The sequence below is a fragment of the Micromonospora sp. DT47 genome (assembly GCF_049844475.1).
In the GTDB taxonomy this organism is placed as follows: domain Bacteria; phylum Actinomycetota; class Actinomycetes; order Mycobacteriales; family Micromonosporaceae; genus Micromonospora.
This window is the reverse complement of record NZ_JBNCLC010000004.1, coordinates 112,263-164,192: the sequence shown is the minus strand read 5'-3', so window position 1 is coordinate 164,192 and position 51,930 is coordinate 112,263. Positions and strand designations below refer to the sequence as shown.

Genomic DNA, 51,930 nt, shown 5'->3' with positions numbered 1-51,930 from the left:
GCGGCGGGCGTCGTCGTTTCGAGCGCCCGGCCGTCCCGCAGCATGCGCTTCCGCGGCGGCGGGCGTCGTCGTTTCGAGCACCCGGCCGTCCCGCAGCATGCGCTTCCGCGGCCGCGGGCGTCGTCGATTCGAGCGCGCCCGGCCGTCCACCAGCATGCGCGTCCCGCGACGGCGGGCGTCGTCGTTTCCCCACCCCCGCCGGGCCGTCCGGGGGACAGTGACACCAGGGGTACGCCGGCGAGGAGGTGGCGGGTGCGCAGCGCCAACCCGGTACTGGACCGGCTGGAGGACACCAGCCGGGGGCACCGGCTGCCCGGGGCGGGCGGCGCGGAGGCGGTCACCGTCGACGACGTGGTGACCCGCACGGTCGGGCTGCTCCTGCTCACCGGCGTGACCGCGGCGGTGGCCTGGGTGGTCGTACCGCAGGCGGTGTGGGTGCCGGCGGCGCTGGCCGGTACCGCGCTGGCCGGCATCGCGCTGGTCCTGGTGGTCTCGCTGCGCGGCATCACCCACCCCGCCCCGATCGTCGGGTACGCCCTGGTCCAGGGGCTGCTGCTCGGGGTGGCCAGCCGGGCGTTCGAGCTGGTCTACCCGGGGATCGTGGCGCAGGCGGTGGTGGGCACCTTCGGGGTGTTCCTCGGCATGGCGCTGCTCTACCGGGCCCGGCTGGTCCGGGCCACCCCGCGGCTGGCCCGGCTGGTGGTCGGCACCCTGCTCGGCCTGCTCGCGGTCACCGTGGTCAACCTGGTGGTCCGGCTGGTCTCCGGCCGGCAGGGGCTGGAGATCTACAGCCTCACCGGCGAGGTCGGCTGGCTGTCGTACGCCTTCTCGGTGGTCGCGATCATCGCCGGCGCGCTCAGCTTCATCCTCGACTTCGACCAGGTCGAGCGGTCGGTCCGGGCCGGCCTGCCGCGCCGCTACGCCTGGTTGTGCGCGTTCGGGCTGCTGGTCGGGCTGGTCTTCCTCTACTGGCAGATCCTGCGGCTGCTGAGCTACCTGCGCCGGTGAGCGACGGCCGCCCGGCCCGGCCGTAGACTCGGCGGCGATGAGCGCAGCGGAACTGGACCGGGCGGTGGAGCTGCTGGTCCGTCGGGTGGGTCACTGGCAGCAGCCGCGCTGGGCGGCGGCGGCCGAGGCCGGCAACGTGGCCCGCGCCGACCTGGTGCACAAGCTGGTGCAGGAGATCGCCAACCTGGCCGCGGACGCCGAGGGCGGCCCGCGTCGGGCCGTACCCCGGTTGGACAACGACCTGGCGCTGCCCGACCAGCTCCGGGTGGTCGCGGCCGACCTGGTGGCGGCCGGGCCGCCGGACGCGGTGCTGGCCGGGGCCGCCGCCGCGGTGACGGCCACCCGCTCCGCGCTGTAGACCGGTCAGCCCTTCAGCCAGCGCCGCACCGTGCCCCGGCGGGCCCGGTCGCGGGCGGCGGCGACGTCCCGGACGTCCCGGTCGGCCGCGGTGGCCTGCCGCGCGTGCAGCAGGCCGTAGGTGAAGGTGTTCTCGCCGTCGGCGTACGCGCGCAGCGCCTGCCGCCGCAGCACGTCCCGGGTGATCACCGAGTCCTGGTGGGCGCCGAGCAGTTCCTGCAGGTCCTTGAGCCGGTCGACCAGGGCGTCGGCGGGCTTCCCGACGGCCGGCTGGCGCACCTCGACGGCGTAGCGCGCGGTCTTGTACGCCTTGCGCGCCTCGTGCAGCGCGACGTCCTCCTCCTCGCCTGGGCGGGTGGGGCACCGGCCGGCGAGGGCGAGGTCGAGCCGGTCGTCCGCGCGGGTCACCGCGCGACGGACCCGGCGGGTCACCCAGCGGGCGTCGGCGGTGCTGGTGGTCGGCCCCTCGATCAGCCGGTCCAGCCGGGCCAGCAGGTCGGTGTACCGGTCGGAGTCGAGGGCCCGACCCAACTCGTCGAGGGCGGTGGCGATGTCGGCGGCGAACCGCTCGGTGATCCGCGCGACGATCGGGCCGAGGACCAGCTCGGCCGGTTCGGCGTGCACGGCGTCGGTGAGCCGGGCGGCCATCACCTGGGCGTCCCGGACCGGTCCGAGCTGGGTGCCGAGCCACCGCAGCTCGGTGCGGACCCCCTCGCTGTCCCGCCGGTCCCACAGGCCGCGGAAGGTCCGCAGGGTGGCCCGCAGCCGGCGGACCGCGACCCGCATGTCGTGCACGGCGTCCTCGTCGCCCCGCCGTGCCTCCGGGTGGTTGCCGATCAGCACGTCGCGCTGGGTGTGGGCGTAATCCACCACGGGTGCCACCGCCCGGTCCGTGGTCGCCGCCTCGGCCGCCGCGGCGAGCCGGGTGCCGAGGGCCCGGTGCGACTTGGAGACCGGCACCGGTCGGGCACCCGCCTCGCGCAGCCGCGCCTCCACCGCGTCGAGCAACTGCTCGTCGCCGTCGACGAGCTCGACCTCGATCTCGTGCCACGCCTGCCGTTCGTCGCTGACCAGGTCCCGGCCCTCGACGGTGTCCTCGGCGACCTCGGCGAGCACCCGGCCCCGGTCGTCCAGCAGCCGGCGCTCCACCCGGTGGGTGGTGACCCGGGCGGCCGGGCCGACCGGCGTACCCCGGGAGGCGGCCCGGAAGAGCCCGACCAGTTCCGCCGGCGGGTCGGCGTCCGCCGCGCCGGCCGGAAACTGGTACTCCGTCCGGGGGCCGCCGGCCGCGCCGACCTTGAGGTGCCAGCCCGCGTCGTGGCCCCCGGTACGCCGGCGCAGCGCGTACCCGCTGCGGGCCAGCCGGAGGTCGGGGGTGTCCAGGTAGACCGCGTCCAGGTCGAGGGCGGTGGCGTCGGACACCGTCGCGACACCACCGCACCCCGTCAGGTCCGGGAGCCGGAAACCCTCGTCGCCGGAGTACTTGCGCTCCCGCTCGACGATCCTCGCCATGACGAACCCCTACCCGGCCGGCTCACCGGCGAATCGAACTCAGCTCAGCCGCTCGAGCACCATCGCCATGCCCTGACCGCCACCGACGCACATGGTCTCCAGGCCGATGGTCTTGTCGTGCCACTCGAGGGCGTTGAGCAGGGTCCCGGTGATCCGGGCGCCGGTCATGCCGAACGGGTGGCCGATCGCGATCGCGCCGCCCATCACGTTGAGCTTCTCCTCCGGGATGCCGAGCTGCCGGTAGGAGGGGATCACCTGGGCGGCGAACGCCTCGTTGATCTCCACCAGGTCGACGTCGTCGATGGTCATCCCGGCCCGCTTCAGGGCCTGCCTGGAGGCCTCGACCGGGCCGAGCCCCATGATCTCCGGGGAGAGTGCGGTGACGCCGGTGGAGACGATCCGGGCCAGCGGGGTGAGGCCCAGGTCCTGCGCCCGCTGGGCGCTCATGATCACCACGGCGGCGGCGCCGTCGTTGAGCGGGCAGCAGTTGCCGGCGGTGATCCGGCCGTCCGGGCGGAAGACCGGCTTCAGGCCGGCGACCGCCTCCAGGGTGACCCCGGCGCGCGGGCCGTCGTCGGCGCTGACCACCGTGCCGTCCGGCGTGGTGACCGGGGTGATCTCGCGGGCCCAGAAGCCGTCGGCGATCGCCTTCTCGGCCAGGTTCTGGCTGCGGACGCCGAAGGCGTCCATGTCCTCGCGGGTCACGTCGTGCACCTGGGCGAGATTCTCGGCGGTCTGTCCCATGGTGAGGTAGATGTCGGGGAGCTGGCCGGCCTCGCGCGGGTCGGTCCACACCTCGGCGCCACCCTCCGCGCGGGCCTTCGAGCGCTCGCGGGCCTCGGCGAAGCGGGGGTTCTCCCAGCCGCCGCCGACCAGCGCCTGCGCCTCCGGCGGCAGACCGTCGGAGTTGCCCCGGGCGTACCGGGAGACCATCTCCACGCCGGCGGAGATGAAGACGTCGCCCTCGCCGGCCCGGATCGCGTGCATCGCCATCCGGGTGGTCTGCAGCGACGAGGCGCAGTAGCGGGTCAGCGTGGCGCCCGGCAGGCCGTCCAGGCCCATCAGCGTGGCGACCACCCGGGCCATGTTGAAGCCCTGCTCTCCACCGGGCAGACCGCAGCCCAGGTAGAGGTCGTCGATCGTGCTGGGGTCGAGCTGGGGCACCTTGCCCAGGGCGGCCTGGACGATGGTCGCGGCGAGGTCGTCCGGGCGGACCTCGCGCAGTGAACCCTTGTGCGCGCGGCCGATGGGGGACCGGGCGGTGGCGACGATGACGGCGTCGCGGGACGACTCAATCGGCATGAACCAACGTTAACTCGTCGGTAACTTGGCGCGGAAGCTGCCGGCCCGCCGGGAAATGTCACCCCGCGGGGCGGGCGTCAGTGCCGGGAGGCCACGGCGGCGGCCGCCGCGACGGCCGGCAGCAGGGCGTGGGCCCAGACCCGGTAGCCATCGGCGGAGGGGTGGAAACCGTCGTAGCAGAAGGTGCCGGCGTCGGCCCGGAACACCGGACCGGTCTCCGTGCCCAGATCGACCACGGTGCCGCCGGCGTCCAGCACCGCGGCGGTCTGCGCCCGGGCGACCCGCCGCCCGGACCAGCCGATGACCTGGCGCAACGGCGGTGAGACCGCGCGGACGGCGCCGAGGTCGGGACAGGTGCCGACCACCACCTCCACCCGCGCCTCCCGCATCCGGCGCACCGCCGAGCCGAGGTACGCGGCGGCCTCGACCGGCCGGCGCAGCGCGGTGGCGTCGTTGGCCCCGATCAGGATCACCGCCACGTCCGGGTGCTCGCCGAGCAGGGCCCGGGCCACCTGGGTGGCCAGGTCGGTCGAGCGCGAGCCGGAGACCCCGACGCTGGACAGGTGCACCCGGCGGCCGGTCGGGCCCTCGGCCAGCAGGTGGGCCAGCTGCCCGCCGACGGTCTCCTCGAAGCGTTCCACCCCGACGCCGAGCGCCGAGGAGTCGCCGAGCAGCACCAGTCGCAGCGGCGGTGCGTCGGCCCGACCCACCGTGGCCCGCAGGGCCAGGCCGAGCTCCGGCTGGGCGTAGCTGCGGTTGCGGGCCGCCACCGCCTGCCCGGCCAGTACCGCCGCGCCGCCGATCGTGCCGGCGACCAGGGAGACGGCGGCCGCCTTCCCGAGCCGGAGCGCGAACTCCGCGCCGATGCCGCGCTCGCTCATGCCAGTCCCTCCAGTGTGGGTGAGTCGGCCGCGGCGCCGGGTTGCGGCACCGCTCCGACGCCGAAGAAGGCCCGCCGGCGCAGCTGCGCCCAGCGGCCGGCCGGACCGCGGTCGCGGCCCCGGACCTGGGTGCCACTGACCTCCGTGCCGGCGTGCCGGGCCGCTTCCTGGGCGGCCTGCGGCAACGACCGTACGCCCTCGCCCCGACCCAGGACCGGCCTGCGCTCCAGCCCGGCGCCGAGGGCGGAGATCATGGTCGGCAGCAGCGCGGCGGCGGCCACCGCGTAGCCCTCCGCCGACGGGTGGAACCGGTCCCACGCGAACATCCGGGTCGGCTCGGCCGCGAACCGGGGACCGAGCATGTCGCCGAGGGAGACCGTCCAGCCCCCCGCCTCGACCACCGCGACCGTCTGGGCGGCGGCGAGCTGCCGGCTCCACCGCCGGGCCAGCCAGCGCAGCGGCGGCTGGATCGGCTGGATCGCCCCGAGGTCGGGGCAGGTGCCGACGACCGCCTCGCAGCCGGCGGCGCGCAGCGCCCGGACCGCGTCGACCAGGTAGCGGACCGCCAGCCCGGGTGGGGTGCGGTTGGTGACGTCGTTGCCGCCGATCAGGATCACCGCGACGTCCGGGTCGCACTCCAGCGCCGACTCGACCTGCGGCTTCAACCCGGCGGAGAGCGAACCGACCACCGCGAAGCGGTGCAGCCGGACCGGCCGGTGCAGCCGCCGGGACAGCCCGGTGGCGAGCAGCGCGCCCAGCGTCTCCCGGCGCCGGTGCACCCCGTAGCTGGCGGCGGAGGAGTCACCGAGGACGACCATGGTCAGCGGGGCGCCGGGCAGCTTGGCGCCGTAGACGCCGTCGCAGCGCGGCGGCGGGGCCTCCGCCACCGGGATGGTGCGCCGGGCCTGCCGGGCCTGCCCGATCAGCACGCCGCCGGTCGCCACCACGGCCGCCGCCGTGGCGCCCGTGCCGATCGCCGCCATCCAGGCGATCTGCCGGGCGCGCTGCCAGCGCGGACCAACCGGTACGACGGAACCAGCGACCCCCATACAGCGACATTATCGCGCCGGCACGACACGCCGCTGTCGTCACGACGGCCGGTTGACGGCTGGAGAACGACCGTTCTGGGTATCTGTTCCGATCACGGCGGCGGGCGATCGGTACCGCGCCGCAGGTGGGGGCCGACTTGCGCGGTCCCGTCACGCTGGTCGGCGGAGAGGGGCTGGACTGATGGGTAAGACATTGAAGCGGAGCGCGGCGTTCACCGCGCTCGCCCGGGCGCTGGCGGCCGGGGCGCGGGGCGGTCCCTCGCTGGGCGCCCGGTTGGCGGCGCTGCCGAGGATGATCCGGGCCACCGCCCGCGGAGAGTACGACGGCGGCCTCCGGCTGGCCATGATGACGGCGGCGGCGGTGTACGTCGTCTCGCCCGTCGACGTGGTGCCGGAGCTGCTCCTGACGGTCCTCGGCCTGGTGGACGACGTGGTCATGGTCACCTGGCTGGCCGGCAGCGTGCTGTCGGAGACCGAGCGCTTCCTGGAGTGGGAGGCACGTCGCAGCTCCGTCATCCCCGGTCATGTGACGCTCTGACGGCACGTACCCTGAGCGACGAAGGATCGTCTGCCAGGCCGCCGTCGCCGGCGCCGCAACGAAGGGCACAACGAGGTGCAGTACTACGACAACGTCGTCGAGCTGATCGGCAACACCCCGCTGGTACGGCTGCGGAACGTCACCGAGGGCATCCAGGCGACCGTGCTGGCGAAGGTGGAGTACGTCAACCCGGGCGGTTCGGTGAAGGACCGGATCGCGCTGCGGATGGTGGAGGATGCCGAGCAGGCGGGCCTTCTCAAGCCGGGCGGCACCATCGTCGAGCCGACCAGCGGCAACACGGGCGTCGGCCTGGCCCTGGTGGCGCAGCTCAAGGGCTACAAGTGCGTGTTCGTCTGCCCGGACAAGGTCAGCCAGGACAAGCAGGACGTGCTGCGGGCGTACGGCGCCGAGGTGGTGGTCTGCCCGACCGCCGTCGCGCCGGAGGACCCCCGCTCCTACTACAACGTGTCCGACCGGCTGGCCCGGGAGATCCCCGGCGCGTGGAAGCCCAACCAGTACAGCAACCCGGCCAACCCCCGATCGCACTACGAGACCACCGGCCCGGAGATCTGGAAGCAGACCGAGGGTCGGATCACCCACTTCGTCGCGGGCGTCGGCACCGGCGGCACCATCTCCGGCATCGGTCGCTACCTGAAGGATGCCTCGGAGGGGCGGGTCAAGGTCATCGGCGCGGACCCGGAGGGCTCGGTCTACTCCGGCGGCACCGGCCGGCCGTACCTGGTCGAGGGCGTCGGCGAGGACTTCTGGCCGGAGACGTACGACCGGGGCGTCGCGGACGAGATCGTGGAGGTCTCCGACAAGGAGTCCTTCGAGATGACCAGGCGGCTGGCCCGTGAGGAGGGGCTGCTGGTCGGCGGCTCCTGCGGGATGGCCGTGGTGGCCGCCCTGGAGGTGGCCCGCAAGGCCGGCCCGGACGACGTGGTCGTGGTGCTGCTGCCGGACAGCGGAAAGGGCTACCTCTCCAAGATCTTCAACGACAAGTGGATGGCCCGGTACGGCTTCATGGAGCACGCCGGCACCGAGCCGACCGTGGCGGACGCGCTGGCGAGCAAGCCCGGCGGCATGCCCGAGCTGGTGCACGTGCACCCGACCGAGACGGTCCGCGACGCGATCGACTACATGCGCGAGTACGGCGTCTCCCAGCTGCCGGTGCTCAAGGCCGAGCCGCCGGTGGTGACCGGTGAGGTGGCCGGCTCGATCGCCGAGAGGGACCTGCTCGACGCGCTCTTCACCGGCCAGGCGCACCTGCACGACACCATCGAGCGGCACATGGCCGAGCCGCTGCCGATGATCGGTGGTGGTCAGCCGGTGAGCGAGGCGGTCGGCCTGCTGGAGAAGTCGGACGCCGCCCTGGTGCTGGTCGACGGCAAGCCCAAGGGTGTGCTCACCCGGCAGGACCTGCTCGCCCACCTCGGCGCGCGCTGATCCGACGACGTACCGCAGGGCCTCTTCCCGACCGGGAGGGGGCCCTGCGTCGTCGCGGCGGGGCCTTGCGCCGTCGCGGCCGCCGGGACGCACAGCTGGCGCACAACGACGGCACAGCCGCGCCGGATGTCCCGTTCCTACCGTCGGCGGTGGATCGAGCGATCCGCCACCGAATCCGGGAGGACCTGATGGACCACGACGACCACCACGAGGGGCAGCGGGTCAGCCGGCGCCGGATCATCGCCGGCATCGGCTCGATCGGGCTCGCCGGTCTGCTGGCCGCCTGCGGCCGGGACGACGCCACGGTCACCACGTCGACCGGGGAGACGGTCGCCCCGCAGGCCACCACGGCCAACGACCTGACCTCGCTCTTCTCCGGCGCGAACACCTGCGCGTTGACCGCGTCCACCACCCAGGGGCCGTACTACTTCGACGCCGACAGGATCCGTGGTGACATCCGGGAGGACCGGGAGGGCACCCGGCTCCGGCTGGCGATCCGGGTGCAGGACAGCGAGCAGTGCGGCCCGCTGGCGAACGCGGTGGTGGAGATCTGGCACTGCGACGCGGCCGGCCTCTACTCGGGCGCGGAGGCGCAGTCCAGCGGCGCGGGCGGTGCCGCGGGCGGCGGCGCCCCGCCCGCCGGGGGTGCGCCGGGCGGTGGGGCGCCGGGCGGCGGCGGTGGGCAGGCGGCCGACCTGACGCCGGTCGACGACAAGCGCTACCTGCGCGGGGCGCAGGTGACCAACGCGGACGGCATCGTCGAGTTCACCACCATCTGGCCCGGCTGGTACCGCGGCCGGACGGTGCACATCCACGCCATGGTGCACGTGGGCGACAACAACAACCGGGTGCTCACCACCCAGCTGATGTTCGACGAGTCGCTCAACAGCAGGGTCTTCGCCGCCCAGCCGTACGCCGCGCACACCGGCCGGGACACCTTCAACGACGACGACTCGATCTATCAGGACAGCATGCTGCTCAAGGTCACCGAGGAGCAGGGCGGCTACCTCGGCGTGATCGTCTTCTCGGCCGACTCCGACCGGGACGGGACGTGACGGCTCAGCGGCCCAGGTCGGTCGGCACCGCGACCACGTCGACGAAGGCGCCCATGCACAGCACGGTGACCGGCGGCCGGGTGCCGATCGCCGGGCCGAGCATCAGCCGTTGCAGGCCCTGACCGTCGCGCACCGGCCGGCCGCCGGCGGAGAGGATCACGTCGCCGAGGTAGATCCCGGCCTGACCGGCCGGGCTGCCCGGCACCACCTCCACCACCCGTAGCCCGCGCCGCTGCCCGGTCCGGGCGGCGATCTCCGGCGGCAGGGGCACCGGCACGCCGGCGACGCCCAGCCAGGCCCGGCGTACCCGGCCGTGGGCGGTCAGGTCCGCGATGATCTGCCGGGTGGTCGCGTTGATCGGTACGGCCAGCCCGAGGCCGTAGCCGGCGACCGCGGTGTTCACCCCGATCACCCGGCCGGCCGAGTCGGCCAGCGCGCCGCCGGAGTTGCCCGCGAACCGGGCCTCGGTGCCGTCGCCGAAGGCGGCTCTCAGAGCGGGCGGGCGTACCGCACCTGCGTGGTGACCATGGGACCCAAGTACTCGTCGCGCCGCGACCCCTCCGGCGTCCAGCCGCCGCGCTCGTAGAAGTGCCGGGCGGTCGCGTTCTGCGCCAGCACCCAGAGCACCGCCCGGGACCAGCCGCGCGCCCGCATGGCGGCCAGCGCGTCGACCATCAGCTCCCGGCCGGTGCCCCGGCCCCGCTCGGCCGGGTCGAGGTGGATGGCGTTGAGCAGGCCTGTCACCGGATCACCCTCGTCGTCCGGGCCGAGGTAGCTGAAGCCGACCAGCCGCCCGTCGCGTTCCGCGACGGTCATCCGGTGGTCGTCGCGCTCCCAGCCCCACCGTTCCATCCAGTACCGGCCCATCGCCTCCGGGCTCGGGTCGGCCAGCGCCTCCGCCGGCAGGAACGACGAGTACGCCGCCACCCGGGAACGCTGGTGCAGCGCCCCGACCGGCATCAGGTCGTCGACGGTGGCGGGACGCAGGGTGACGGTCACCCGGGCGACGGTACCCGCCGGGGCGGGACCGGCACGGTCGTCAGGTCCTCGGCGATCACCAGATCCCCGTCGAAGTGCGCGCGGGCCTCGTCGTGGAAGCGGCGCGGGTCGGCGTACCGCTGGGAGAAGTGGGTGAGCAGCAGCTTGCGTACCCCCGACTCGGCCGCCACCCGCGCGGCCTGCGCTGCGGTCAGGTGGCCGGCCTCGGCGGCGAGCGCGGCCTCGGAGTCGAGGAAGGTCGACTCGATGACGAGCAGGTCGGCGTGCTCGGCGAGGGCGTACACCCCGTCGCAGAGGCCGGTGTCCATCACGAAGGCGAACCGCTGACCCGGCCGGGTGACGCTCACCTCGTCCCGGGTGACGCGGCGCCCGTCGAGGTCGAGGTGCCCGGCGCGGAGCAGCTCGCCGACCGCCGGCCCGGCGATGCCGTACGCGGACAGCTTCTCCGGCAGCATCCGGCAGCCGTCCGGCTCGACCAGCCGGTAGCCGTACGTCTCGATGGGGTGCCGCAGCCGGCGGGCCTCCAGCGTGCCGACGCCCAGGGTGATCCGCTGCCCGTCCGCCTCGATCGGCTCGACCGCCAGCTCGGCGGTCTCGTAGAAGGAGCTGGCGTGGCGCAGCCGGGCGAAGTATTCGGACCCGCCGGAGGGGAAGTGCGCCGCCACCGCGCGTGGGACGCGGTCCAGGGAGAGCCGCTGGATGATGCCGGGCAGGCCCAGGCAGTGGTCGCCGTGGAAGTGGGTGACGCAGATCCGGGTCAGGTCGGTGGCGGTGACACCGGTGTGCAGCAGCTGCCGCTGGCTGCCCTCGCCCGGGTCGAAGAGGATCACCTCGTCGTCCCAGCGCAGCACATACCCGTTGTGGTTGCGCTGCCGGGTCGGGGCCTGGCTGCCCGTCCCGAGCACCACCAGCTCGCGCATCGACACGGTCGTGACCTCCGGCGGCTCAGTGAACGGTCCGGCTCCGCCGGACATGAAGCGACCCCCGGGGCTTCCGCGCTCGTGCGCGGGCCGACTGGACTGGGTCGGCACCCCGGGGGTCGGGTGGCTGTCGTGGTTTCGCCGCACCGCTGCCACACGGTCTCGACGATGGTGCCTGTGCCCGCCTCGCGGCGGACGGAATTCACTGTCGAGGACAGCGGCTAGCGGACAGCCACCTCACGAGTCCGATTGCTATACAAGTCTGGACCACCTCCTTTCCCGTGTACCGCCACGCTATCCATTTCCCCGCGGGCCCGGCAACGGATTTCGATCACAAGCCGTCAGGAGGCGTCGGCGATGCCGATCGGGCCCTCGCGCGGCCCCTCCTCGCTGGCCGGCTGCACCGCCAGCGACGGGAAGTCGGCCAGGTCGCCCTCCGGCTCCGCGTCCCACTCCGGGAAGACCAGGTCGCTCTGCAGGTAGAGGCAGAGCAGTTGGGTGAGGTGGCGCAGCCCGTCCAGGTGGGTGCGCTCGTGCCCGTGGGTGGCGTCCACGCCGAAGCCGAGCAGCGCCACCCGGGCGTGCGCGCCGGCCTCGACGGCCGCCGCCACGTCGGAGCGGTAGTAGTCGAAGACGTCCCGGACCAGCTCCACCCCGTGCTCCCGCGCCATCGACGCGAGGTTGCGGGTCAGGTGGTAGTCGAACGGGCCGACCCCGTCGCCCATCGCCAGGGTGACGGCGTCCTCCCGGGACTGCTGGCCGGGGGCGACCACCGCGGCGTCCACCGAGACGATCTCGGCGACGTCCGGGTCGAGGCCGTGGCTGGCCCCGTGGCCGATCTCCTCGGTGACGGTGACCAGCAGGTGCGCGGTGACCGCCGGGGTGACGCCGGCGTCGACCATCGCCTTGAACGCGGTCAGCACCGCGGCCACCCCGGCCTTGTCGTCCAGGTGCCGCGACTTGACGTACCCGCTGGGGGTGACCGCCGGGTTGGGCAGGAAGGCGACGAAGTCGCCGGCGTCGATGCCGAGCGCGCGCAGGCCGGCGATGTCCTCCACCGGCTCGTCGATCCGGACCTCGACGTGCTCCCAGCCGACGCCCTGGAGGTCCACGTCGTCGTTGTAGCGGTGCCCGCTGGCCTTCAGCGGCAGCACCTGGCCGGTGATCACCCGATCCAGGTCGTCGGTGAAGATCCGCACGTGCGCGCCCTCGGCGAACCGGGCGCTGTGCGTGCCGATGGAGGTCAGCTCCAGCCGGCCGTTCTCCTTCAGCCGCTTCACCATGCCGCCGATGGTGTCGGTGTGCACCACGATCGCCCGGTCGGCGCCGGTTTCCCGGGGCCCCGGCAGGCAGGCGCCCAGCGCCCCGCGCCGGGTCAGCGTGGAGGGGATGCCCAGCGCGGAGAGGCGTTCGCCCACGTACTGCTGCACATGGTCGGTACGCCCCGACGGGCTCGGGATCTCCAGCAGCTCCACCATCACCTGGCGCAGGTAGTCCAGGTCGATCTCCAGTGGCTTCGGGCTCACGCGGCGCCTCCCGGGCCGGCCGGGGTCCAGAGCCGCTGTGGGGCCCGGGTGCCGGGGAAGAGCAGGTCCACGAAGCGCTCCGCGGTGGGCTGCGGCTCGTGGTTGGCCAGCCCGGGCCGCTCGTTGGCCTCGATGAAGACGTGCTGCGGCTGGTCGGGGGAGGGGACCAGCAGGTCCAGCCCGGTCACCGGGATGCCCAGCGCCCGGCTCGCCGCCACGCAGGCCTCGGCGATCACCGGGTGCAGCTCGGCGGTGACGTCGTGGATGGTGCCGCCAGTGTGCAGGTTGGCGGTCCGGCGTACGGCCAGCCCCTCGCCCTCGGCCAGCACGTCGTGCATCCGGTGCCCGGCCTCGGCCACCACCTCGCGGGTCATGTCGTCGATCGGGATCCGGGACTCGCCCCCGGTGGCGGCCGCCCGGCGGCGACTCTGCCGCTCGATCAGCTCGGTGACGTCGTGCACCCCGTCGCCGCTGACCTGGGCCGGCCGGCGGACGGCGGCGGCGACCACCTCGTGGTCGATGACGATGACCCGTAGGTCCTCGCCGTCGCGCATCTCCTCGATCAGCACGTCGGGGCAGAACCGCCGGGCCAGCGCGACCGCCGCGGTCAGCGCCTCGGCGGTACGGACCCCGACGGTGATGCCGTTGCCCTGCTCGCCGCGGGCCGGCTTGACCACCACCGGGCCCACGTCCTCCAGGAAGGCGAGGTCGTCCGGCTCCCCGTTCGCGGTCCGGCCGCGCGGCACCGACAGGCCGGCCTCGGTGAGGATCCGCCGGGTCACCCGCTTGTCGTCGCAGCGGCTCATCGCCACCGCCGACGTCAGCTCGGACAGCGACTCGCGGGTGTGGATGGTCCGGCCGCCGTTGCTCAGCTTCAGCTCACCCCAGTGCGGGTCGGTGACCTCCACCCGGACGCCGCGGCGCATCGCCTCGTCGGCGACGATCTTCGCGTACGGGTTGAGCTCGTCGTACCCCTCCGGGGTGGCGGGCAGGAAGAGCCGCTCGTTGATCGGGTTCTTCCGCTTCACGCAGAGCGTGGCGGTGCGGTAGAAGCCCAGCCGCTCGTAGAGCCGGATCGCGCCGGAGTTCTCGGCGAGCACCGACAGGTCGACGAAGGCGCGTCCCCGCCCGTCCAGCCGGTCGGCCAGCTCGGTGAGCAGGGCCTGGCCGGTGCCGGGTGGGGCGTGGTTGAAGTCGACGGTCAGGCACCAGAGGCTGGCCCCGTTCTCCGGGTCGTCGAAGACCGCCACGTGGTCGACGCCGGTGATGGTGCCGACGATCTCCCCGGTGGACGCCTCGGCGACCAGGTGCAGGAACCGGTCCGTGCCGGCGTTGTCGACCAGCACCTCGACCGGGGCGGTGACCATGCCGTTGCGGGCGTAGATCCGGTTCACCGCGTCCGCGTCGTCGGCGTCGCGCAGCGGCCGGATCACCAGCCCGGGGATCTCGTCGCCGCCGTCGGTGGCGGCCGGACGCCGCTCGCCGAGCGGCAGCCGGTAGGTCAGCGACGGGTCGATGAACAGCTCATCCGGCAGCCGGGAGACCAGCACGTGCGGGTCACGCAGGTAGATGCAGATGTCCCGGGCGCCCGCGGCCTCGGACCGCAGCACCGCGGCGACGGCGGCCTGCTCGGTGAAGGTCTGGCCGAAGACCAGCCGACCCCACCCGCAGTCCAGCACCACGCCGTCGGCGTCGTCGGACGTCGCCCGCGGCTCGGGCGCGCCCGGGGCCACCGGGTCGCCGCCGGGGCCGATGCGTTCCCGACGGCGGCCGAGCATCCGCTTCCGGTCGATCCGTGCCGTGCCGGTCGCCAGCGTGTCCGTCACAGTCAGTCGATTCCGTGGCTCTGGAGCCACATTTCCAGGAGTCCCAGTTGCCACAGCTTGTTTCCGTTCAACGGGGTCAGTTCGGCGTTCGGGTCGGCGAGCAGCGCGTCGACGTAGTCGGCGCGGAACAGGTTGCGCCGCCGGGCCGCGGGCGCGGAGAGCGCGTCGCGTACCCGGTCGAGGAGCTTTCCCTCCAGGTGGGTGAGGCCCGGCACCGGGAAGTAGCCCTTGGGCCGGTCGATCACCTCGTGCGGCAGGACCCGGCGGCCGATCTCCTTGAGCACGCCCTTGCCGCCCTGGGCCAGCTTCAGCTCGGGCGGGCAGCTCGCGGCCAGCTCCACGAACTCGTGGTCCAGGAACGGCACCCGGGCCTCCAGCCCGTGCGCCATGGTCATGTTGTCCACCCGCTTCACCGGGTCGTCGGTGAGCATGACCTGGGTGTCGATCCGCAGGCCGGCGTCGACCGCGGTCTGCGCGCCGGGCCGGCCCAGGTGCGCGGCCACGAACTCCCGCGCCGGATCGCCGTCGGCCAGCCAGGCCGGGTCGAGGACCCGGGCCAGGCCCGCCGCGTCCCGGTCGAAGAACGCCTTGGCGTACGTCTCGAGCGCCTGCTCCCGGTCGGCCCCGGCCAGCGGCGGGTACCAGTGGTAGCCGCCGAGGATCTCGTCCGCGCCCTGGCCGGACTGGACCACCTTGACGTGCCTCGACACCTCCTGGCTGAGCAGGTAGAAGGCGACGCAGTCGTGGCTGACCATCGGCTCGCTCATCGCGGCGACGGCCGCCTCCAGCGGCGGCACCAGGTCACCGGTGGGCACCTTGATCTGGTGGTGGTCGGTGCCGAACCGCTTCGCCACCAGGTCGGAGTAGACGAACTCGTCGCCCTCCCGGCCGCCGACCGCGTCGAATCCGATGGAGAAGGTGGAGAGCCCGGACTGGCCCTCGCCGGCGAGCAGCGCGACCACCAGGCTGGAGTCCAGCCCGCCGGAGAGCAGCACGCCGACCGGCACGTCGGCGACCATCCGGCGGCGCACCGCCGTGGTCAGCGACTCCAGCAACGCGTCCTGCCAGTCCTTCCCGGACCAGTCGGCCCGCTCGGCGGCCCGGGTGAAGGAGGGGTCCCAGTAGACCCGCTCGTGGGTACGGCCGTCCGGCTCGTAGACGCGGACGGTGGCCGGGGGGAGCTTGGTGACGCCGCGCAGGATGGTCCGCGGCGGCGGCACGATGCTGTGGAAGCTGAGGTAGTGGGTGAGCGCCACCGGGTCGATCGAGGTGTCGACGCCGCCGCCGGCGAGCAGGGCCGGCAGGGTGCTGGCGAAGCGCACCACGCCGGGCGTCTCGGCCAGGTAGAGCGGCTTGATGCCGAGCCGGTCCCGGGCCAGTACCAGCCGGCCGCTGTCCCGCTCGCTGATCGCCACGGCGAACATGCCGATCAGGTGGTCGACGAAGTCGAGCCCCCACTCGGCGTACGCCTTGAGCACGACCTCGCTGTCGCCTGAGGAGAAGAAGCGGTGCCCCTTGGCCTGCAACTCCTCGCGCAGCTCGCGGTAGTTGTAGATGCAGCCGTTGAACACGCCGCTGAGCCCGGCGCCGGCGTCGACGAGCGGCTGTCCGCTCGCCGGGGAGAGGTCGATGATCTTCAGCCGTCGGTGCCCGAGGGCCGTCGCGCCCTGGGACCAGACCCCACTGTCGTCGGGCCCCCGGTCGCTCATCGTGGCCGCCATGCGTTCCACCGCCGCCACATCGGCGCGTGAACCGTCACGGCGGAACTCTCCCGCAAGTCCGCACATGCCAGGCAATGCTGCCAGAGCTGGTTGCAGTTCGCCTGTTGAACCGATGTCGGTGGAGTTACGTCCTTGCTAGGATGTGCGCCACTCATCGACCGGCCGCCGTCGGCCCCGACTTTCCTGCCGGGGCGCCGCCCGGTGCCCGAATCGAACCGGGCCCGCGGTGTGACAAACACCGCAGGCCCGGAAACGGACATCAGGTCGGTCAGCCGGCGGTACGGGCCACCCCGACCGGGCAGCTCAGCCCGTTGGGGCCGGCGTTGCAGTACCCGTTCGGGTTCTTCGTCGGGGCCAGGTACTGCTGGTGGTAGTCCTCGGCGAAGTAGTAGTCACCCAGGGGCGCGACCTCCGTGGTGATCTCGCCCTTGCCGGCCCGCGCCACGATCGGGGCGAACGCGTCCCGGGACGCCAGAGCGGTGGCCAGCTGCTGGTCGGTGGTGGTGTAGACCGCCGAGCGGTACTGGGTGCCCGCGTCGTTGCCCTGGCGCATGCCCTGAGTCGGGTCGTGGTTCTCCCAGAACACCTTGAGCAGGTCCTCGTAGCTGATCCTGGTGGGGTCGTAGACCACCTGGACCACCTCGGCGTGCCCGGTCATCCCCGAGCAGACCTCCTCGTACGTCGGGTTCGGCGTGACGCCGCCCGCGTAGCCGGCGGACGTGGTGAGCACGCCCGGCAGGGTCCAGAACAGCCGCTCGGCACCCCAGAAACACCCCATGCCGAAGACCGCGACCTGGGAACCCTCCGGGAACGGGCCTTTCAGCGTCGACGGCAGCACCTCGTGCCGGTCACCGATCGGCATCGCGATCGGCCGGCCCGGCAGGGCCTGGTCGGGGGTGGGCAGCTCGGCCTTCATACGGCGAAGGAACACGGTGGGACTCCTCTCGTACCTCTCCCAGCGTGCAACGCCGGCGGTCCCGGCTTCCTTACCCGCCCCCCGCGAACTCAGGCTCTGGTGGGCGCCAGCGCGGCGGCCAACCGTCGGGCGTGCTCCTCGGCCTCGGCGTCGTCCGCGTAGCGGGTGCGGGGCCAGAAGAAGCCGCGCAGGCCGTCGCCCCTGGTCCGCGGCACCACGTGGGTGTGCAGGTGCGCGACGGACTGGGACACCTTGTTGTTCATCGCCACGAACGTCCCGCCGGCCCCCAGGCCGGACTCCACCGCCACGGCGAGCCGCTGGACCAGGCCGAAGTAGCCGGCCAGCGCCTCCGTCGGCAGGTCGGTCAGGGTGACCAGGTGGGTGCGGGGCACCACCAGCACGTGCCCCTTGAAGACCGGCCGGGTGTCCAGGAACGCCACCCCGTCCGGCTCGTCGGCCACCCGGAACGCCGGCACCTCGCCGGCCACGATCCCGCAGAACACGCACCCGCTCACCCGGTCAGGTTAGGCGCCCGGTCGCCAGGTCACCGTGCGGCGTCAGTCCCAGCTCTCGCCGCCGTGGGGGAGCGCGGCGCACGCAGGTGCGCGGCGTCGCCCATCAGGGCCACCGGGCTGTGGTGGTCGAGGTCGAGCAGGACGCCCTGGTGGCCCGGGTGCGTTGTGACCCGCGCCGGGGTTCCGCCCGCCTGGCCGTACCGGCGGACTAACGTCTCGGGAATGAGTCATGGCTTCGAGACGCTCGCCATCCACGCCGGCCAGGCCCCGGAGGCCCGCACCGGCGCGGTGATCCCACCGATCTACCAGACCAGCACCTACGCCCAGGACGCGGTCGGCGCGCCCCGGCAGGGCTACGAATACAGCCGTTCCGGCAACCCCACCCGCGACGCGCTCCAGGAGTGCCTCGCCGCGCTGGAGGGCGGACCGGTCGGGCTCGCCTTCGCCAGCGGCCTCGCCGCCGAGGACACCCTGCTCCGCACCGTGTGCAAGCCGGGCGACCACGTGGTGATCCCGGACGACGCGTACGGCGGCACGTACCGGCTCTTCGCCCGGGTCGCCGAGCGCTGGGGGCTGGACTACACCCCGGCGAAGGTCTCCGACACCGACGCGGTCCGGGCCGCGATCCGCCCCGGCACCACGAAGATCGTCTGGGTGGAGACGCCGACCAACCCGCTGCTCGGCATCGCCGACATCGCCACCCTCGCCGCCGTCGCGCACGACGCCGGCGCGCTGCTGGTGGTCGACAACACCTTCGCCTCGCCGTACCTGCAGCAGCCGCTCGCGCACGGCGCGGACGTGGTGGTGCACTCCACCACCAAGTACGTCGGCGGTCACTCCGACGTGGTCGGTGGCGCGCTGGTCGCCGCCGACGCCGGCCTCGGCGACGAGCTGCGCTACCACCAGAACGCGATGGGCGCGATCAATGGCCCGTTCGACGCCTGGCTCACCCTGCGCGGCATCAAGACCCTCGGGGTACGGATGGACCGGCACTGCGACAACGCCGAGCGGATCGCCGCGTACCTGGACGGGCACGCCAAGGTCGGCCAGGTCATCTACCCGGGACTGCCCTCGCACCCGGGTCACGAGGTGGCCGCGAAGCAGATGCGCCGGTTCGGCGGCATGATCTCCTTCCTCGCCGCCGGCGGCGAGGAGCACGCCGTGGAGATCTGCAACCGGTCCAAGCTCTTCGTGCTCGCCGAGTCGCTCGGCGGCGTGGAGTCCCTGATCGAGCACCCGGGACGGATGACACACGCAAGTGCTGCCGGCTCGCCGCTTGAAGTTCCTGGCGATCTCGTGCGACTGTCTGTCGGCATCGAGACGGTCGACGACCTGCTCGCCGATCTGGAGCAGGCGCTGGGCTGACCGCTGGCTGGGGAGGGTGGCCGTGCAGGACATCATGCCGACCTGGGTGGGGGCGACCGCCAAACAGATCGCCCGGGGCGTACGCCGGGGCGACGTCTCCGCCACCCAGGTCGTCGCCGACCACCTCGACCACATCTCCCGGGTCGACGCCGACCTCGCCGCGTTCCGCACGGTGCGCGGCGGGGAGGCGATCACCGAGGCGGAGAAGGTCGACGAGCAGGAGGACCTGGCCAACCTCCCGCTGGCCGGGGTGCCGGTCGCGGTCAAGGAGAACACCGCCGTCGCCGGGCTGCCCACCTGGAACGGCTCGGCGGCGGTGCGTACTCCGGTCGCCGAGGCCGACCACGAGGTGGTCCGGCGGCTGCGCGGCGCCGGCGCGGTGATCCTCGGGGTGACCCGGATGCCGGAGCTCGGCCTCTGGGGCATCACCGACGACGAGACCGCGGTCACCCGCAACCCGTGGGACCTCCGGCGTACCCCCGGCGGGTCGTCCGGCGGCGCGGCCGCCGCCGTCGCCGCCGGGCTGGTGCCGATCGCGCACGGCAACGACGGCCTCGGTTCGATCCGTATCCCCGCGGCCTGCTGCGGGCTGGTCGGGTTGAAGCCCGGCCGGGGCGTGGTCCCCTGCCAGCTCGGCGCGGAGGACTGGTTCGGCCTCACCGAGCACGGCATGCTGACCACCACCGTCGCCGACGCCGCGGTCGGCTTCCAGGTGCTCGCCGGCCGCCGCCAGGAGAAGCTCGTCCCGCCGCCGCGGCTGCGGGTGGGCGTCTCACTCCGCTCCCCGGTGCGCGGCGTGTCGCCGGACGCGCCGAACCGGGACGCGGTCGCCGCCGCCGGTCGGCTGCTCGCCGCCGCCGGGCACGACACCGTCCCCGCCGACCCGGTCTACCCGACCGCGCTCGGCCTGCAGGGCATCGCCACCTGGTTCGCCGCGGCCGCCGCCGACGTGCGCGCGGCCGGCGTCGCGCCGCGCCAGCTCCAGCGGCGCAGCCGCCGGCACGTCGCGCTGGGCGAGTGGGCGCAACGGCGCGGGTACGTCCGGGAGGCCGACCGGGCCGCCTGGCGGGAGCGCTCGATCGGCTTCTTCGCCGACCACTCGGTGGACCTGCTGCTCACCCCGGCGCTGGCCGGCCCGCCGCCGGAGGCGGCCAGCTGGTCCAGCCGCTCCTGGCTGGCGAACATGAAGGCCAACATCCGGTACGCCCCGTACGCCGCGCCGTGGAACATCGCCGGCCTGCCGTCCATCGTGGTGCCGGTCGGCCGGCGCCCCGACGGCCTGCCGGTGGCGGCGCAGCTGATCGGCCCGCCCGGCTCGGAGCTGCTGCTGCTGGGCGTGGCCGGGCAGTTCGAGATGCAGGCCCCGTGGTCCCGGCACGCTCCCGGCTATCCCCGGGTCGGAACGGGGTCGCCGGCCGCCGCATGACTCCGCCGATCTTGCATTCTCCATCGATTGGAAGCCCGGTATTGCGCTTATGTCCTGGGCCGGAGCTGCAAGATCGCGCATGCTGGGCCGGTTGTGGACGATGGCCGACTCTGGTGTCAGTTACCAGGCGAGCAATGAGCGAATCTGTCACTAGGCCCGTGCAGGCGGTGACGCCTGATCAGCGATGACCTGGACCGGCAGGTCGCCTTCTTGGTCTCGTGGCTATCCGTCAGAATCTCGAGGTGAGCGGGTGGTCAGCTCGACAATGCAGGTGGTTCGCGTTTTGCCGCATCCAGGAGTATCGAGGATCGTGGTGAAGTGTCGGGGACCGGTTTGCGTGCTTCGGAATGAGGCATGCCGTGCTGCTCCGGTGGAGACAGGGACGTCCCGTGCTGGTGATCGATTCGGCCGGGGTTGGCGACGATCTCGTCGGCGGGCGTGGCCCTGGAGCCCAATGGAACTGCTCACACGGATCTTCGGGCAGGGTTCGGGTCCGCCCGGTCCAGTTCGTCACGGCACAAAGGGGGTGTATCGGAGTGAGGACAATCCAGGCGTATCGGTTCGCGCTTGATTTGACCCCGGCGCAAGAGCGAGCCGTTCTCGCGCATGCGGGGGCGGCGCGGGTGGCCCACAACTGGGCACTGGCCCATGTAAAGGCGGTCATGGATCAACGGGCCGCTGAGCGCTCCTATGGCATTGACGCTGCCAACCTCACTCCAGCGGTCGGCTGGTCGCTTCCCGCATTGCGCAAGGCGTGGAATGAAGCTAAGGCGACCGTGGCCCCGTGGTGGAAAGAATGTTCCAAGGAGGCCTACAACACCGGCCTGGACACCCTGGCTAGAGCATTGCAGAACTGGTCTGATTCGCGTTGCGGTGGACGCGCCGGGCGGCCGGTTGCGTTCCCTAGGTTCAAGTCGCGTCGCCGATCGACGCCATCAGTGCAGTTCACCACTGGGGTGATCCGCGTTGAACCAGACCGGAAGCATGTCGTGCTTCCCCGGCTCGGCCGGCTCAAGCTACACGAGTCTGCCCGCAAGTTGGCCCGCCGGGTGGACGCGAAAACGGCCCGAATCCTGTCTGCGACGGTACGCCGTGACGGCGGCCGCTGGCATGTTGCCTTCTGCGTCGAGGTCGACCGCGCGGACCGCATCCCGACGGGGCCGAACGCGACAGTGGGGGTGGACGTGGGCCTGCGGCACCTCGCGGTGCTGTCGACGGGCGAACTAGTGCCAAACCCGCGCCACCTCGATACCGCCGGGCTGCGGACGCGGCGCCTTCTCCGACGGATGTCCCGCAGAGTTGGCCCGGACCGGCGGACAGGACGACATCCGTCGAACCGGTGGGAGGCGACCCGCGCCCAGGTGGCCCGGGCACACTCCCGGGTGGCGAACCTGCGCCGCGACGGACTCCACAAGCTCACCACCCGGCTGGCCAGCGAGTACGGAACGATCGTCATTGAGGACCTGAACGTAGCGGGAATGCTGCGCAATCGGCGGCTGGCTCGGCACATCGCCGACGCCGGATTCGCCGAACTGCGCCGGCAACTGGCCTATAAGACCAGGTGGTACGGGGGCCGACTCATTCTGGCTGACCGCTGGTACCCGTCCTCGAAGACCTGCTCGGGCTGCGGCACGGTGAAAGCCAAGCTGGCCCTGTCCGAGCGCACCTACACCTGCACCACATGCGGCCTGGCCTTGGACCGGGACTTGAATGCCGCACGCAACCTTGCCGCGCTCGCGCGTGAGGTCACAACCGCCGGGAGTGGCTCGGTGGCTGGACGTGGAGCCAACCGTAAGACCCGATCCAGTGGGCAGAGGGCAATGAAGCGTCAACCCGGCGCCGCCAAGGCGGGTCAGACCGGGACCGTCCCACCGCAAGGCGGGACATCCCACCACGGACTTGTCAAAGTCCACCGAGAGGAAACGGCATGACGGAACTGGTCGGTCTCGCCGACGTACGGGCCGCGCGGGAACTGCTCGCCGGTGTCACCCGGACCACCCCGCTGGAGCCCTCCCGGCCGTTGAGCGCCGCGCTGGGCGGGCCCGTGTGGCTGAAATGCGAGAACGTGCAGCGCGCCGGGTCGTACAAGGTGCGTGGCGCGTACGTCCGGATCTCCCGGCTGTCCGGGGAGGAGCGGGCCCGCGGTGTGGTCGCCGCCAGCGCCGGCAACCACGCCCAGGGGGTGGCGCTCGCCGCCGGCCTGGTGGGCACCCGCGCCACGGTCTTCATGCCGGTGAACGCGCCGCTGCCCAAGGTGGCGGCCACCAAGGGGTACGGCGCCCAGATCGAACTGGTCGGCAACACGGTGGACGAGTCCCTGGTCGCCGCGCAGACCTACGCCGAGCGGACGGGCGCCGTGCTGATCCACCCGTTCGACCACCGGGACGTGATCGCCGGCCAGGGCACCGTGGCGCTGGAGATCCTCGAGCAGTGCCCGGACGTCAAGACCATCATCACCGGGGTCGGCGGCGGTGGCCTGATCTCCGGCCTGGCGGTGGCCGCGAAGGCACTGCGCCCGGACGTACGGGTGATCGGGGTGCAGGCGGCCAGCGCGGCGGCCTTCCCGCCCTCGCTGGCCGCCGGCGAGCCGGTCCGCCTGCCCGCCTTCTCCACGATCGCCGACGGCATCGCGGTCGGCTGCCCCGGCGAGCTCACCTTCACCCATGTGCGCAAGCTCGTCGACGAGATCGTCACCGTCTCTGAGGAGGACATCTCCCGGGCGTTGCTGATGCTGCTGGAACGCGGCAAGCAGGTGGTGGAGCCTGCCGGCGCGGTGGGCGTGGCGGCGCTGCTGGCGGGGGCGGTGGAGGTGGAGGCCCCGGTCGTGGCGGTGCTCTCCGGCGGCAACATCGATCCGCTGCTGATGCTGCGGGTGATCGAGCACGGTCTGGCGGCGGCCGGACGCTACCTGCGGGTCACCGTGCGCTGCACGGACCGGCCCGGTCAGCTCGCCTCGCTGCTGACCGAGATCGCCGAGCACCGGGCGAACGTGGTGGACGTCGAGCACCAGCGGGCCAACCCGCACCTGCGGCTCGGTGAGGTGGAGGTGGCGCTCTCGGTGGAGACCCGGGGCGTCGAGCACTCCGACACGCTGATCAGCGCCCTGCGGGCGAGCGGCTACCAGGTGGTCTTCGCGGCCGAGGCGTGACACCGCTGGGGTGTCACGCCTCGGACGTACGCGATGTCCGCCGGGTCGCCGGCGGCGCCGGCCTCAGCCGGAGAAGGGCTCGAAGCTGACCACGGTCACCTTGATGTCCGCGCCGCTCGGCGCGGTGTAGGTGCAGGTCTGGCCGGGCCGGCCGCCCAGGATCGCCTTGCCGAGCGCCGACTCCGGGCTGTAGACGGTCAGGTCGGTGGTGGAGGAGATCTCCCGCGAGCCGAGCAGGAACGTCTCGGTGTCGTCCTTGTCGTCGTCGAAGTAGATCGTCACCACCATGCCGGGCGACACCACGTCCGCCGTCGGCGCCTCGCCGACCTTGGCGGTGCGGAGCAGCTCCTTGAGGTAGAGGATCCGCCCTTCGGCCTTGCCCTGCTCCTCCCGGGCGGCGTGGTAGCCACCGTTCTCCCGCAGGTCGCCTTCCTCGCGCCGGGCGTTGATCTCGGCGGCGATCGCCGGCCGGTTGGCGATGTGCTCGTCGAGCTCGGCCTGGAGGCGGTCGTGCGCGTCCTGGGACAGCCAGGTGGCGGGCGCCTCGTTGTCATTGGTGGACACAGGCGTACTCCTCGGTAGTGCGGAACTGGCTGACAGGTGAACCACCGATCTTACCAGTGAGGCGCACTCCGGGGGGTCGTCGATCACCGGGGGTACCGGGCCTGGTGACCGTTTCGCGCTGGTCAGGCCGGAATCAGCCGGCGGCGCGACAGCGCAGCACCTCGCCGACGAAGGGGCGCCCGGTGGTGGCGATCCGGTGCCGGGCGGTGAGGTGCCGCTCACCGGGGCGCGCGGTCACCGTGACCTCCTCCTTGCCCACCTCGGCGCCGTCGCGGGAGCGCGCCCGCAGCAGGCAGACCGCCGAGCCGCCCGACGGCACGGTCACCCGGAAGTCGACCCGCATCCCGGTGTCGGTGACGTCGGTGTACGTGATCACCTCGGGGTCGTACGTCGGGTCGCCGTAGCGGGTGTAGAGCTGCGCCGCGACCAGGGTCATCCCGGCGACCAGGGCGGCCGTCAGCAGCCAGGCCAGCAGCGGACGGCGCCGCCCCGGCTCCCGGCGGCGGCCGTACCGACCGGGCGGGAACACCGGCGCGCCCGGAGGAATTGTGGCGTGCGTCTCGGTCACCGGCGGGTATCTCCTGGCGTTGTTGTCGGCGGCATCGGCAAGAATGGCAGAGTCCATCTTCCCAGCCCGGAGCTGATCAGATAATGGCAGGTCAGTTCCGATGTCGGCGGGCACAAACGAGGAGCGCCGAAGTTGGCAGAGCAGCTGCGTTTCATGGCCGTGCACGCGCACCCGGACGACGAGTCCAGCAAGGGCGCCGCGACCATGGCGAAGTATGTCGCCGAGGGGGTGGACGTCCTGGTCGTGACGTGCACCGGCGGTGAGCGCGGCAGCGTGCTCAACCCCAAGATGGACCGGCCCGACGTCTGGGCCGACATCGCGGAGATCCGCCGCGCCGAGATGGACGCCGCCCGGGCGATCCTCGGCGTCGAGCAGGCGTGGCTGGGGTTCGTCGACTCGGGGCTGCCCGAGGGCGACCCGCTGCCGCCGCTGCCGGAGGGCTGCTTCGCCCTGCAGGACGTCGAGGTCGCGGCAGGGCCGTTGGTGCGGCTGATGCGGGAGTTCCGTCCGCACGTCGTCACCACGTACGACGAGGAGGGCGGCTACCCGCACCCCGACCACATCATGACCCACAAGGTGACCGTCGCCGCCTTCGAGGCGGCCGGCGACCCGGAGCGCTTCCCCGAGCTGGGCGCGCCCTGGCAGCCGCTGAAGCTCTACTACGACATCGGCTTCTCCAAGGCCAAGATCATGGCGCTGCACGAGGGCATGCTCGCCGCCGACCTGGAGTCGCCGTACGAGGAGTGGCTCAAGCGCTGGGAGGACCGTCCCGACAAGGGCCCGCGGATCACCACCCGGGTGGAGTGCGCGGAATACTTCCCGGTCCGCGACGACGCGCTGCGCGCCCACGCCACCCAGATCGACCCGGACGGCTTCTGGTTCCACGTGCCGATGGATCTCCAGAAGCGGGCCTGGCCGACGGAGGACTACCAGCTGGCCCGCTCGCTGGTCGACAGCCCGCTGCCCGAGTCCGACCTTTTCGCCGGGGTGCGCGAGACCGCCCATGCCCGTTGACCGGGCCGCAGGGCTACGCTGAAACCCCACCGCACATCGGAGAACCACCATGCTGACCACTGCCCAGGTGCTCGCGGAGAACAACTTCGGGGACACCCGCTCGGGTGGTCTGGCCGGGCCGATGGGCCTGTTCCTCATCGTGCTCCTGGCCACCGCCACCGTCCTGCTGATCCGCAACATGAACTCCCGGCTGCGCCGGCTGCCCGACCAGTTCCCCCAGCAGGGGCCGGCGGCCGACCCGGACCGGGCCGACGCGTCCACCGTCGATCCGGCGGACGACGCGTCGACGCAGGAATCCCGTACGAACTCCCCCAACGGCCACCAGCAGCACCGGAACGGGTAGTCGGGGCATGATTCACGCCGATCCGGGTCGTCGCCCCCTGTTGCGGCAACCCGGATTGGCTTAGCCTTCCGCCGGGGGGACGAAAGTCCCTGAGCCGTGCGCGGAAGGGGGGCGCCATGACCGCCGCAGCTGCGTCCGCGCACCGCGCCACCCGGGCACCGGCGGACGGAGCGAGCCGGTGACCTCCGGCAGGGCCGGCGATCCGACCGACCGGTCCGACACCCGCGGCACGCCGCCGCGGGTGCTCCTGCTCACCGCCGCCGTCACGTTCACCGCCCTGGCGGCGGTCCTGGTCGGCCTGACCGTGCCGGCGGCTCTGCCGCCCGACGACCCTCTTCCCGGTCCGGCCCGGTTCGGGATCGCGGTCGCCGCGTTCGCGGTCGCCCAACTGGCCCGGCTGCGGTTCCGCACCGCCACCGGCATGGTCAGCATCACCTGGGGCGAGGCCGCGCTGATCATCTGCCTCTACCTGGTCCCGGCCGGCTGGCTGCCGGCCGCCGCGCTGCTCGGCGCCGGCTCGGCCTGGACGGTCATGTCGCTGGCCGCCGACCGGCGACCGCCACTGGAGGTGCTCCGGATCGCGGCGTCGCTGACCGCCGCCACCGCGCTCGCCGTGGCCGTCGCCACCGGGCTCGGTGAGCCGCTGCTCTCCGCGCCCACCCCCGGACTGGCCCTGGCCCTGATCGCCGGCTCGGTGACGTACCTGTCCGCCACCGCCTCGCTGGGCGGCGCCACCCTGGCGCTGCGGCACGGCGTGGCGATCGGTCCGCCGGTGCTCGCCGCGCTCCGCGGCAAGCTGCTGATGTTCGTCGGCAACGTGGCGGTCGGCCTGGTCGTCGTCGCGCTGGTGGAGATCGACGCCCGCTGGCTGCTGCTCCTCCCGCCGCTGCTCTGGCTGCTCCAGCAGACCTACCGGCACCGGCTCCGGGCCGACCAGGAGCGGCGGACCTGGCGCGCGTTCGCCGAGGCGACCGCCGCGCTCAACCAGCTCGACGAGCGCGGGGTGGCCACCGCTGCGGTGACCGGCGCGCTGACCCTCTTCGGTGCCGAGCTGGTCGACGTGGACGTGGCCCGGGGCGACGGCCGGTGGCGCCGCTACCGGGGGGACGCCTCCGGCCAGGTGCGCGACCGGGAGGTCGAGGCGCCCGGCCGGCCGGTGGAGGTGGAGCATGAGCTGACCCGTCCGCTGGCCGTCGGCGACGTCCAGGTCGGTGAGCTGCGGGTCCGGTTCCCCGCCTCCGCGCCGCCCAGCGTCCGGGAGCGGGACGCCGTGGCGGCCTTCTCCGACGCGTTGGCCGCCGCGCTGCACGACGCGGCCACCCATCGGGAGCTGCGGCTGATGAGCGCGCGGTCGTCGTACGACGCGGTGCACGACGCGCTGACCGGGCTGGTCAACCGGGCGGCCATGCTCAGCAAGGGCGACCAGGCGCTGCGGCAGCTCGCCCACGACCACCCGGTGGCCCTGCTGCTGCTGGACATCAACCAGTTCAAAGAGGTCAACGACACCCTCGGGCACGCGGCCGGCGACCAGCTGCTCCGGCTCACCGCGAACCGGTTGGGCGCCATGGCCCGTCCGGGCGACCTGCTCGGGCGCCTCGGCGGGGACGAGTTCGCCCTGCTGCTGACGTCGGTCCCGGTGATCGGGGACCAGACGGCCCCGATGGCGTACGCGCTGCGCCAGGCCCGGGAGATCGCCGAGCGGCTCGCCGCGCCGACCGAGGTGGCCGGGGTACGCATGTCCGTCGAGGTCTCGGTGGGCGTGGTGGTGGCCGGCGCCGGCAGCGCCGACCTGACCGAGCTGCTGCGTCGGGCCGACATCGCCATGTACCAGGCGAAGGAGGGCGGCGGCAGCGTCGCCGCGTACGACACCTCCCGGGACGCCGCCAGCACCGACCAGCTGGCCCTGCTCGCCGAGCTGCGGGAGGCGCTGGCCGCCGACGACCAGCTGGTGCTGGCGCTGCAGCCCGCGGTCGACCTGGCCACCGGCGCGCCGACCGGGGTGGAGGCGCTGATCCGCTGGCGGCACCCGCGGCGCGGCTGGCTGGGCCCGGCGGACTTCATCCGCCCGGTGGAGAACAGCGAGCAGCTCGGCACCTTCACCCGGTACGTGCTGGACAAGGCGCTCACCGTGGCCGCCGAGTGGGCCCGGGACGGCCTGGACGTGCCGATCTCGGTGAACCTGTCGGCGCGCAGCCTGCTCGACCCCCGCCTGCCGGCCGACATCGCCGAGGCGCTGCGCCGGCACCAGGTGCCGGCGCGCCGGCTGGTCCTGGAGATCACCGAGACAGTGGTGATGAGCGAGCTGGAGGTGATCGACGAGGTGCTGGGCACGCTGCGGTCGATGGGCGTGCAACTCGCCGTCGACGACTTCGGCACCGGCTTCTCGTCGCTGACCTTCCTGACCCGGATCGCGGTGGACGAGCTGAAGGTGGACCGCTCGTTCGTGATCCGGATGGCCGACTCCCCGGAGGCTGCGGCGATCGTCCGGACCACCGTGGGGCTCGCCCACGAGCTGGGGCTGCGGGTGGTCGCCGAGGGGGTGGAGACCGCCGAGCAGCGGCTCGCCCTGGCCGAGCTGGGCTGCACCGCCGCGCAGGGCTACCACTTCTTCAAGCCGATGCCGGCGGACAAGATCGGCGCGGTGCTCGGCACGCTGCGCGACGCGGCCGAGTCGAACGTCTTCCCGCTCCGCGCCGACGGCGCCTCCTGAGTCCAGTGTGGCGTATCCGCCCTTGAGGTCGGCCGGGCGGAACACCCGGCCGCCCAGGCGGGCGGCGAGCAGCGCGTCGAGCTGGGCCGGCCCCTGCCCGGTACGGCTGCTGAAGCCGGTCTTGAGCTCCAGCTTGAGGTGCAGCGGCCCGGCACCCGGGTGGGCGCCCAGCCAGAGCCGGATGTCGTCCAGGCAGTACGACGGAAGGCTCCGTAGCGGCGGGGCGGTTGCCCCGGCGGGGTCGACCGGGGCTGGATATGGTCGTCGGGTGAATCGACTCGCTGGCGCCACCTCGCCCTACCTGCTCCAGCACGCCGACAACCCGGTGGACTGGTGGCCCTGGTGCGACGAGGCGTTCGCCGAGGCGAAGCGGCGGGACGTGCCGGTGCTCATCTCGGTCGGTTACGCGGCCTGCCACTGGTGCCACGTGATGGCCCACGAGTCGTTCGAGAACGAGCAGGTCGGCGCGCTGGTCAACGAGGGCTTCGTGGCGATCAAGGTGGACCGCGAGGAGCGGCCGGACGTCGACGCGGTCTACATGACCGCCACCCAGGCGATGACCGGGCAGGGCGGCTGGCCGATGACGGTCTTCGCCACGCCAGACGGCACCCCGTTCTTCTGCGGCACCTACTTCCCGCGACCGAACTTCGTCCGGCTGCTGGAGTCGGTCGGCACCGCCTGGCGGGAGCAGCGCGAGGCCGTGCTGCGCCAGGGCGCCGCGGTGGTCGAGGCGATCGGCGGCGCCCAGGCCGTCGGCGGCCCGACCGCCCCGCTCACCGCCGAACTGCTCGACGCCGCCGCCGACCAGCTCTCCCGGGAGTACGACGAGACGAACGGCGGCTTCGGCGGGGCGCCGAAGTTCCCGCCGCACATGAACCTGCTCTTCCTGCTCCGACACCACCAGCGCACCGGCTCGGCGCGGAGTCTGGAGATGGTCCGGCACACCTGCGAGGCGATGGCCCGCGGTGGCATCCACGACCAGCTCGCCGGGGGCTTCGCCCGATACTCGGTGGACGCGCACTGGACCGTGCCGCACTTCGAGAAGATGCTCTACGACAACGCCCTGCTGCTGCGGGCCTACACTCAGCTCTGGCGGCTCACCGGCGACCGGCTGGCCCGGCGGGTGGCCCGGGACACCGCCCGGTTCCTCGCCGACGAGCTGCACCGCCCCGGGGAGGGCTTCGCCTCCGCGCTGGACGCCGACACCGAGGGCGTCGAGGGGCTCACCTACGCCTGGACGCCGGCTCAGCTGGTCGAGGTGCTGGGGGAGTCCGACGGCCGCTGGGCCGCCGACCTCTTCGCGGTCACCGAGTCAGGCACGTTCGAGCACGGCACGAGCGTGCTGAAGCTGGCCCGGGACGTTGACGACGCCGATCCCGCCGTGCGCGCCCGCTGGCAGGAGGTGGTGGGGCGGCTGCTGGCCGCCCGGGACACCCGGCCGCAGCCGGCCCGCGACGACAAGGTGGTGGCCGCCTGGAACGGCCTGGCGATCACGGCGATCGCCGATTTCCTCCAGGTCGCCGCGGTGTACGCGTCCCCCGACGACGAGGACGCGAACCTGATGGACGGGATCGCCATCGTCGCCGACGGGGCGATGCGGGACGCGGCCGAGCACCTCGCCGCCGTGCACATCGTGGACGGGCGACTGCGCCGTGCCTCCCGGGACAAGGTGGTCGGCGAGCCGGCCGGTGTCCTGGAGGACTACGGCTGCGTGGCCGAGGCGTTCTGCGCGATGCACCAGCTCGCCGGCGAGGGACGCTGGCTGGAGCTGGCCGGCGGGCTGCTCGACGTCGCGCTGGCCCGGTTCGCCGCCCCGGACGGCGGCTTCTACGACACCGCCGACGACGCCGAGCGGCTGGTCGCCCGGCCGGCCGACCCGACCGACAACGCCACCCCGTCCGGGCGCTCGGCGATCGTGGCGGCGCTGGTGGCGTACTCCGCGTTGACCGGGGAGGGCCGGTACCGGGAGGCGGCCGAGACGGCCCTGTCGACCGTCGCGCCGATCGTCGGCCGACACGCCCGGTTCACCGGGTACGCGGCGACCGCCGGGGAGGCGCTGCTCTCCGGGCCGTACGAGATCGCGGTGGCCACCGGCGACCCGGCGGCGGACGCGCTGGTCGCCGCCGCCCACCGGTACGCCCCGCCCGGCGCGGTGGTGGTGGCCGGCCGGCCGGACCAGCCCGGGGTGCCGCTGCTCGCCGACCGGCCGATGGTCGACGGCCGGCCCACCGCGTACGTCTGCCGGGGGTTCGTCTGCCAGCGGCCGGTGACCTCGGTCGACGACCTGGTCGCCCAGCTGGGCTGACCGGGTGGCTCACGGCCAGAGCAGCTCGCGCTCCCATCCGTCCGGGGTACGCCGGTAGCGCAGCCGCACGTGCCGGCGCTCCCGGTCGGCCTGCCAGAACTCGACGGTGGTCGGGGCGACGGCATAGACCGTGTGCGCCTCGGCGACCAGGTCCGGGTCGGCGGTCAGCCGGGCGCGGACGGCCGACAGCTCCCGGTCCAGCTCGGCCCGGTCGGTGAGGACCGCACTCTGCCGCCCGGCCAGGGTGGCGACCCGGGAACCCTCCGGCCGGGCCCGGAAGTCCGCCCGGGACACGGTCGGGTCGGCGGCGCGGGCGGTGCCACGGACCCGGACCTGGCGGCCCTGCTCCCGCCAGTGGAAGCTCAGCGCGACCCGGGGCTCGGTGGCGAGCTGCCATCCCTTGGCGCTGACCGAGCTGGTGGCGAAATGCCAGCCGGTCGCGTCGAGGTCCTTGAGGATCAGCACCCGGGCGTCGGGGGCGCCGTCGGCGTCGACCGTGGACAGCGTCATGGCGTGCGGCTCGTCCACCCCGGCGTCGACCGCCTCGGCGAGCCATCCGGCGAAGAGCGCGATCGGCTCGGCCGGCGTGGCGGTCGGGTCGAAGGACGGCATCGGGTGCGCCAGCACCGGCAGGGCGCGGAGGGTCTCACGGGTCGTCATCCCAGGATGATCTCAGCCGTCGGTGGCCGCGGCGGCGCCGCTCCCGCCGGCCGCCGGGCGCAACGCCGCCGGCAGCGCGTCGAACCACTCCAGCACCGCCCGCTCGTACGCCAGCCCGAAGCGCAGGGTCGCCACCGAGTACGGGTCGACGTCGTCCGCCTCCGGCGGCAGCGCCGCCGCGACCTGCTCGTAGCCGGCCAGCCGGGCAGCGTGGGTGGCCCGGTGCGCGGCCAGGTACTCGGCGAGCCGGTCCGGCGGCAGGTGCCGCCCGAAGAGCACGGTGATCAGCAGGGGGAATCGGATGGTCTCCTCCGCCGGCGGCTTCGCGGCCCATTCGGCGAACGCGGCGCGGCCGGCGTCGGTGATCTCGTACGGCTGGCGGTCGCGGCGCCCCCGTTCGCCGGCCCGGACCAGTCCGGCGGCGGCCATCGCGGTCAACTCCCGGTAGACCTGGCTCTGGGTCAGCGACCAGAACGCGCCGATCCGCTGCTGGGCGTACTCGACCAGGTCCCAACCGGTCATCGGCCCGTCATGCAGGAAGCCCAGCAGCGAGGCGGCGGTGGCGTTCAGCGGCCGGTCCGGCATCCGTGTGTTCTCCTTCAAGTAGCTTGACATCCCATTGTGTCAGGTCGCACGATGAGAGCGTCGACCTCCCACAATGGGAGGTTCGGGGGAGGGGCGTCATGCACACACTTCTCGTCGTGGTCCACGCCGCCAGCGGCACCGCCGGGCTGCTGCTCGCCCTGCCCGTGCTGCTCGCGCCGAAGCGGCGCGGCCGGCACACCCTGCTCGGCCGGATCTACGCCGGCGCCGCCGTCGGGCTCAGCCTCAGCGCGTTCGGGCTCTTCGCCTTTGATCCGGCCCGGCTCTGGGGGCTCGCCGTGCTCGGCGCGCTGACCCTCGGCTGGCTGGTGGGTGGCCTCTGGTTCGCCCGCCGCCGCCCGCGTGGCCTCGGCGGCCGCGGCTGGCGGGTGTGGCACCTCAACCTGATGGGGAGCACGGTGATCGCCTTCGTCACCGGCTTCGCCGTGCAGATGACCGACGGCAACCTGGTCGCCTGGCTGGCCCCCACGGTGATCGGCTCCGCGCTGATCGCCCGGACCACCGCCCGCGAGATCTCCCGTGCCCCCCGCCGCATCGTGGTCAGCTCCGCCGCCTGAGCCCGGTCGTTCCCATTCCGCCGACGTGGCGGTGTCCGCGACCGTCCGACACCGCCACATCGGCCGATCTCCGGTCGCCCGGCCCGGGTGGCCGGATCGGCCCTCCGGGGTGGGGCCGGTGGCGGCCCGGATAGGCTGACGGCGCTATGGATTCCCGTACCGGTCTGCCCATCGTCGGCATGGTGGGCGGGGGCCAGCTGGCCCGGATGACCCACCAGGCCGCCATCGCCCTCGGCCAGTCGCTGCGCGTGCTGGCGCTCGCCCCGGACGACGGCGCGGCCCTGGTCGCCGCCGACGTCCAGTACGGCGACCACACCGACATCTCCGCGCTGCGAACCTTCGCCAAGGGCTGCGACGTGGTCACCTTCGACCACGAGCACGTGCCGACCGAGCACATCCGCGCCCTCGCCGACGAGGGGGTGAAGCTCTTCCCGCCCGCCGACGCGCTGCTGCACGCCCAGGACAAGCGGATCATGCGGGAACGGCTCGGTGAGCTGGGCGCGCCGAACCCGGCCTGGCGCCCGGTCGCCGTCCCCGCCGACCTGGTCGCCTTCGGCGAGCAGCAGGGCTGGCCGGTGGTGCTCAAGGCGGCCCGCGGCGGCTACGACGGCCGGGGTGTCTGGCGGGTCGACGACGCCGCGCAGGCCACCGAGCTGGCGAAGACCCTGCTCGCCGGCGGCACGTCGCTGATCGTCGAGGAGCGGGTGGCGCTGCGCCGGGAGCTGGCCGTGCAGGTGGCCCGCTCGCCGTTCGGGCAGGTCGCCGCGTACCCGGTGGTGGAGACGGTGCAGCGGGACGGGATCTGCGTCGAGGTGCTCGCCCCCGCTCCGGGCCTGCCCGAGGAGCTGGCGCTCGCCGCCCAGCAGCTCGCCATCGACCTGGCCACCGCGCTCGACGTGGTCGGCCTGCTGGCGGTGGAGCTGTTCGAGGTCGTCGACGCCGCCGGCCGGCCCGGGATCGTGGTCAACGAGCTGGCGATGCGCCCGCACAACTCCGGACACTGGACCATCGAGGGCGCCCGCACGTCGCAGTTCGAGCAGCACCTGCGGGCCGTGCTCGACTACCCGATGGGGGACACCTCGCTGACCGCGCCGGTCGTGGTGATGGCGAACGTGCTCGGCGGCGAGCCCGGCGGGATCTCGATCGACGAGCGGCTGCACCACCTCTTCGCCGCCGAACCGGGCGCCAAGGTGCACCTGTACGGCAAGCAGGTGCGCCCCGGCCGCAAGATCGGGCACGTGACCGTGCTCGGCGACGACCTGGACGACGTACGGGCGCGGGCCGCGCGGGCCGCCCGCTGGCTGCGGGAGGGGCACGAGTGAGCACCGTCGGGCTGATCATGGGCAGCGACTCGGACTGGCCGGTGATGAGGGCCGCCGCCGAGGCGCTGGACGAGTTCGAGGTGCCGTACGAGGTCAACGTCGTCTCCGCCCACCGCACCCCGGTCAAGATGATCGAGTACGGCCGGACCGCCGCCGGACGGGGCGTGAAGGTGATCATCGCGGGGGCGGGCGGGGCCGCCCACCTGCCCGGCATGGTCGCCTCGGTGACCCCGCTGCCGGTGATCGGCGTGCCGGTGCCACTGAAGTACCTGGACGGGATGGACTCGCTGCTCTCCATCGTGCAGATGCCGGCCGGCGTCCCGGTGGCCACCGTGTCGATCGGCAACGCCCGCAACGCCGGGCTGCTCGCCGTCCGCATCCTGGCCGCGGGCGACCCGACGCTGCTCAAGCGGATGGCCGACTACCAGTCGAGCCTGGAGGACCTGGTCGCCGAGAAGGACGCCGCCCTCCGCGCCTCCCTCACCTGACCCCCGGTCGACCACCGGCCCGCTCTGCGCCACCAGGCAGTCACGCCGCAGGGCCCCTCGAATTCATCTCATGCCGCGCAGCGCGGTCTGCAGCCGCTCCTGGGCCCGGCGACGCCGCTCGTTGCTCGCCCCCAGCACCAGCAGCACCAGCCCGACCGGGATCAGCACCAGCCACGGCCCGAGGCTGAACAGCGCGTGCACCGCCGCGATCGCGGTCACCGCCGCGCCGACGATCACCGGCGCCTGCTGCCGGCTGGTCGAGCCGAAGATCAGCACCGCCACCGCGCCGAGCAGCAGCAGCACCTGCCGCAGCATGCTGGAGTCGGTGGCCAGCACGATCGCCAGGGTGGGCACGAACGCGGTGACCAGCGCCGGCCCGTACGCCAGCCAGCTGGACATGTCCGGCCGGTGCCGCATCTCGAGCATCCCGACCAGCAGCGCGAGCGCCGCGAACGGCAGGGTGTACGCCTCGGGCAGCGCCACGTCGGCGACCCGCATCAGGATCCACCAGGCGGTGATCTCGCAGGCCACCACCGCCCAGAAGAGGATCTGCCGTTCCACCGGCCGGCGTCCGGGCCGGCTCGCGGCCACCCCGAGGACGGCGCCCCAGGCGGCCAGCAGGGCGGCGATGTGCCGGGGCGAGTCGTACGCCAGCGCCAGGGCGATCAGCGCGGCGGCGTACCCGCTCCACTCCACGGTGGCCGCCTCCCGTTGCGCCTCCGGGCGGCGCAGTCGCGGCAGGGAGGCCGCGAAGACCTGCAACGCCGCCCCGACGGCCAGCACCCCGAACGCCGACCAGACCGCGGCGAACCCGGCGACCAGGCCGGCGGTGAACACGAAGAGCTGCGCCATCAGCGAGGCGAAGAGCCAGCCGAGGATGCGGGCCCGCTGGGTGATGCCGAAGAGCGCGGCGACCGTGCCGACGCCCACCGCGCCGCCCAGCGTGAACAGGGTCAGCCCCCGGCTGGCGAGGCTGCCGGCCAGCCCGGCGCCGCCGGCGGCCAACCCGATGGCGAAGACCAGCACCCGGGCCACCCGCAACGACCGGGCCCGCTCGACCAGTGGCGGCGGCGGGGTCAGCGCGAGGCCGAGCATCGAGATGGTGAAGACCGAGAGCGCGGCCAGCGCGTTCTCCGGCCAGGCCCGGCCGAGGGCGATCGGGGTGATCAGCACCGTCACCGCGAGGCCGGGCAGCACCACCGGCACGGCCCGGGACCGCCGGCCGCCGCTGAACCCGGTGGCGGCCAGCGCCGCGGTCGCGGTGAGCAGCAGCGCGGTCAGCACGTGCGTCGGGTCCACCGCCTCGGGCGGCGGGGTGCGCAGCTCCGGCGGCGGCCCCTGCCAGACGTGGGCGAGCATCCGGTGCGGCTCGACCAGGGCGATGTAGAGCAGCGGCGCGAGCGAGGCCAGTGCCATCAGGGTCGGCAGCGCCGCCGCGGCGAGCGCCCCGGCGGCCGGGCTGATCCGCCAGCGGCGGTCCGTGCCGTCGTCGGGCAGCCGGCGCAGCGCCCCGTCCAGCAGCACCGTCCAGCGGCGTACCGGCTGGGCGGAGCCGACCGGTGGGACGGTTGCCGCCCGGACCAGCTCGGCGAGCACCCCGAGCAGCGCCGCCGCAGCGGCGAACACCCCGGAGGGGAGCCGGGACACGATGGCGCCCAGCGCGCTGACCGTCGCGCCGCCGACGATCGCCGCGCTCGCGTACGGCAGGTACTGCGGCACCTGCCGGCGGACGGCGGCCACCCCGGCGAGCCCGACGCTGGAGGCCGCCAGCGCCGCGGTGAGCACCACCTGGGCCGGGTTGCCGAACTCGGCGGCCAGGGCGGCCACCGCGCCGGGGAGCGCCAGCAGCGCGGCGCCCGCCGCGACGCCACCGATCTGCACCAGGTGCGGCGGCATCCCCTCGGTGTCGACGTCCTCCACCAGGGACGGCGCGAGCGTCCGGGCCAGGGCCGCGACCGTCAGTCCGATCAGCGCGATGCCGCCCAGCGCCAGCGCGGTCGTCCACGGGCGGACCAGCCCGGCCCCGGCCGCGTGCAGGGCGACCGCGCCGGCCACCGTGGCCCGGGACAGCCCGGCACGCGGGTCGGCCGAGGCCACCGCGGCCATCCCGAAGATGGTGGCGACCATCAGCCCTACCAGCACCGGCGACCACCAGGGCAGGTCGAAGGCGGCCGGCGCGCCGATCGTGGCGAGCACCGCGGCCGCCCCGGCGACGTCGTACTTCCAGGGCGGCGGCAGGAGGATCCCGGCGGCCACCGCGAGCAGCGCCAGGGCGACCGGGGCCTGCCAGGTCGAGCCGCCGGTCGGGGCGGCCGGCCAGCCGGTCAGGTCGCCGGCCCAGATCGGGCCGGGGGTGGCCAGCACGCCGACCCCGCCGCGCAGCGACGACCACGCGGCCAGCAGGCCGATCAGGGTGCCGCCGACGGCGATCCCCAGCACCGGCCCGCGCCGCCACTCCTCCGGCATCGCCCGGGCGGCGACCGCGACCACCAGCACCAGTCCGGCGGCCACCGCGAGCTGCCCGCCGGGGGAGATCACCGCGGCGATCCGGGCCAGCGTGGCAATCAGCGCGGCGGTGACCGCGGCGGCCGCCAGGTCGGCGCCGTCCAGGGCGAGGTCGGACCGGCGTCCCGCGTCGACCTGCCCGGCGAAGACCACCAGCAGGGTGGCGACCAGCAGCAGCCCGCCCACCCAGGCGTCGGCGGCGGTCCGGCCGGGGGCGAAGAAGGCGGCGCCGACCACCGCCAGCGCGCCCAGCGCGGTGCCGGCGGCGTGCGGCAGGCTGATGTGCCGCTGCGAGACCCGCACCATCGCGGCGTAGCCGAGGGTGACGCAGACCGCGAGGAAGCTGGCCGCCAGGATCGGCACGGTCAGCTCGCGCAGCACCGCCGGGGTCGGCGCCGGACCGGCCGGTTCGGTGGCGGCGACGAAGGCGGCCACCGCGCCGGGGAGCGCGAACGCGGCGCCGCCGGCGGCCCAGCCGGAGAGCGTCTCCGCGGCCGCCGGGGCGAGCCGCACCCGCGGGGCGAGCGCCACCAGCACCCCGGCCAGCATCAGGGTGACCAGCGCGGCGGCGGTCAGCGCGGGTCGGCTCAGCGCGGCGCCGGCGCCGATGACACCCACCACGGTCGCGGTAGCGGCGTGCACCAGGGCGGCGCGGGCGGTGGTGGCGGAGAGCCCCAGCACGCCGACGCCGACCGCGGCCAGCACCATCGGCCAGGGCGCCGCCGCCCAGCCGAGGCCGAACGAGGCCGGCACGGCGAGCGCGGTCAGTCCCGCGCCGACCACCGCGAACTCCCGGCGGATCTCCGGGGGCAGGGCCAGCACCGCGGCGATGGTCAACAGCAGGGCGCTGGCCGCGAGCTGCCAGTCGGCCGGGCCGACCGCCGCCGCGAGTTCGGCGGGGAACCGGTCCAGGCCGGCCGACCAGGCCGGCAGCGCGGCCTGGGCCGGGGCCAGGCCGGCGCGTAGGGCGCCGCCGGCCACCACCAGGCCGCTGACCGTGAGCGCCGCCGCCGAGGCGAACTGCGGCCCGCGCCGGGCCGCCTCCGGTACGGCCCGCACGGCCAGTCCGGTGAGCGTGATGACCGCGGCGATCAGCAGCAGGGCCCGGCCGGGGAAGGCGACCGAGGCGATCCGCCCCAGCGCGCCGATCACCGCCAGGGTGAGGATGCCCGCGCCCACGTCGGGCAGCGGCGGACGGCGCAGCATCAGCGTCCCGGTCAGGGCCACCGCCGCGGCCAGCAGCAGCACCGCGGCGGCCCCGGTGGCCCCGGGCGGGGTGGTCGCGCGCAGCAGCGCGGTGACCGCGTACGCCAGGGCGAGCGCGACAGCCGCGCCGTGCAGCACCCAGGTCAGCTGGGGCAGCCACGGCACCGGGCGTACGGTCTCGGCCGGGGCGGCGGTGGTGCCGAGCACCTCGTCGGACTCCTCGGGCGCCCCCTCGGGCCGGCCGTCCACGGCGCTGCGCTGCCGGGGTGCGGCCGGCGTGTCCGTCGCGGGCGGCGGGACGACCGGCCGTTCCAGGACCACCCCGGAGCGGGCCAGCCAGAGGTCGAGCACGGCGACCACGGTCAGCGCCAGGGCCCAGCCGCCCGGGCCGCTGACCCGGTCGTACGCGAACAGCGGCACCACCGGCTGGGCGGCGAGCACCGCCGCGAAGCGGGGCGCGCGCAGGCCGGTCCCGGCGGCGTACCCGAGGGCGACGGCGGCGGTGGCCGCGAAGATCACGCCGGAGAAGACCGCGCCGGTGGCGCCGCCGTTGCCGATCCGGTCCACCGCCCAGAGGGCGTACCCGGCGAGTGGCACCAGCAGCAGGCCGACGGTGGCGATCGTCTCGGCCGTGGAGGTGAGCCCGCGCCGGGCCAGCGCCGGCGGGGCGAGCAGCAGCAGCACGGTGGCGACGAGCAGGATGCCGAGCCGGGCCAGGGCGTCCATCGAGCTGGTGGCGACGGCGGCGAAGACGACCGCGGCCACGGCCAGCAGCAGCGCGCCCAGCCCGAGCGGGATGTTCTGCACCTCCCGGGAGGAGGCCTCCGGCGGGTGCTCGGGGTCGTCGACGTCCAGCCAGCTGGCGGTGGCGCGCGGGCGGGGCGGAAGGTCCTCGGGCCCGGGTGGGGCGGCGCCCTGCCGGGGCACCCGGGGTGGCGCGCCGGTGGCGGCGGTCGGCGGCCGGCGGCCGGGCTTGCGGCGCAGCCCCCGGCGGGGGCGGGTGGGCTGCCAGATCCGTTCCTCACCGGCGTGGGCGAGGATGTCCCGCTGGAAGAGGGCGGCCTGCATCTTGGCGGCGATCTGCCGCTGCTCGCGGGCGATCTCGGCGTCGCGCGCCTTCATCTCCGCGATGGAGCGCTCGATCTCCGCCAGGTGTTCGTGCCACTGCGGCTGGTCGACGTCGCAGTGCGGGCAGCGGGCGGCCGGCTTGATCTCCCGGCCGCACGAGGAGCACTGAAAGCTCTGCACGACACCCCTCCACCCGGCCGGCCCGCACTGTGGACCCTCACTGTCGCAGCATGCCTTGAGCCGGCGTGGATTTCGACACCTGGCGCTCCGTTCCGGGCAACAAAAACGCGCCGGCCGGGAAGCGGTGCTCCCCGGCCGGCGCGTCAGGTCGTGGTGGTCAGGGCCGGCCCATGCCCCGGTACTCCCAGCCGGCCTGCGTCCACAGTGCCGAGTCGAGGCAGTTGCGTCCGTCGACGACCTTGCGTCCGGCGGCCAGCTCGCCGAGGGCGACCGGGTCGGCGTTGCGGAAGTCGGCCCACTCGGTGAGCACGCAGACCAGGTCGGCGCCGGTCACCGCGTCGTTCATGCTGGCCTCGTAGGTCAGCTCGGGCACCACCCGGCGGGCGTTCTCGGTGCCTTGCGGGTCGTACACCCGCACGTCGGCGCCGGCCTTGGCCAGCAGCGCGGCGACGGCGAGCGCCGGGGCGTCGCGGACGTCGTCGGTGTTGGGCTTGAAGGTCGCGCCCAGCACGGCGATCCGGGTGCCGGAGAAGTCGGGGCCGGCCGGGCCGGAGCGGCGGCCGAGCAGGTCGGCGGCGAGCTGGAGGACCCGGGTACGACGACGCAGGTTGATCAGGTCCACCTCGTGCAGGAAGCGCAGCGCCTCACCGGCGCCCAGCTCCTGGGCCCGGGCCTGGAAGGCGCGGATGTCCTTGGGCAGGCAGGCGCCGCCAAAGCCGAGGCCGGCCTGGAGGAACCGGTTGCCGATCCGGGGGTCGTACCCGATGGCCCGGGCCAGCTGGGTGACGTCACCGCCGGAGGCCTCGCAGACCTCGGCCATCGCGTTGATGAAGGAGATCTTGGTGGCGAGGAAGGCGTTCGCCGCGACCTTGACCAGCTCGGCGGTGGCGAAGTCGGTGACCACCAGGGGCACCTCGCGGTCCTCGGTGGCGGCCAGGTCGAAGACGCCCTTGTGGGCGGCGTAGAGCATGGCGTTGGCCCACTCGCTCTTGACGCCGACCACGATCCGGTTGGGGCGCAGCACGTCGTCGACGGCGAAGCCCTCCTGCAGGAACTCGGGGCTCCACGCCACCTCGACGCCGAGGTCGGCGGGGGTGTGCTTGCCGACCAACTGCTCCACCCACTCGGCGGTGCCGACCGGGACGGTGGACTTGCCGACGATCAGCGCCTTGCGGGTCAGCTGCTGGGCCAGGGCGGTCACCGACGCCTCGACGTACGACAGGTCCGCGCCCATCCCGTCGGCGCGCTGCGGGGTGCCCACGCAGATGAAGTGCACGTCGCCGAACTCGGCGGTCTCGGCGATGTCGGTGCTGAACCGCAGCCGTCCCGCGGCCAGGTTGCGCCGGAGCAGCTCGTCCAGGCCCGGCTCGTGGATCGGCACCTCACCGGCGTTCAGCTTGGCGATCTTGTCGGCGTCGACGTCGAATCCGAGGACCTCGTAGCCCAGCTCGGCGTAGCAGATGGCGTAGGTCGCGCCGAGGTAACCGGTGCCCAGGAAGGTCACCCGCGGCCGGGCCGCACCCGAGGGGGGCGCCACCGGGGCGATGGCCGGCACCGGCTGGATGTTCGGGTACGGGATCGTCACGCCTGTCTTCTCCGCTCGCACTGGCGGCGCTTCGTTGCGTCGCAATCGGGTGCGGCGCCTGGCCGGGCACCGAAGGAACTTTGTCGTCATGTGAGGGTCGTTGTGCCGTGTCGACGCCTGTCGTGCACGAGCCTACGCGGCGGTAATGAGCCTCTGAACCGTGGTCGCTATCCTTCAGTCTGCGCGGTCGGCGGTCTCCTGACGCCACAGACTGGGCATGATAGCGGTGAAAGGGGAGGGCCGACATGGCCGCAGCGCAGTCGTTCGACGTCTACCGGTTGCCCGAGGAACACCAGGCGATCCGTGACGCGGTCCGGGAGGTCTGTGACGCGAAGGTGGCCCCAAACGCCGCCGAGGCGGATGAGACCGGCGAGTTCCCCAAGGCGTCGTACGACGCCCTGCGGGCCGCGGATTTCCACGCCCCGCACATCCCCGTCGAGTACGGCGGTGCGGGTGCGGACGCCCTGGCGACGGCGATCGTGATCGAGGAGGTGGCGCGGGCCTGCGCCTCGTCCTCGCTGATCCCGGCGGTCAACAAGCTCGGCACGATGCCGCTGATCCTGGCCGGCTCCGAGGAGCTCAAGCAGAAGTACCTGAGCAGGGTCGCCACCGGCGACGCGATGTTCTCGTACTGCCTCTCAGAGCCGGAGGCCGGCAGCGACGCGGCCTCGATGACCACCCGCGCGGTCCGCGACGGCGACCACTGGGTGCTCAACGGCGTGAAGCGGTGGATCACCAACGCGGGCGTCTCGGAGTACTACACCGTCTTCGCTGTGACTGATCCCACAGCTCGGTCCCGCGGCATCTCCGCGTTCGTGGTGGAGAAGTCCGACGCCGGGGTCAGCTTCGGCGCCCCGGAGAAGAAGCTCGGCATCAAGGGCTCCCCGACCCGCGAGGTCTACCTGGACAACGTCCGGATCCCGGCGGACCGGATGATCGGCGCCGAGGGCACCGGCTTCGCCACCGCGATGAAGACCCTGGACCACACCCGGGTCACCATCGCCGCGCAGGCCGTCGGCATCGCCCAGGGCGCGCTGGACTACGCCAAGGGGTACGTGGCCGAGCGCAAGCAGTTCGGCAAGCCGCTCGCCGACTTCCAGGGCATCCAGTTCATGCTCGCCGACATGGGGATGAAGCTGGAGGCGGCCCGGCAGCTGACGTACGCCGCGGCCGGCAAGTCCGAGCGTGGCGACGCTGACCTGACCTACTTCGGCGCGGCCGCCAAGTGCTTCGCCTCGGACGCCGCCATGGAGATCACCACCGACGCGGTGCAGCTGCTCGGCGGCTACGGCTACACCCGGGACTACCCGGTCGAGCGGATGATGCGGGACGCCAAGATCACCCAGATCTACGAGGGCACCAACCAGGTGCAGCGCATCGTGATGGCCCGCCAGTTGCTCAAGGGCTGAGCGGGGCGGACGACTCGGGCGGGCGGGCCGGTGTTTCCGGCCCGCCCGCGGTCGTCAACGGTTGTCGGTGGTCCCGGTGGTGCTGTCGGACTGGGCGCCGTGCCGCGGCGGGGCGGACCACGGCGACTCGGTGCCGCTGCGCCGGGGCAGCGGCTCGGTGGTGTTCTCGGGGTAGCCGAGGCTGGACGGAGTGGTGTCCTGCTCGGTCCGGCCGGTGGACGCTGGCCAGTCGCTGAGGGTGAAGGGGTTCTCGGCCGGGGTCAGCTCCGCCCCGGTCGTCGGCTCCGGCCGGCCGCGCCAGCGCTGGGTGCTGAACACCGCCATCAGCAGCAGCAGGCCGATGAGGAAGAGTGTGCCGTTCTGCACCGGCTGGCGCAGTGGCAGCGGGTCCCCGAGCACCTTCCAGCCCTCCGGGATCCGGTCGAGCACGGTGAACGGGGCGATGAACATCCCGACGTAGGGGATGATCAGCAGCAGCCCCGCGACGAGGGGACCGAACGGCGAGACGCGCAGCGTGCCGAGCAGGCCGAGCAGGATGCCGGCGACGCCGAGGTAGACGGCCGGCTCGATCAGGTTGGGCGTGCTGTAGGTACCGATCTCCACCCAGCGGTTCACGGTCCGGCCCGACCCGTCCTGCCCGAGGGTGACCAGCATCCAGGTGATGGGCGCCACCACCAGCCCGGCGAGAAAGCTCCAGAGATGTCGCATCCGCGCACCGTACCGTTTCCGTCATGACCGAGCACCTCTCCACCGCCCTGCCGGGCAAGCCGACCTCGTACTCGCGGGTCACGCTGAGCCGCATCATGACGGCTGTCGATGTCAACCTCTACGGCACCGTGCACGGCGGCGTGCTGATGAAGTTCGTCGACGACGTGGCGGGGGCGGCCGCGGCCCGGCACAGCGGCGGCACGGCGGTCACCGCGTCGATCGACGAGATCGTCTTCTCCGAGCCGGTCCGGGTCGGCGACCTGGTGCACGCGCACGCCCAGGTGAACTGGACCGGCAACACCTCGATGGAGGTCGGGGTGAAGGTGGTGGCCGAGCGCTGGGACTCGGCCGAGGACCAGCCGGTCGGGGTGGCCACCGCGTACCTGGTCTTCGTCGGGGTCGACGTGGGCGGCGCGCCGCGGGCGGTCCGGCCGGTGCTGCCGGAGACCCCGGAGGACGAGCGCCGGTTCAAGGAGGCGGAGATCCGCCGGGCGCACCGGCTGGCCAAGCGCCGGGCGATCCAGGCGCATCGGGCGGGCTGACCCACACAGGCGGCCGGTCGGGCGTGTGGGCGGGCCACGCCCCGTCACCGGCACCCGGTGCGCAGAATGGCGCTGCGAGGTAGGGCAAGATGGCGCCACGGCCCATTCACAAAGTCGTGCCGGGGGCCAGGGGAGGGTTGAGCAGTGGGTGACGTGCTGTGGACGCCGCCGGCGGACGTACGCGAGCGGTCCCGGATCGGGAGCTACCTGCGCTGGCTGCGGGAACACCGCGGGCTGGACTTCGCCGACTACGACGAGCTGTGGCAGTGGTCGGTCACCGACCTGGACGCCTTCTGGCGCTCGATCTGGGACCACTTCGAGGTGGTCGCCCACACCCCGCCGACGGCGACCCTGACCGACCCGGCGATGCCCGGCACCCGGTGGTTCCCCGGCGCCACGCTCAACTACGCCGAGAACGTGCTGCGGATGCCGGGCCGGGCCGACGACGACCCGGTGGTGATCGCGCACGGTCAGACCCGGGCGCCGGTCACCCTGACCGCCGCCCAGCTGCGCGAGCAGGTCCGCCGGGCGGCGGCCGGGCTGCGCCGGCTCGGCGTGGTCGCCGGGGACCGGGTGGCCGCGTACGCCCCGAACATCCCCGAGACGTACGTGCTGCTGCTGGCCACCAGCAGCCTCGGCGCGACCTTCTCCTCCTGCGCGCCGGAGTTCGGTACCCGCAGCGTCACCGACCGCTGGCAGCAGATCGAGCCGAAGGTCCTGGTCGCGGTGGACGGCTACCGGTACGGCGACAAGCCGGTGGACCGGCGCGCCGAGGTGGCCGCCATCCGGGCCGCGCTGCCGTCGCTGGCGCACACCGTCGGGATCGCGTACCTGGACCCGGCCGGCACCCCGCCGGAGGGCGCGATCTCCTGGGACGAGCTGGCCGCGGCGACCGACGAGCCGCTGGCCTTCACCCCGGTACCGTTCGACCACCCGCTCTACGTGCTCTACTCCTCCGGCACCACCGGGCTGCCCAAGCCGATCGTGCACGGCCACGGCGGCATCCTGCTGGAGCACCTCAAGATGCTGGCCCTGCACCACGACCTGGGCCCGGCGGACCGGTTCTTCTGGTTCACCACCACCGGCTGGATGATGTGGAACTTCCTGGTCTCCGGCCCGGCGGTGGGCGCGGCGATCGTGCTCTTCGACGGCAACCCGGGCCACCCGGACCTGGGCGCGCTCTGGCGGCTGGCCGAGGAGACCGGCACCACGTACCTCGGCACCTCGGCGCCGTTCCTGCTGGCCTGCCGCAAGGCCGGCCTGGTGCCGAAGGAGATCGCCGACCTCTCCGCGCTGCGCGGGGTCGGCTCGACCGGCGCGCCGCTGCCCGCCGAGGGCTTCACCTGGGTGTACGAGACGGTCGGCGACCGCCTCCAGCTCCAGTCGCTCTCCGGCGGCACCGACGTCTGCACCGGCTTCGTCGGTGGCGTGCCGCTGCTGCCGGTACACGCCGGGGAGATCACCTGCCGGGCGCTCGGCGCCAGGGTGGAGGCCCGCTCGGCCGACGGCACCCCGGTGATCGGCGAGCTGGGTGAGCTGGTGATCACCGCGCCGATGCCGAGCATGCCGGTGGGCTTCTGGAACGACCCGGACGGCCGCCGCTACCGGGAGGCGTACTTCGAGGTCTATCCCGGGGTGTGGCGGCACGGCGACTGGATCACCATCAACGACCGCGGTGGCTGCGTCATCACCGGTCGCTCGGACGCCACCCTCAACCGGGGCGGCGTCCGCCTCGGCACCGCCGAGTTCTACTCGGTGGTCGAAGGGCTGGACGAGGTCGTCGACTCGGTCGTGGTGCACCTGGAGGACGACGAGGGCGGCGCCGGCGAGCTGCTGCTCTTCGTGGTGCTCGCCGACGGCCTGGAACTCGACGACCCCATGCGGAAGAAGATCTGCCGCGAGCTGCGTACCGCCCTCTCGCCCCGGCACGTGCCGGACGAGATCCACCAGGTCCGCGCCGTCCCGCGCACCCTCTCGGCCAAGAAGCTCGAGGTCCCGGTCAAGAAGATCCTCACCGGCACCCCGGTGGACTCGGCGGCCGCCAAGGGCGCCCTGGCCAACCCCGAGTCCCTCACGGCCTTCGCCACCTTCGCGCAACGCCGCGCCGCCGAGGAGTCCGCCCCGACCCCCTGACCGTGTGGGGCGGTCAAGCGAGGGAGCGGGTGACCTTCTCCGCCGCGAGGCGGGCGTCGAGGCGGGACGGATCGAGGTTGCCGCAGAGGACGATGCTGGCGCCGGCCGTGAGGGGGGCGAGGAGCCAGTCGACCGGGTCGGGGTGCGCCGCCGCGTCGAACAACACCCGGTCGCCGGAAGCGAGGCAGAGCTCCGTCGCCCGGTCGGCCGCGCGGGCGAGCAGGTCCGCGTCGCCCGGGCCGCCCGTCGGGGGCGGCGTGAAGTGGTCGCCGTGCCCGCGTACCTCGAGCACGTAGTCGGCGAAGCCGGCCGGCACCTCCCGCATCGGCAGGGCGAACGGGTCCAGCGCGAGGGCGTACCGGTCGCCGGCCGACCACTCCTGCGCCTCGGTCACCCGGTCGGCGGCGGCGAAGAGCACGTCCACGTCGCCCGGCCTGTCGACCACCGTGAGCCCGGCCGACCAGCAGCCGAGCAGCACCGCAGCGGTCTGCCAGTGCGGCGGCAGCAGCGCGCCGGCGGTGTCACCGGGGGAGAGGGCCAGCTCGTCCACGAGCAGGTTGGCGGTCTTGGCCACCCAGTTCGCCAGCGTCGCGCCGGAGAGTTCGGTGCGTTCGCCGGTGGCGTCGTCGTACCAGGTCAGCAGCGGTCGGGTCGGATCGGACGCGATCGCGTCGGCGAACACCCGGGCAATGTTGTCGGCCATCGGCGCGAACGATACGCCGTCGGGGCCCGTACCCGATGACGACAAGTCGGCGTACCGTCGGGTCGCAGTCAGCGTCCGGCCCGGGCTCCGGCGTAGGCTTGCCCGGAGTGTCGTCGCCCACCACACCCGCCAGTTCAAGGAGTCGCCCCGTGACCGCCGGTCGCCCGCCCCGCGTGCTCATCGACGCCACGAGTGTCCCCGCCGACCGTGGCGGTGTCGGTCGATACGTCGACGGTCTGCTCGGCGCCCTCGGCGCCGTCTGCGGTCAGGGGGTCGACCTGGTCGTGGTCAGCCTCCGCACCGACCTGGAGCGCTACACGCGGATGCTGCCCGGAGCGGAGGTCATCCCCGCGCCGGCCGCGGTCGCGCACCGTCCGGCCCGGCTCGCCTGGGAGCAGACCGGCCTGCCGTTGCTCGCCCAGCAGGTCGGCGCGGGAGTGCTGCACTCGCCCTTCTACACCTGCCCGCTGCGGGCCGGCTGCCCGGTCACGGTGACGGTGCACGACGCGACCTTCTTCACCGAGCCGGAGCACTACGACAAGTCCCGCCGGACGTTCTTCCGCAGCGCGATCAAGACGTCGCTGCGCCGCGCCGACCGGGTGATCGTGCCGAGCAAGGCCACCCGGGACGAGCTGATCCGGCTGCTCGACGCCGACCCGACCCGGATCGACGTGGCCTACCACGGGGTGGACCAGTCGGCCTTCCACGCGCCCAGCGAGGAGGAGAAGGCCCGGGTCCGGGCCCGCCTGGGGCTGGGCAGCAGCAGCTACATCGCCTTCCTCGGCGCCAAGGAGCCGCGCAAGAACGTGCCCAACCTGATCCGCGGCTGGGCCCGCGCGGTGGCCGACCGGGACGACCCGCCGGCCCTGGTGGTCGCCGGCGGTCAGGGGCACGACGACGACATCGACCGCGCGGTGGCCGAGGTCCCCTCGCACCTGCGCCTGCTGCGCCCCGGCTACCTCCGCTACGCCGACCTCCCCGGCTTCCTGGGCGGCGCGCTGGTCGCGGCGTACCCGTCCTACGGCGAGGGCTTCGGCCTACCGATCCTGGAGGCGATGGCCTGCGCCGCCCCGGTGCTGACCACCCCGCGCCTCTCGCTGCCCGAGGTGGGCGGGGACGCGGTCGCCTACACCAGCGAGGACCCGGAGCAGATCGCCACCGACCTGGCCGCCCTGCTCGACGACGAGCAGCGCCGGCTGGTGCTGGCCAAGGCCGGCTTCGCCCGGGCCAAGGAGTTCACCTGGGAGTCCAGTGCCGAGGTGCACATCGCGGCGTGGAGCCGGGCCCGTTCCTGAGCGTCCGCTGCCGGTAGCGGTGACCGTGCGGCCGGCCGGGAGTGGTTCGGGGCATGATGTGCGGGTGATTTACGCCGTCATCCCGGCGGGTGGCAGCGGCACGAGGTTGTGGCCGCTGTCCCGCGCGGGGCACCCCAAGTTCCTCCACCCGCTCACCGGTAGCACCGCGTCGCTGCTCCAGGCGACCGTGGACCGGCTGGCGCCGCTGACCACACCGGAGCGCACGCTGGTCGTCACCGGGGCCGCGCACGCGGCGGCGGTGGCCCGGCAGCTGGCCGGGCTGCCGGAGGAGAACATCCTGGTGGAGCCCTCGCCCCGGGACTCCTGCGCGGCGATCGCACTGGCCGCCGCGGTGATCGGGGCACGCGATCCGGAGGCGGTGATGGGCTCCTTCGCGGCCGACCACCTGATCCGGGACACCGGGGCCTGGGTGGAGACGGTGCGCGCGGCGGTCCGCGGCGCCGAGCAGGGGCTGTTGATGACGGTCGGGATCACCCCGACCCGCGCGGAGACCGGGTACGGCTACCTGGAGACCGGTGAGCCGGCCGGTGACGGGCCGCTGCGCCCGGTCCTAGAGTTCAAGGAGAAGCCGGCCGCGCCGGTGGCGGAGGCGTACCTGCGCTCGGGGCGGCACCTCTGGAACGCCAGCATGTTCGTCTGGCGGGTCGACGTCTTCCTCGCCGAGCTGGCCCGGCAGCAGCCGGCCCTGCACGCCGGGATCAGCGCGATCGCCGCCGCCTGGGGTACGCCCGAGCAGGACGAGATCCTCGGCACCGTCTGGCCCACCCTGCCGAAGATCTCCGTCGACTACGCGGTGATGGAGGGCGCGGCGACCGCCGGCCGGGTGGCCACCGTGCCGGGCGACTTCGGCTGGAACGACGTGGGTGACTTCCACACCCTCGGCGACGTGCTCCCCGCCGACCCGGCGGGCAACGTGGTGCTGGGCACCGACGCCAAGCCGGGCGTGCTGCTGCACGACTGCGCCAACCTGGTGGTGGTGTCGCAGTCCGGGCGCCTGGTGGCCGCCCTCGGGCTGCGTGACCTGATCGTGGTCGACACCCCGGACGCGGTGCTGGTCTGCCCCCGCGAGCGGGCGCAGGACGTCAAGGCGCTGGTCGACGACTTGAAGGCCCGTGGCGAGGAGGGCCTGATCTGATCCGCGGCGGGTCGCTGCCACCCGCCGTGCCGCCCGGGTCGGTCCGCTCGGCCGACCCGTCGACGGCGCCGCCGGTCAGCGGCGCAGCGCGGCCAGCGCCGGGGCGACCAGTTTGGCCGTAGCGTCGGCCAGCGGCTCCGGCAGCCGGTCCGGCGGGAACCAGCCCAGCGCCTCGGACTCGTCGCTGACCCGCTCGACAGCGCCGGCCGGGGCGAAGACCGCGAACCGCACGTCGTGATGCAGCGAGCCGCCCCGGCAGGCCACCGGGTGGATGTCCACGTCGATCGGCAGCGGGTCGACGACCAGCCCGGCGATGCCGGACTCCTCGGTCGCCTCCCGCAGCGCGGCGCCGGCCAGGGTCCGGTCGGTCGGTTCGCAGTGCCCGCCGAGCTGCACCCACTTGCGGAACTTCCCGTGCAGGCAGAGCAGCACCTGGGAGCCGGTGGCGTCGAGCACCAGGGCGCTGGCGGTGACGTGCCCGGGCAGGTGGGCGCGGCTCATCGCCCCCGGCCCGGCCGCCAGCAGTTCCAGGGTGCGGTCCCGCGCCTCGGCGGCCTCCGGGCCGGCCGCCGCCCATCCCGTGAGCACCGCGACCGCGTCGGCGTGCAGCGCCCGCCGTCCGTCAGACCCGCCGGCGCGGGCGCGCCCCGGTCGCGGCCGGTCGGCTCCGGTCGGCCCGGGATCCACGGTCGGTCGCACCGCCGGCCCGGCGTCGGGGTCCACGGTCGGCCGCAGCCCGGCATCGGGCGCCGGGCCGGGGCGCACGGGGGAAGCGGGCGGAGGGGCGGCCGGGCTGGTGGCGTCGGGCATCCCGCCACTCTACGAGCGCCGGCTCCGTACCCTGGCCCGGTGACCCTGCGACTCGTCGAGTTCGTCGTGGCCGGCAACGAGGCCAGCGACCTGCTGCCGGTCCGCTCCCCGGCACTGCTCTCCGCGCACCGGGCCCGGCGGGGCTTCTGGACGGTGCTGGACGAGGGCCCGGTGGAGCGCTGCCTGGCCCTGCTGCTGGAGCGCGAGGACGGCGAGTGGGTCGCCCACCACGTGCCGGCCGACGCCGGCGTGGAGAACGGCCGGACGGAGGACGGCGAGGCGCTTGCCCACCACGACGGCTGGGTGTACGTCTTCGGCTCCCACTTCGGTTCCAAGGCCGGTCCGCTGCGCCCCCGCCGGGCGTTCGTCGCCCGGTTCCGGGAGGACGACGCCGCCACCGGCACGCTGCCGCTGCAGGTGGTGCGGAACCGGTTCCGGGTGCACCGCGCGGTGAACGACGCGCTGGTGAAGGCGCCGTTCACGCCGTTGCCGCCCGGGGACCGGGTGCGGCACCGGTTCATCGTCGAGACGCTGGCCCGGGGGACGGCCCGGGCGAAGAGCTGGGTGAGTCGGCTCTCCGAGGACGACCTGCCGCTGAACGTGGAGGCGGCGGCGTTCGCCCCGGACGGTACGGTGCTGCTCGGGCTCCGTTTCCCGGTGACCGCCGACGGTGAGCCGATCCTGGTCGAGCTGGCCGGGGTGCCGGAGATGTTCACCACGGGCGAAAGCTGGCCGCGGGCCGGCCGGGCGTACGCGCTGGCCGGAGTGACCCCGCCGGGCACGCTGGTCGGCTTCCGGGCGGTGACGCCGACCGGCGACGGCGGATGGGCGGCGGTGATCGGCTCGATCGACGCGCTGGGCAAGGGGTCGGTGCTGCTCGACGACCACCCGGCGGGCGGCGGGGTGACCTCCCGGCACGTCCGGTTCCGCTGGTCGCCGGGGGACGACGGGCCGACGGTCGCCGGCGAGTTCGTGGCCGACCTGGCACCCTTCCACCACGTGGAGGGCCTGGCCGAGCTGGAGGGGCGGTGCTTCTACGTCACCGACGAGGACCATCGGGTCGCGCTCTGGATCGGCTGATCGGCCAGGTCCTACGGGGCGGACGAGGGGCGGACGGGCGCCCGGACGGCACCTCTGCGGAGGTGAAGCCGCAGACCCTCGTGGTGCCGCCCGGACGTCCGATCCTTCCCTGACCCCAGGTCGCCCGGGACGCGGCTGATGAGACCCCTTCGCGCGCCGTACCGGGCAGTCAGAGCATCCCAACCGGGGTGCCGGGGCGTCGAGGTTTTTCAGTCCACGCTTAAAAGTGGAGATAAGTACCGGCGGGTACAGTGCGAATGGTCGGTGGGCATCCCCGCGGCCCACCCCAGGAGAGCGCTCCATGCTGACCATCCACTTCTCCGGGGAGGACGTGCTCCGGACCCGGGTCGCGCCCGCCGCGGACCCGGTCTGGGAACTCGTCCTCAGCCTGCACCTGCTGCAGGGGCGCAGCCGTGAGCCGCTGATGGCGCACTGGCACCGGGGTGTGGCCCGGGAGCTGCGTCGCGACCGCGCCTCCGGCCAGCTCCGGTTGCTCTTCGCGCTGAACCCGCCGCGCGGCTACTTCCCCGACTTCCTCACCCCGTACGCCAGCACGGGGGGCTTCGAGGCGGGGCTGGACGCGGTCCGTTCCACCCCGACCATGCTGCTGCACCGGGACCTCACCGTGCTGGCCGGGGACCATCCGCTGCCCTCCTCGGCCGCCGCGCTGGCCCGGGGCGAGCCGGAGGTGCTGCGGCACCTCACCGACTCGATGGAGCAGTACCGGTCGGTGGCGATCGAGCCGTACTGGGGGCGGATCCAGGCCGCGGTGGAGGCCGACCGGGCCCGCCGGGCCCGGGCCATGCTCGACGGCGGCGCGGAGGGGCTGCTGGCCAGCCTCCGGCCCAACATGCGGTGGAAGTCCGGTGTGTTGGAGGTGCGGGACTACCCGGACAACCGGGAGCT

General features: G+C 73.8%; 43 protein-coding genes and 1 pseudogene (1 of these 44 cut by a window edge). 23 read left to right on the top strand and 21 right to left on the bottom strand.

Features of this window, described 5'->3' with window-relative positions; translation table 11 throughout:
- Positions 1 to 252 precede the first annotated feature (252 nt).
- Together ACLQ2U_RS07885 and ACLQ2U_RS07880 are read left to right on the top strand one after the other, a co-directional pair.
- On the top strand, positions 253 to 1,008 hold the full coding sequence (locus ACLQ2U_RS07885) for a Bax inhibitor-1/YccA family protein (RefSeq protein WP_425749887.1): 756 nt from the start codon (positions 253 to 255) through the stop codon (positions 1,006 to 1,008).
- Between the two features lie 37 nt (positions 1,009 to 1,045).
- Entirely contained in the window at positions 1,046 to 1,366 is a 321-nt protein-coding gene (locus ACLQ2U_RS07880; protein ID WP_425749886.1) for a hypothetical protein, read from the top strand.
- Positions 1,367 to 1,371: 5 nt separating this feature from the next.
- Here the strand turns inward: ACLQ2U_RS07880 and ACLQ2U_RS07875 are convergent, their stop codons facing one another.
- The 4 genes and pseudogenes from ACLQ2U_RS07875 to ACLQ2U_RS07860 form a co-directional block, all read right to left on the bottom strand.
- Positions 1,372 to 2,877 carry a CHAD domain-containing protein gene (locus tag ACLQ2U_RS07875; protein WP_425749885.1) on the bottom strand — a complete coding sequence of 502 codons (1,506 nt, stop codon included), beginning with the start codon at positions 2,875 to 2,877 and terminating at the stop codon, positions 1,372 to 1,374.
- Between the two features lie 39 nt (positions 2,878 to 2,916).
- Positions 2,917 to 4,179 (bottom strand): acetyl-CoA C-acetyltransferase, encoded by a 1,263-nt coding sequence (locus ACLQ2U_RS07870; RefSeq protein WP_425749884.1) that lies wholly within the window; start codon positions 4,177 to 4,179, stop codon positions 2,917 to 2,919.
- Between the two features lie 77 nt (positions 4,180 to 4,256).
- Positions 4,257 to 5,060, bottom strand: coding sequence for an SGNH/GDSL hydrolase family protein (locus ACLQ2U_RS07865; RefSeq protein WP_425750131.1), 804 nt, complete (start codon positions 5,058 to 5,060; stop codon positions 4,257 to 4,259).
- Positions 5,049 to 6,109, bottom strand: a pseudogene (locus tag ACLQ2U_RS07860) (SGNH/GDSL hydrolase family protein); the annotation flags it as partial. The gene ACLQ2U_RS07865 and the pseudogene ACLQ2U_RS07860, both read right to left, overlap by 12 nt.
- A 181-nt stretch (positions 6,110 to 6,290) precedes the next feature.
- On the opposite strand from ACLQ2U_RS07860, the gene ACLQ2U_RS07855 reads away from it, so the two are divergent.
- From ACLQ2U_RS07855 to ACLQ2U_RS07845, 3 genes are all read left to right on the top strand, one after another.
- The gene (locus ACLQ2U_RS07855; protein ID WP_425749883.1) at positions 6,291 to 6,647 is read left to right on the top strand and encodes a DUF1232 domain-containing protein; all 357 of its coding nucleotides are present in this window, start codon (positions 6,291 to 6,293) and stop codon (positions 6,645 to 6,647) included.
- Positions 6,648 to 6,722: 75 nt separating this feature from the next.
- Entirely contained in the window at positions 6,723 to 8,093 is a 1,371-nt protein-coding gene (locus ACLQ2U_RS07850; protein WP_425749882.1) for a cystathionine beta-synthase, read from the top strand.
- 188 nt (positions 8,094 to 8,281) lie between these two features.
- Positions 8,282 to 9,148 carry an intradiol ring-cleavage dioxygenase gene (locus ACLQ2U_RS07845; protein ID WP_425749881.1) on the top strand — a complete coding sequence of 289 codons (867 nt, stop codon included), beginning with the start codon at positions 8,282 to 8,284 and terminating at the stop codon, positions 9,146 to 9,148.
- A 4-nt stretch (positions 9,149 to 9,152) separates the two neighbouring features.
- On the opposite strand, the gene ACLQ2U_RS07840 is transcribed toward ACLQ2U_RS07845, so the two are convergent.
- From ACLQ2U_RS07840 to ACLQ2U_RS07805, 8 genes are all read right to left on the bottom strand, one after another.
- Positions 9,153 to 9,551 (bottom strand): S1C family serine protease, encoded by a 399-nt coding sequence (locus tag ACLQ2U_RS07840; RefSeq protein WP_425749880.1) that lies wholly within the window; start codon positions 9,549 to 9,551, stop codon positions 9,153 to 9,155.
- A gap of 86 nt (positions 9,552 to 9,637) precedes the next feature.
- A complete protein-coding gene (locus ACLQ2U_RS07835; RefSeq protein WP_425749879.1) occupies positions 9,638 to 10,147 on the bottom strand; it encodes a GNAT family N-acetyltransferase in 510 nt (169 codons plus the stop codon).
- On the bottom strand, positions 10,144 to 11,073 hold the full coding sequence (locus ACLQ2U_RS07830; RefSeq protein WP_425750130.1) for a ribonuclease Z: 930 nt from the start codon (positions 11,071 to 11,073) through the stop codon (positions 10,144 to 10,146). The genes ACLQ2U_RS07835 and ACLQ2U_RS07830 overlap by 4 nt, the downstream gene beginning before the upstream one ends.
- Positions 11,074 to 11,408: 335 nt before the next feature.
- Positions 11,409 to 12,593, bottom strand: coding sequence for an osmoprotectant NAGGN system M42 family peptidase (locus tag ACLQ2U_RS07825; protein ID WP_425749878.1), 1,185 nt, complete (start codon positions 12,591 to 12,593; stop codon positions 11,409 to 11,411).
- On the bottom strand, positions 12,590 to 14,419 hold the full coding sequence (gene ngg / locus ACLQ2U_RS07820; RefSeq protein ID WP_425749877.1) for an N-acetylglutaminylglutamine synthetase: 1,830 nt from the start codon (positions 14,417 to 14,419) through the stop codon (positions 12,590 to 12,592). The genes ACLQ2U_RS07825 and ngg overlap by 4 nt, the downstream gene beginning before the upstream one ends.
- A gap of 2 nt (positions 14,420 to 14,421) precedes the next feature.
- Positions 14,422 to 16,206, bottom strand: a complete 1,785-nt coding sequence (locus ACLQ2U_RS07815; protein WP_425749876.1) for an N-acetylglutaminylglutamine amidotransferase — start codon at positions 16,204 to 16,206, stop codon at positions 14,422 to 14,424.
- Positions 16,207 to 16,408: 202 nt separating this feature from the next.
- Complete coding sequence (gene msrA, locus ACLQ2U_RS07810) at positions 16,409 to 17,071, bottom strand: peptide-methionine (S)-S-oxide reductase MsrA (protein ID WP_425749875.1); 663 nt, start codon at positions 17,069 to 17,071, stop codon at positions 16,409 to 16,411.
- Between the two features lie 74 nt (positions 17,072 to 17,145).
- On the bottom strand, positions 17,146 to 17,571 hold the full coding sequence (locus ACLQ2U_RS07805; RefSeq protein ID WP_425749874.1) for an HIT family protein: 426 nt from the start codon (positions 17,569 to 17,571) through the stop codon (positions 17,146 to 17,148).
- A 222-nt stretch (positions 17,572 to 17,793) separates the two neighbouring features.
- Between ACLQ2U_RS07805 and ACLQ2U_RS07800 the strand changes: the two genes are divergently transcribed.
- From ACLQ2U_RS07800 to ilvA, 4 genes are all read left to right on the top strand, one after another.
- Positions 17,794 to 18,936, top strand: coding sequence for a cystathionine gamma-synthase (locus ACLQ2U_RS07800; protein WP_425749873.1), 1,143 nt, complete (start codon positions 17,794 to 17,796; stop codon positions 18,934 to 18,936).
- A gap of 16 nt (positions 18,937 to 18,952) precedes the next feature.
- Positions 18,953 to 20,362 carry an amidase gene (locus ACLQ2U_RS07795; RefSeq protein WP_425749872.1) on the top strand — a complete coding sequence of 470 codons (1,410 nt, stop codon included), beginning with the start codon at positions 18,953 to 18,955 and terminating at the stop codon, positions 20,360 to 20,362.
- 536 nt (positions 20,363 to 20,898) lie between these two features.
- Positions 20,899 to 22,293: an IS607 family element RNA-guided endonuclease TnpB gene (gene tnpB / locus ACLQ2U_RS07790; RefSeq protein WP_425749871.1), complete on the top strand. Its 1,395-nt coding sequence runs from the start codon at positions 20,899 to 20,901 to the stop codon at positions 22,291 to 22,293.
- Positions 22,290 to 23,510 carry a threonine ammonia-lyase gene (gene ilvA / locus ACLQ2U_RS07785; protein ID WP_425749870.1) on the top strand — a complete coding sequence of 407 codons (1,221 nt, stop codon included), beginning with the start codon at positions 22,290 to 22,292 and terminating at the stop codon, positions 23,508 to 23,510. The genes tnpB and ilvA overlap by 4 nt, the downstream gene beginning before the upstream one ends.
- A gap of 63 nt (positions 23,511 to 23,573) precedes the next feature.
- Here the strand turns inward: ilvA and greA are convergent, their stop codons facing one another.
- Together greA and ACLQ2U_RS07775 are read right to left on the bottom strand one after the other, a co-directional pair.
- A complete protein-coding gene (gene greA / locus ACLQ2U_RS07780) occupies positions 23,574 to 24,074 on the bottom strand; it encodes a transcription elongation factor GreA (protein WP_425749869.1) in 501 nt (166 codons plus the stop codon).
- Between the two features lie 133 nt (positions 24,075 to 24,207).
- A complete protein-coding gene (locus ACLQ2U_RS07775; protein WP_425750129.1) occupies positions 24,208 to 24,642 on the bottom strand; it encodes a DUF4307 domain-containing protein in 435 nt (144 codons plus the stop codon).
- A gap of 132 nt (positions 24,643 to 24,774) precedes the next feature.
- On the opposite strand from ACLQ2U_RS07775, the gene mca reads away from it, so the two are divergent.
- The 4 genes from mca (at position 24,775) to ACLQ2U_RS07755 (ending at position 31,014) form a co-directional block, all read left to right on the top strand.
- A complete protein-coding gene (gene mca, locus ACLQ2U_RS07770) occupies positions 24,775 to 25,656 on the top strand; it encodes a mycothiol conjugate amidase Mca (RefSeq protein ID WP_425749868.1) in 882 nt (293 codons plus the stop codon).
- Between the two features lie 49 nt (positions 25,657 to 25,705).
- Positions 25,706 to 25,999, top strand: a complete 294-nt coding sequence (locus ACLQ2U_RS07765) for a hypothetical protein (protein WP_425749867.1) — start codon at positions 25,706 to 25,708, stop codon at positions 25,997 to 25,999.
- A gap of 241 nt (positions 26,000 to 26,240) precedes the next feature.
- Complete coding sequence (locus ACLQ2U_RS07760; RefSeq protein ID WP_425750128.1) at positions 26,241 to 28,709, top strand: putative bifunctional diguanylate cyclase/phosphodiesterase; 2,469 nt, start codon at positions 26,241 to 26,243, stop codon at positions 28,707 to 28,709.
- A gap of 268 nt (positions 28,710 to 28,977) precedes the next feature.
- Positions 28,978 to 31,014 (top strand): thioredoxin domain-containing protein, encoded by a 2,037-nt coding sequence (locus tag ACLQ2U_RS07755; RefSeq protein WP_425749866.1) that lies wholly within the window; start codon positions 28,978 to 28,980, stop codon positions 31,012 to 31,014.
- Between the two features lie 9 nt (positions 31,015 to 31,023).
- Here the strand turns inward: ACLQ2U_RS07755 and ACLQ2U_RS07750 are convergent, their stop codons facing one another.
- Together ACLQ2U_RS07750 and ACLQ2U_RS07745 are read right to left on the bottom strand one after the other, a co-directional pair.
- Positions 31,024 to 31,674, bottom strand: coding sequence for a pyridoxine/pyridoxamine 5'-phosphate oxidase (locus ACLQ2U_RS07750; protein ID WP_425749865.1), 651 nt, complete (start codon positions 31,672 to 31,674; stop codon positions 31,024 to 31,026).
- Between the two features lie 12 nt (positions 31,675 to 31,686).
- Complete coding sequence (locus tag ACLQ2U_RS07745) at positions 31,687 to 32,259, bottom strand: PadR family transcriptional regulator (protein WP_425749864.1); 573 nt, start codon at positions 32,257 to 32,259, stop codon at positions 31,687 to 31,689.
- A 98-nt stretch (positions 32,260 to 32,357) separates the two neighbouring features.
- Here ACLQ2U_RS07745 and ACLQ2U_RS07740 point away from each other — a divergent pair, with 98 nt between their 5' ends.
- The 3 genes from ACLQ2U_RS07740 to purE all read left to right on the top strand — a co-directional run bounded on the left by ACLQ2U_RS07740 (position 32,358) and on the right by purE (position 34,644).
- Positions 32,358 to 32,834, top strand: a complete 477-nt coding sequence (locus tag ACLQ2U_RS07740; protein ID WP_425749863.1) for a hypothetical protein — start codon at positions 32,358 to 32,360, stop codon at positions 32,832 to 32,834.
- 146 nt (positions 32,835 to 32,980) lie between these two features.
- Complete coding sequence (locus ACLQ2U_RS07735) at positions 32,981 to 34,156, top strand: 5-(carboxyamino)imidazole ribonucleotide synthase (protein WP_425749862.1); 1,176 nt, start codon at positions 32,981 to 32,983, stop codon at positions 34,154 to 34,156.
- On the top strand, positions 34,153 to 34,644 hold the full coding sequence (purE, locus tag ACLQ2U_RS07730; protein ID WP_425749861.1) for a 5-(carboxyamino)imidazole ribonucleotide mutase: 492 nt from the start codon (positions 34,153 to 34,155) through the stop codon (positions 34,642 to 34,644). The genes ACLQ2U_RS07735 and purE overlap by 4 nt, the downstream gene beginning before the upstream one ends.
- Positions 34,645 to 34,707: 63 nt before the next feature.
- On the opposite strand, the gene ACLQ2U_RS07725 is transcribed toward purE, so the two are convergent.
- Positions 34,708 to 39,603, bottom strand: a complete 4,896-nt coding sequence (locus ACLQ2U_RS07725; RefSeq protein WP_425749860.1) for an SCO7613 C-terminal domain-containing membrane protein — start codon at positions 39,601 to 39,603, stop codon at positions 34,708 to 34,710.
- A 157-nt stretch (positions 39,604 to 39,760) separates the two neighbouring features.
- The gene (locus tag ACLQ2U_RS07720; protein ID WP_425749859.1) at positions 39,761 to 41,188 is read right to left on the bottom strand and encodes a UDP-glucose dehydrogenase family protein; all 1,428 of its coding nucleotides are present in this window, start codon (positions 41,186 to 41,188) and stop codon (positions 39,761 to 39,763) included.
- Between the two features lie 245 nt (positions 41,189 to 41,433).
- Here ACLQ2U_RS07720 and ACLQ2U_RS07715 point away from each other — a divergent pair, with 245 nt between their 5' ends.
- Positions 41,434 to 42,597, top strand: coding sequence for an acyl-CoA dehydrogenase family protein (locus tag ACLQ2U_RS07715; protein WP_425749858.1), 1,164 nt, complete (start codon positions 41,434 to 41,436; stop codon positions 42,595 to 42,597).
- A gap of 54 nt (positions 42,598 to 42,651) precedes the next feature.
- Here ACLQ2U_RS07715 and ACLQ2U_RS07710 read toward each other — a convergent pair whose 3' ends face one another.
- Complete coding sequence (locus ACLQ2U_RS07710; RefSeq protein ID WP_425749857.1) at positions 42,652 to 43,305, bottom strand: hypothetical protein; 654 nt, start codon at positions 43,303 to 43,305, stop codon at positions 42,652 to 42,654.
- 23 nt (positions 43,306 to 43,328) lie between these two features.
- Here ACLQ2U_RS07710 and ACLQ2U_RS07705 point away from each other — a divergent pair, with 23 nt between their 5' ends.
- Together ACLQ2U_RS07705 and ACLQ2U_RS07700 are read left to right on the top strand one after the other, a co-directional pair.
- A complete protein-coding gene (locus ACLQ2U_RS07705) occupies positions 43,329 to 43,847 on the top strand; it encodes an acyl-CoA thioesterase (protein ID WP_425749856.1) in 519 nt (172 codons plus the stop codon).
- A 144-nt stretch (positions 43,848 to 43,991) separates the two neighbouring features.
- The gene (locus ACLQ2U_RS07700; protein ID WP_425749855.1) at positions 43,992 to 45,980 is read left to right on the top strand and encodes an acetoacetate--CoA ligase; all 1,989 of its coding nucleotides are present in this window, start codon (positions 43,992 to 43,994) and stop codon (positions 45,978 to 45,980) included.
- Positions 45,981 to 45,993: 13 nt separating this feature from the next.
- Here ACLQ2U_RS07700 and ACLQ2U_RS07695 read toward each other — a convergent pair whose 3' ends face one another.
- A complete protein-coding gene (locus ACLQ2U_RS07695; RefSeq protein WP_425749854.1) occupies positions 45,994 to 46,683 on the bottom strand; it encodes a TIGR03089 family protein in 690 nt (229 codons plus the stop codon).
- Positions 46,684 to 46,832: 149 nt separating this feature from the next.
- Between ACLQ2U_RS07695 and ACLQ2U_RS07690 the strand changes: the two genes are divergently transcribed.
- Complete coding sequence (locus ACLQ2U_RS07690) at positions 46,833 to 47,978, top strand: glycosyltransferase family 4 protein (protein WP_425749853.1); 1,146 nt, start codon at positions 46,833 to 46,835, stop codon at positions 47,976 to 47,978.
- Positions 47,979 to 48,042: 64 nt separating this feature from the next.
- Complete coding sequence (locus ACLQ2U_RS07685; RefSeq protein ID WP_425749852.1) at positions 48,043 to 49,134, top strand: mannose-1-phosphate guanylyltransferase; 1,092 nt, start codon at positions 48,043 to 48,045, stop codon at positions 49,132 to 49,134.
- A 75-nt stretch (positions 49,135 to 49,209) separates the two neighbouring features.
- Here ACLQ2U_RS07685 and ACLQ2U_RS07680 read toward each other — a convergent pair whose 3' ends face one another.
- Entirely contained in the window at positions 49,210 to 49,743 is a 534-nt protein-coding gene (locus ACLQ2U_RS07680) for an NUDIX hydrolase (protein ID WP_425750127.1), read from the bottom strand.
- A gap of 240 nt (positions 49,744 to 49,983) precedes the next feature.
- Between ACLQ2U_RS07680 and ACLQ2U_RS07675 the strand changes: the two genes are divergently transcribed.
- Positions 49,984 to 51,024, top strand: coding sequence for a hypothetical protein (locus ACLQ2U_RS07675; RefSeq protein ID WP_425749851.1), 1,041 nt, complete (start codon positions 49,984 to 49,986; stop codon positions 51,022 to 51,024).
- 301 nt (positions 51,025 to 51,325) lie between these two features.
- Positions 51,326 to 51,930 carry the 5' portion of an ArsR/SmtB family transcription factor gene (locus tag ACLQ2U_RS07670; protein WP_425749850.1) on the top strand. It continues 400 nt past the right edge of the window, so 605 of the gene's 1,005 nt are visible here — the first part of the coding sequence; it begins with the start codon at positions 51,326 to 51,328; its stop codon lies beyond the right edge, outside the window.

What these genes read in the sequence shown, in the direction of transcription:
- ACLQ2U_RS07880 (WP_425749886.1), top strand. Translation starts at nt 1,046, where the DNA reads ATGAGCGCAGCGGAACTGGACCGGGCGGTGGAGCTGCTGGTCCGTCGG.
- ACLQ2U_RS07875 (WP_425749885.1), bottom strand. Translation starts at nt 2,877, where the DNA reads ATGGCGAGGATCGTCGAGCGGGAGCGCAAGTACTCCGGCGACGAGGGT.
- ACLQ2U_RS07870 (WP_425749884.1), bottom strand. Translation starts at nt 4,179, where the DNA reads ATGCCGATTGAGTCGTCCCGCGACGCCGTCATCGTCGCCACCGCCCGG.
- ACLQ2U_RS07865 (WP_425750131.1), bottom strand. Translation starts at nt 5,060, where the DNA reads ATGAGCGAGCGCGGCATCGGCGCGGAGTTCGCGCTCCGGCTCGGGAAG.
- ACLQ2U_RS07855 (WP_425749883.1), top strand. Translation starts at nt 6,291, where the DNA reads ATGGGTAAGACATTGAAGCGGAGCGCGGCGTTCACCGCGCTCGCCCGG.
- ACLQ2U_RS07845 (WP_425749881.1), top strand. Translation starts at nt 8,282, where the DNA reads ATGGACCACGACGACCACCACGAGGGGCAGCGGGTCAGCCGGCGCCGG.
- ACLQ2U_RS07815 (WP_425749876.1), bottom strand. Translation starts at nt 16,206, where the DNA reads ATGTGCGGACTTGCGGGAGAGTTCCGCCGTGACGGTTCACGCGCCGAT.
- ACLQ2U_RS07800 (WP_425749873.1), top strand. Translation starts at nt 17,794, where the DNA reads ATGAGTCATGGCTTCGAGACGCTCGCCATCCACGCCGGCCAGGCCCCG.
- ilvA (WP_425749870.1), top strand. Translation starts at nt 22,290, where the DNA reads ATGACGGAACTGGTCGGTCTCGCCGACGTACGGGCCGCGCGGGAACTG.
- ACLQ2U_RS07765 (WP_425749867.1), top strand. Translation starts at nt 25,706, where the DNA reads ATGCTGACCACTGCCCAGGTGCTCGCGGAGAACAACTTCGGGGACACC.
- ACLQ2U_RS07750 (WP_425749865.1), bottom strand. Translation starts at nt 31,674, where the DNA reads ATGACGACCCGTGAGACCCTCCGCGCCCTGCCGGTGCTGGCGCACCCG.
- ACLQ2U_RS07745 (WP_425749864.1), bottom strand. Translation starts at nt 32,259, where the DNA reads ATGCCGGACCGGCCGCTGAACGCCACCGCCGCCTCGCTGCTGGGCTTC.
- ACLQ2U_RS07740 (WP_425749863.1), top strand. Translation starts at nt 32,358, where the DNA reads ATGCACACACTTCTCGTCGTGGTCCACGCCGCCAGCGGCACCGCCGGG.
- ACLQ2U_RS07735 (WP_425749862.1), top strand. Translation starts at nt 32,981, where the DNA reads ATGGATTCCCGTACCGGTCTGCCCATCGTCGGCATGGTGGGCGGGGGC.
- ACLQ2U_RS07715 (WP_425749858.1), top strand. Translation starts at nt 41,434, where the DNA reads ATGGCCGCAGCGCAGTCGTTCGACGTCTACCGGTTGCCCGAGGAACAC.
- ACLQ2U_RS07710 (WP_425749857.1), bottom strand. Translation starts at nt 43,305, where the DNA reads ATGCGACATCTCTGGAGCTTTCTCGCCGGGCTGGTGGTGGCGCCCATC.
- ACLQ2U_RS07705 (WP_425749856.1), top strand. Translation starts at nt 43,329, where the DNA reads ATGACCGAGCACCTCTCCACCGCCCTGCCGGGCAAGCCGACCTCGTAC.
- ACLQ2U_RS07695 (WP_425749854.1), bottom strand. Translation starts at nt 46,683, where the DNA reads ATGGCCGACAACATTGCCCGGGTGTTCGCCGACGCGATCGCGTCCGAT.